46 protein-coding genes (2 of these 46 only partly in view) are annotated in these 57,671 nt (G+C 44.4%); 16 read left to right on the forward strand and 30 right to left on the reverse strand.

The features are described from left to right. Positions 1-116, reverse strand: partial view of a Gfo/Idh/MocA family protein gene (locus tag CLV31_RS05430; RefSeq protein ID WP_111391872.1) — the 5' end (the start) only. Its footprint begins 1,351 nt before the window's first position; the window shows 116 of its 1,467 coding nt (coding positions 1-116); the start codon lies at positions 114-116; its stop codon lies beyond the left edge, outside the window. Between the two features lie 487 nt (positions 117-603). On the opposite strand from CLV31_RS05430, the gene CLV31_RS05435 reads away from it, so the two are divergent. From CLV31_RS05435 to CLV31_RS05450, 4 genes are all read left to right on the forward strand, one after another. Continuing rightward, positions 604-1,728 (forward strand): Re/Si-specific NAD(P)(+) transhydrogenase subunit alpha, encoded by a 1,125-nt coding sequence (locus CLV31_RS05435; protein ID WP_111391873.1) that lies wholly within the window; start codon positions 604-606, stop codon positions 1,726-1,728. A gap of 14 nt (positions 1,729-1,742) precedes the next feature. After that, positions 1,743-2,030 carry an NAD(P) transhydrogenase subunit alpha gene (locus CLV31_RS05440; RefSeq protein ID WP_111391874.1) on the forward strand — a complete coding sequence of 96 codons (288 nt, stop codon included), beginning with the start codon at positions 1,743-1,745 and terminating at the stop codon, positions 2,028-2,030. Further along, a complete protein-coding gene (locus CLV31_RS05445; protein WP_111391875.1) occupies positions 2,027-3,412 on the forward strand; it encodes an NAD(P)(+) transhydrogenase (Re/Si-specific) subunit beta in 1,386 nt (461 codons plus the stop codon). The genes CLV31_RS05440 and CLV31_RS05445 overlap by 4 nt, the downstream gene beginning before the upstream one ends. A gap of 208 nt (positions 3,413-3,620) precedes the next feature. Continuing rightward, positions 3,621-4,058 carry a hypothetical protein gene (locus tag CLV31_RS05450; protein WP_111391876.1) on the forward strand — a complete coding sequence of 146 codons (438 nt, stop codon included), beginning with the start codon at positions 3,621-3,623 and terminating at the stop codon, positions 4,056-4,058. Positions 4,059-4,115: 57 nt separating this feature from the next. On the opposite strand, the gene CLV31_RS05455 is transcribed toward CLV31_RS05450, so the two are convergent. Together CLV31_RS05455 and CLV31_RS05460 are read right to left on the reverse strand one after the other, a co-directional pair. Further along, a complete protein-coding gene (locus tag CLV31_RS05455) occupies positions 4,116-4,718 on the reverse strand; it encodes a ribonuclease HII (protein WP_111391877.1) in 603 nt (200 codons plus the stop codon). Further along, complete coding sequence (locus tag CLV31_RS05460) at positions 4,690-7,362, reverse strand: MGH1-like glycoside hydrolase domain-containing protein (protein ID WP_111391878.1); 2,673 nt, start codon at positions 7,360-7,362, stop codon at positions 4,690-4,692. The genes CLV31_RS05455 and CLV31_RS05460 overlap by 29 nt, the downstream gene beginning before the upstream one ends. 321 nt (positions 7,363-7,683) lie before the next feature. On the opposite strand from CLV31_RS05460, the gene CLV31_RS05465 reads away from it, so the two are divergent. Together CLV31_RS05465 and CLV31_RS05470 are read left to right on the forward strand one after the other, a co-directional pair. Beyond that, a complete protein-coding gene (locus CLV31_RS05465; RefSeq protein ID WP_111391879.1) occupies positions 7,684-8,049 on the forward strand; it encodes a BlaI/MecI/CopY family transcriptional regulator in 366 nt (121 codons plus the stop codon). Next, on the forward strand, positions 8,049-10,190 hold the full coding sequence (locus CLV31_RS05470) for a M56 family metallopeptidase (protein WP_111391880.1): 2,142 nt from the start codon (positions 8,049-8,051) through the stop codon (positions 10,188-10,190). The genes CLV31_RS05465 and CLV31_RS05470 overlap by 1 nt, the downstream gene beginning before the upstream one ends. A 3-nt stretch (positions 10,191-10,193) precedes the next feature. Here the strand turns inward: CLV31_RS05470 and CLV31_RS05475 are convergent, their stop codons facing one another. From CLV31_RS05475 to CLV31_RS05490, 4 genes are all read right to left on the reverse strand, one after another. Beyond that, complete coding sequence (locus tag CLV31_RS05475; RefSeq protein WP_111391881.1) at positions 10,194-11,318, reverse strand: glycosyltransferase family protein; 1,125 nt, start codon at positions 11,316-11,318, stop codon at positions 10,194-10,196. A gap of 1 nt (position 11,319) precedes the next feature. Further along, positions 11,320-12,189: a UDP-2,3-diacylglucosamine diphosphatase gene (locus CLV31_RS05480; protein ID WP_111391882.1), complete on the reverse strand. Its 870-nt coding sequence runs from the start codon at positions 12,187-12,189 to the stop codon at positions 11,320-11,322. Between the two features lie 398 nt (positions 12,190-12,587). Then, on the reverse strand, positions 12,588-12,905 hold the full coding sequence (locus CLV31_RS05485; protein WP_111391883.1) for a putative toxin-antitoxin system toxin component, PIN family: 318 nt from the start codon (positions 12,903-12,905) through the stop codon (positions 12,588-12,590). Beyond that, positions 12,889-13,113, reverse strand: coding sequence for a hypothetical protein (locus CLV31_RS05490; RefSeq protein ID WP_111391884.1), 225 nt, complete (start codon positions 13,111-13,113; stop codon positions 12,889-12,891). Before CLV31_RS05490 ends, CLV31_RS05485 begins: the two co-directional genes overlap by 17 nt. Positions 13,114-13,278: 165 nt before the next feature. Here CLV31_RS05490 and CLV31_RS05495 point away from each other — a divergent pair, with 165 nt between their 5' ends. Continuing rightward, entirely contained in the window at positions 13,279-15,753 is a 2,475-nt protein-coding gene (locus CLV31_RS05495) for a S9 family peptidase (RefSeq protein WP_111392031.1), read from the forward strand. A gap of 380 nt (positions 15,754-16,133) precedes the next feature. Here the strand turns inward: CLV31_RS05495 and CLV31_RS05505 are convergent, their stop codons facing one another. The 14 genes from CLV31_RS05505 to CLV31_RS05575 all read right to left on the reverse strand — a co-directional run bounded on the left by CLV31_RS05505 (position 16,134) and on the right by CLV31_RS05575 (position 39,849). Then, positions 16,134-17,819, reverse strand: coding sequence for an adenylate/guanylate cyclase domain-containing protein (locus tag CLV31_RS05505; RefSeq protein ID WP_111391886.1), 1,686 nt, complete (start codon positions 17,817-17,819; stop codon positions 16,134-16,136). Positions 17,820-17,858: 39 nt separating this feature from the next. Beyond that, positions 17,859-18,239 (reverse strand): response regulator transcription factor, encoded by a 381-nt coding sequence (locus CLV31_RS05510; RefSeq protein ID WP_111391887.1) that lies wholly within the window; start codon positions 18,237-18,239, stop codon positions 17,859-17,861. A 38-nt stretch (positions 18,240-18,277) separates the two neighbouring features. Further along, positions 18,278-21,658: a response regulator gene (locus CLV31_RS05515; RefSeq protein ID WP_111391888.1), complete on the reverse strand. Its 3,381-nt coding sequence runs from the start codon at positions 21,656-21,658 to the stop codon at positions 18,278-18,280. Positions 21,659-21,782: 124 nt separating this feature from the next. Beyond that, positions 21,783-25,964: an ATP-binding protein gene (locus CLV31_RS05520; protein WP_111391889.1), complete on the reverse strand. Its 4,182-nt coding sequence runs from the start codon at positions 25,962-25,964 to the stop codon at positions 21,783-21,785. A gap of 322 nt (positions 25,965-26,286) precedes the next feature. Further along, positions 26,287-26,643, reverse strand: a complete 357-nt coding sequence (locus CLV31_RS05525) for a hypothetical protein (protein ID WP_111391890.1) — start codon at positions 26,641-26,643, stop codon at positions 26,287-26,289. A gap of 64 nt (positions 26,644-26,707) precedes the next feature. Further along, on the reverse strand, positions 26,708-27,124 hold the full coding sequence (locus tag CLV31_RS05530) for a hypothetical protein (RefSeq protein ID WP_220084320.1): 417 nt from the start codon (positions 27,122-27,124) through the stop codon (positions 26,708-26,710). A gap of 148 nt (positions 27,125-27,272) precedes the next feature. Beyond that, entirely contained in the window at positions 27,273-27,947 is a 675-nt protein-coding gene (locus CLV31_RS05535) for a TlpA family protein disulfide reductase (protein ID WP_111391891.1), read from the reverse strand. A 133-nt stretch (positions 27,948-28,080) separates the two neighbouring features. Next, positions 28,081-31,179 (reverse strand): cytochrome c biogenesis protein CcsA, encoded by a 3,099-nt coding sequence (gene ccsA / locus CLV31_RS05540; protein WP_111391892.1) that lies wholly within the window; start codon positions 31,177-31,179, stop codon positions 28,081-28,083. 30 nt (positions 31,180-31,209) lie between these two features. Then, complete coding sequence (locus CLV31_RS05545; protein ID WP_317048774.1) at positions 31,210-32,532, reverse strand: alginate export family protein; 1,323 nt, start codon at positions 32,530-32,532, stop codon at positions 31,210-31,212. Positions 32,533-32,543: 11 nt separating this feature from the next. Continuing rightward, positions 32,544-34,037, reverse strand: coding sequence for an ammonia-forming cytochrome c nitrite reductase (gene nrfA, locus CLV31_RS05550; RefSeq protein ID WP_111391893.1), 1,494 nt, complete (start codon positions 34,035-34,037; stop codon positions 32,544-32,546). A 111-nt stretch (positions 34,038-34,148) separates the two neighbouring features. Next, positions 34,149-34,790, reverse strand: coding sequence for a cytochrome c nitrite reductase small subunit (nrfH, locus tag CLV31_RS05555; protein WP_111391894.1), 642 nt, complete (start codon positions 34,788-34,790; stop codon positions 34,149-34,151). A gap of 647 nt (positions 34,791-35,437) precedes the next feature. After that, entirely contained in the window at positions 35,438-36,964 is a 1,527-nt protein-coding gene (locus tag CLV31_RS05565) for a glycosyltransferase family 39 protein (RefSeq protein ID WP_111391896.1), read from the reverse strand. A gap of 169 nt (positions 36,965-37,133) precedes the next feature. Continuing rightward, positions 37,134-38,477 carry a sensor histidine kinase gene (locus CLV31_RS05570; RefSeq protein WP_111391897.1) on the reverse strand — a complete coding sequence of 448 codons (1,344 nt, stop codon included), beginning with the start codon at positions 38,475-38,477 and terminating at the stop codon, positions 37,134-37,136. Next, positions 38,467-39,849 carry a sigma-54-dependent transcriptional regulator gene (locus tag CLV31_RS05575; RefSeq protein WP_111391898.1) on the reverse strand — a complete coding sequence of 461 codons (1,383 nt, stop codon included), beginning with the start codon at positions 39,847-39,849 and terminating at the stop codon, positions 38,467-38,469. Before CLV31_RS05575 ends, CLV31_RS05570 begins: the two co-directional genes overlap by 11 nt. Before the next feature lie 182 nt (positions 39,850-40,031). On the opposite strand from CLV31_RS05575, the gene CLV31_RS05580 reads away from it, so the two are divergent. Further along, positions 40,032-40,457: an FKBP-type peptidyl-prolyl cis-trans isomerase gene (locus CLV31_RS05580; RefSeq protein WP_111391899.1), complete on the forward strand. Its 426-nt coding sequence runs from the start codon at positions 40,032-40,034 to the stop codon at positions 40,455-40,457. Positions 40,458-40,630: 173 nt separating this feature from the next. Here the strand turns inward: CLV31_RS05580 and CLV31_RS05585 are convergent, their stop codons facing one another. The 4 genes from CLV31_RS05585 to rsfS form a co-directional block, all read right to left on the reverse strand. Next, on the reverse strand, positions 40,631-41,428 hold the full coding sequence (locus CLV31_RS05585) for a hypothetical protein (protein ID WP_146250868.1): 798 nt from the start codon (positions 41,426-41,428) through the stop codon (positions 40,631-40,633). 29 nt (positions 41,429-41,457) lie between these two features. Then, complete coding sequence (locus CLV31_RS05590) at positions 41,458-42,234, reverse strand: UDP-2,3-diacylglucosamine diphosphatase (RefSeq protein ID WP_111391901.1); 777 nt, start codon at positions 42,232-42,234, stop codon at positions 41,458-41,460. 62 nt (positions 42,235-42,296) lie between these two features. Beyond that, positions 42,297-44,363, reverse strand: a complete 2,067-nt coding sequence (gene ftsH, locus CLV31_RS05595; RefSeq protein WP_111391902.1) for an ATP-dependent zinc metalloprotease FtsH — start codon at positions 44,361-44,363, stop codon at positions 42,297-42,299. Positions 44,364-44,430: 67 nt separating this feature from the next. Further along, positions 44,431-44,778 carry a ribosome silencing factor gene (gene rsfS / locus CLV31_RS05600; protein WP_111391903.1) on the reverse strand — a complete coding sequence of 116 codons (348 nt, stop codon included), beginning with the start codon at positions 44,776-44,778 and terminating at the stop codon, positions 44,431-44,433. A gap of 60 nt (positions 44,779-44,838) precedes the next feature. Between rsfS and CLV31_RS05605 the strand changes: the two genes are divergently transcribed. After that, positions 44,839-45,603, forward strand: coding sequence for a biotin--[acetyl-CoA-carboxylase] ligase (locus CLV31_RS05605; RefSeq protein WP_111391904.1), 765 nt, complete (start codon positions 44,839-44,841; stop codon positions 45,601-45,603). Positions 45,604-45,679: 76 nt separating this feature from the next. Further along, positions 45,680-46,999, forward strand: a complete 1,320-nt coding sequence (ahcY, locus tag CLV31_RS05610; protein WP_111391905.1) for an adenosylhomocysteinase — start codon at positions 45,680-45,682, stop codon at positions 46,997-46,999. Positions 47,000-47,075: 76 nt separating this feature from the next. Here the strand turns inward: ahcY and CLV31_RS05615 are convergent, their stop codons facing one another. After that, positions 47,076-47,876: a hypothetical protein gene (locus CLV31_RS05615; protein ID WP_146250869.1), complete on the reverse strand. Its 801-nt coding sequence runs from the start codon at positions 47,874-47,876 to the stop codon at positions 47,076-47,078. 78 nt (positions 47,877-47,954) lie between these two features. On the opposite strand from CLV31_RS05615, the gene CLV31_RS05620 reads away from it, so the two are divergent. Further along, positions 47,955-48,827 carry an SDR family oxidoreductase gene (locus CLV31_RS05620; protein ID WP_111392034.1) on the forward strand — a complete coding sequence of 291 codons (873 nt, stop codon included), beginning with the start codon at positions 47,955-47,957 and terminating at the stop codon, positions 48,825-48,827. A 50-nt stretch (positions 48,828-48,877) separates the two neighbouring features. Here the strand turns inward: CLV31_RS05620 and CLV31_RS05625 are convergent, their stop codons facing one another. Beyond that, complete coding sequence (locus tag CLV31_RS05625; RefSeq protein WP_111391907.1) at positions 48,878-49,930, reverse strand: PAS domain-containing protein; 1,053 nt, start codon at positions 49,928-49,930, stop codon at positions 48,878-48,880. 80 nt (positions 49,931-50,010) lie between these two features. Between CLV31_RS05625 and CLV31_RS05630 the strand changes: the two genes are divergently transcribed. Beyond that, on the forward strand, positions 50,011-50,622 hold the full coding sequence (locus CLV31_RS05630) for an HD domain-containing protein (protein ID WP_111391908.1): 612 nt from the start codon (positions 50,011-50,013) through the stop codon (positions 50,620-50,622). 38 nt (positions 50,623-50,660) lie between these two features. Here the strand turns inward: CLV31_RS05630 and CLV31_RS05635 are convergent, their stop codons facing one another. After that, positions 50,661-51,149 (reverse strand): DUF4494 domain-containing protein, encoded by a 489-nt coding sequence (locus CLV31_RS05635; RefSeq protein ID WP_111391909.1) that lies wholly within the window; start codon positions 51,147-51,149, stop codon positions 50,661-50,663. A gap of 274 nt (positions 51,150-51,423) precedes the next feature. Between CLV31_RS05635 and CLV31_RS05640 the strand changes: the two genes are divergently transcribed. Then, the gene (locus CLV31_RS05640) at positions 51,424-53,613 is read left to right on the forward strand and encodes a patatin-like phospholipase family protein (RefSeq protein ID WP_317048775.1); all 2,190 of its coding nucleotides are present in this window, start codon (positions 51,424-51,426) and stop codon (positions 53,611-53,613) included. Between the two features lie 24 nt (positions 53,614-53,637). Here the strand turns inward: CLV31_RS05640 and CLV31_RS05645 are convergent, their stop codons facing one another. Next, a complete protein-coding gene (locus tag CLV31_RS05645; RefSeq protein ID WP_111391911.1) occupies positions 53,638-54,117 on the reverse strand; it encodes an Mpo1 family 2-hydroxy fatty acid dioxygenase in 480 nt (159 codons plus the stop codon). 72 nt (positions 54,118-54,189) lie between these two features. On the opposite strand from CLV31_RS05645, the gene CLV31_RS05650 reads away from it, so the two are divergent. The 3 genes from CLV31_RS05650 to CLV31_RS05660 are packed head-to-tail and all read left to right on the forward strand — an operon-like array spanning position 54,190 to position 57,430. After that, the gene (locus tag CLV31_RS05650) at positions 54,190-55,320 is read left to right on the forward strand and encodes an NAD(P)/FAD-dependent oxidoreductase (protein ID WP_245943328.1); all 1,131 of its coding nucleotides are present in this window, start codon (positions 54,190-54,192) and stop codon (positions 55,318-55,320) included. 50 nt (positions 55,321-55,370) lie between these two features. After that, positions 55,371-56,828 (forward strand): Na+/H+ antiporter NhaC, encoded by a 1,458-nt coding sequence (gene nhaC / locus CLV31_RS05655; protein WP_111391913.1) that lies wholly within the window; start codon positions 55,371-55,373, stop codon positions 56,826-56,828. Beyond that, complete coding sequence (locus CLV31_RS05660; RefSeq protein ID WP_111391914.1) at positions 56,825-57,430, forward strand: 3'-5' exonuclease; 606 nt, start codon at positions 56,825-56,827, stop codon at positions 57,428-57,430. The genes nhaC and CLV31_RS05660 overlap by 4 nt, the downstream gene beginning before the upstream one ends. Here the strand turns inward: CLV31_RS05660 and CLV31_RS05665 are convergent. Beyond that, positions 57,417-57,671, reverse strand: the 3' end of a protein-coding gene (locus tag CLV31_RS05665; protein WP_111391915.1) for an IMPACT family protein. Its footprint extends 360 nt past the window's final position; only the last 255 of its 615 coding nucleotides appear in the window; its start codon lies off the right edge, out of view; it ends in the stop codon at positions 57,417-57,419. The genes CLV31_RS05660 and CLV31_RS05665 overlap by 14 nt on opposite strands.

A 57,671-nucleotide genomic window follows, 5' to 3' on the forward strand; every position in this document is an offset into this window, starting at 1 on the left:
AAGCCCACTCCTCCGAGTACATGTCTCGGAACGATAAAAAACGACGAAGCAATTGCCGCATTTTTGATAAAATCCCTACGGGTTTGCCCCGCAGCGTTGGAATCCTGTTTCTTCATGGGGTTATTGTCAATGAGGTTTAATGTGATTTTGGAATTAGGTAGAATCAGTTGAGTTTTTTGATAAGAAAATCCTTTGGGTCTTGCTACAGATAGAATAGGTTTTTTGGATCAAAACGGACTACTGAGATAAGACTTTTTGAAAATAGTGATTTCTGTCTCCTTCTGTAAGGTAAAAATGAAGTTTCTCGAAATTTTTGGATAAGTGGTAGAAGCGTTAAAAAACTTTTTTCAACAAAACCTGATAGGTACGGATAGATCGGTAAGGATTCCGTAATTTTTTTGAAAAAAAATTAATGAAAGGGGAGTGTTGTTAGAAATCGATTACGAATAGTCCAGAGAAGGAAATTCATGGTCTTTTTACTAAAAAATAAGCGAAAACTTCGCCTGTGGAGGTTTTGATGTTTTTCTCTTTTGCCATGCTTTCTTTAGCTTTAGGTGATTTACCCTTAGTAAATTTTGCTTTAGCCCAGAACAACCCCATAAAATGCAAATCGGAGTTCTCAAAGAAACCAAAGAAAATGAGCGGCGAGTGGCCCTTAGTCCTGATGTGGTCAAATTGCTCAGGAAAAAAGAATTTGAAGTCATCATCGAGTCAGGAGCGGGAGAGGGATCTTATTTTTCGGATGAAGATTTCAAAGCTGCAGGGGCGGAAGTAGGCCCTGCTTCAGCAGTATATCAAGCTGATGTTCTTCTCAAAGTCAATTTATTTTCACTGGATGAAATCGCGAGGATGAAGGAAAAATCGGCCTGCATTTCCTACATGTATGCCTATCAATTTCCCCAAATCATCGAGGCGCTCAACGCCAAATCCATTACTTCCTTTTCCATGGATGCGGTGCCGAGGATTTCCCGGGCACAAAAAATGGATGCGCTTTCCTCTCAGGCCAATTTGGCCGGATACAAAGCCGTACTGTTGGGAGCCAACCATTTGGGAAAAATCTTTCCCCTCATGATGACCGCTTCAGGGACGATCACTCCGGCCAAAGTCTTGATTTTTGGTGCGGGAGTAGCCGGCTTGCAGGCCATCGCTACCGCCAAAAGACTCGGAGCCATCGTGGAATGTACCGATGTACGGCCTGAGACCAAGGAACAAGTAGAGTCACTTGGAGGCCGTTTCCTGACCGTAGAAGGTGCCGAAGGGGTAAAAGTCGAAGGCGGATACGCCAAAGAAGTCTCTGCCGAATACCTCGAAAAGCAGCAGCAACTCATCCGTGACAAAATCAAAGATGCCGACCTGGTGATTACTACCGCCTTGGTTATGGGTAAAAAATCGCCCATTCTGGTCACTGAAGACATGGTGAAAAGCATGAAGACAGGATCGGTCATTGTGGATATGGCGGTCGAATCCGGTGGTAATTGTGCACTATCCGAAAAAAATGCCACAGTCGTAAAACATGGCGTGACGATCATTGGCGAGGCCAATTTGCCTTCACTGCTTCCAGTCAATGCAAGTAATCTTTATGCCGTGAATATTTCCACTTTGTTGCTGCACCTAGCTTCTAAGAATGGGTTAAATCTCGACTTGGAAGAAGAAATTACCAAAGGTGTCCTGATTACCCATCAAGGTGAACTGGTACATTCCTTTACCAAAAGTATTTTGAATCAATAGACCCTCACAGACTTATGGATGCCTCTGCACTCATTATTTTGATTTATGTGTTGGTGTTGGCTAGCTACTTGGGATTTGAACTGATCACCAAAGTGCCGCCGACGCTTCATACACCTTTGATGTCAGGTTCCAATGCCATCAGTGGAATCACCATCGTAGGCGCACTCATCGCCACCAATGAACTGGGTTACTCCACCCTTAGTAAGTGGCTGGGTATGCTAGCTCTTGTTCTTGCTACCATCAATGTGGTCGGAGGATATGCTGTCACAGACCGGATGCTTAAAATGTTTAAGAAAAAATGAGCAATCTCGTCCAAATCGCCTATCTGATCTCTTCGATCCTGTTTATTCTTGGGATCAAGTTTCTTGGAAAAACCAAAGATGCCCGTAAGGGAAATGTGCTCTCTGCAGTGGGAATGTTGTTGGCCATTGTGGCTACTTTGGTCAATCTGAATTTGGCTACTTTTCCTGAAATGCTCGCCTGTGTTCTGCTTGGCGGTGTCATAGGTCTTTATTATGCCCGAAAAGTGGAAATGACCAAAATCCCCGAAATGGTTGCTTTATTCAACGGCTTCGGAGGATTGGCTTCCTTTGCAGTGGCTCTCTCAGACTTTTTCCTAAAAAGCCAACTAATTGAAGGCTTGGATACGGTCAATTTGATCAGCATAATTCTATCGATTCTGATAGGAGGAGTGACTTTTACCGGCTCGATGGTTGCTTTTTTGAAGTTGGACGGCAAGGTTTCCGGTCAACCCATTACCTTCAAAGGGCAGCACCTCATCAATTTGATGTTGCTGATCGTATTTGTGGTGGCGGCAGTTTTGGTGTTTTTGAATCCCGGAAATCCTCTTTTCATCGCTGTCCTGGTGGTGATTGCCTTAGTTCTGGGTATTTTGACTGTGATTCCTATCGGGGGCGCAGATATGCCGGTGGTGATTTCCCTGCTCAATTCGTACTCCGGGATGGCTGCTTGTGCGACCGGGTTCATTCTGAATAATAATGTGTTGATCGTGGCAGGTTCACTTGTAGGCGCATCGGGAATTATCCTGACTCAGATCATGTGCAAAGCAATGAACCGCTCATTGGTCAATGTGCTTTTAGGAGGATTTGGTCAGACAGTTTCTGGGCCTGCGGCTGATGGACCTCAGATTGTGATCAAAGAAGTAGGCGTAGAGGAAGCAGCCTTGTTGTTTGATTCGGCTTCTTCAGTAATCGTGGTGCCGGGATATGGTATGGCGGTAGCGCAAGCACAACACGTGATCCGGGAATTGATGGAGCAGTGTGAAAAGCGAAATATCGATTTTCGATTTGCCATTCACCCGGTGGCGGGCCGGATGCCGGGTCATATGAATGTGCTTTTGGCAGAAGCCAATATCAGCTATGACAAGCTGATCGAAATGGAAGCGATCAACGATGATTTTTCCAATACCGATCTCGTTTTTGTCGTAGGGGCAAATGACGTAGTCAATCCGGCTGCACGAACCAATCCAGCCAGCCCGATCTTTGGAATGCCAATTCTGAATGCCGACAAAGCCCGGACTGTCATCGTCTCCAAGCGAAGCATGGGCAAAGGCTATGCGGGCATCGAAAACGAGCTCTTTGGCTATCCCAACTGTCTGATGCTCTTCGGAGATGCCAAGCAGACGATTACTAAGGTGGTGGGAGAGATGAAGGAGATGAGCTAATCAGTGTGCTGATTTACATTTCCGCGCAGTACACTTGACAAAAGGAGATGGAAGGAGGGTAAGGATTTAATAATCTTACCCTCTTTGTTTTTTGGCAAAATAATTGCCGATTCCATATCATGAAATGCCCATGAGTAAATGCTTCTCACACAGGGGAATGATTATCCGGGGCATTCCATCTGGCCATTAAAAATCAAATTATAAACAGATGAAATTGACACTTGTACTTGCTGCTTTTTTTCTTGCCCTTCGAGTTTGGTTTCAGGTTGAATACAAAGACCTGATTGGATCCTGGCAGTTGACCTATTTTGAAGGAATGCAAAAAATCGTTTATTCCCAGCAATACCAAAATGCCAATCCCAATCAGCGGGCAAGCATGGATGCCCGGATCAAGGCCCGACTTGAAAATACGGTCTACGAATTCATGGAGGGCAATAAGTTGAAATACATTGATTTTGAAGATCAGACTATCGTCCGCAAAGAAGCAGAAGTAGAGTTAAGTGACGGAGACATGCTGCTGATTCACGATGAAAAAGGAGATCGATTGGCCAAAATTGTGGAGTTTTCTCAGGATAAGTTGGTCCTCCAGCCCATCAGCAAGAATGCGACTACCGGCAAAATGGTATTTGAACGAATCAAGAAATAATTCGCCCTTAAAATAAACCGAAAGCCTCTTGGGAATCCCGAGAGGCTTTTTTGTAGGTTAAAAATCAAGGTCCAACTGAATTGGCAGCAGCTGAAAGCTTTTTCGATGCCAAATGGTACTGCCGAATTTCTCAATCCCTTCCCGATGGGCTTTCGTCGGATAGCCGGCATTCCTTTCCCAGGCAAAGTGAGGGAATTCTAGTGCGAGTTTTTCCATCAGATCATCCCGATAGACTTTGGCCAAAATGGAAGCAGCCGCTATCGATGCAAATTTCCCGTCTCCTTTGATCACACAGGTGAAGGGTAGATTCAGGTCTGATTTCCAACGGTTACCATCGATCAATAAATGATCCGGCTGCGGGTCCAACTGTAGAACCGCTCTTTTCATGGCCAGAAAAGAAGCATTCAAAATATTGATCTGATCAATCTCTCCCACACTCGCCTCTGCGATGGCCCAGGCAAGAGACTTGTCCTTGATTTCGGCAATCAGCTCTTCCCGATTGTTTTTGCTCAGTTTTTTGGAATCGTTGATCCAGGGATTATGATAGTCCGAAGGCAATATCACCGAGGCAGCCACAACCGGACCAGCCAGGCACCCTCTGCCTACTTCATCGCATCCGGCTTCGATTCGGTCAGCTTCTAAAAAGGGGAGAAGCGGCATCGGATTCTATGGGGGAAGGTTTGAAATATTTGTGGATCATCTCAGCTACCAATGCGGTCCAGCCCGTCTGATGGGAAGCACCCAATCCCTTACCGGAGTCCCCATGGAAATATTCGTAGAAGAGAATGTAATCCTTGAAATGTGGGTCTTCCTGGAATTTTTTATTGGCTCCAAATACCGGACGATGGCCATTTTTGTCCTTGGTGAAGATCCGCATACAGCGAAGCGAAAGCTCCTTGGCAATCATGTCCATGGTCATAAAATTACCCGAACCGGTAGGGTATTCGATCGAGAAATCCCCCCCGTAGTAGTAGTCAAACTTCTTCAGGGATTCGATGATCAGGTGATTGATCGGAAACCAGATCGGCCCTCGCCAATTGGAATTGCCGCCAAACATACGCGTGTCCGATTCCCCGGGGGTGTATTTGATCGAAAGCGTGTCCCCGTTGATCTTCATCGCATAAGGATGCTTTTCATGGTATTTGGAAAGAGATCGGATTCCAAAGTCACTCAGAAACTCATCCGAATTGAGCATGCGATGCAAAACGCTTTTCATGCGGTGACCCCTCAACAGGGAGAAAAGCCTTCTTTTGTCATAGCCCGGCTGAATCCAGCTCGAGACCAGGGCCGCCAATTTTGGTTTTTCTTTCAGGAAAAAATCCAATCGCTTCTTGAATTCCGGAAGGTTGTCAAACAGATCTTCGCGGATGGGTTCAACCGCAAAAAGCGGGATAAGTCCTACGATGGACCTCACTTTAAGTTTTTTGGGTTCTTTTCCCTGATAATGGAAAATGTCATAGAAGAAATTGTCCTCGTCATCCCAAAGTGAAATGTGTTCGGAGGAAATGTTGTTCATCGCTCCGGCGATGTACAGGAAGTGCTCGAGGAATTTGGTGGCGCTAAACTGGTAGACGGTATTGAATTCACAGAGATCCAGTGCAATACGAAGCATGTTGAGGGAAAACATCGCCATCCAGGATGTACCGTCGGCTTGCTCCAGCTTCCCTTGGTAATATTGAGCATGATTGCGGTCGAATAGCGAGATATTATCCAATCCGAGAAATCCACCCTCAAAGATGTTGTTTCCTTCACTGTCCTTTCTGTTGACCCACCAAGTGAAATTCAACATCAATTTGTGCATGGCACGCTCGAGGAATTCCCGATCGCCTACACCTCCGTTCATTTTTTTGTCAATCTGGTATACCCGTTGTACAGCATAAGCATGCACAGGTGGATTTACATCAGAGAAATTCCACTCGTAAGCGGGAATCTGCCCGTTGGGATGCATGTACCATTCATTGAGCAGCAGTAAAAGCTGATGCTTGGCAAATTCCGGGTCAATCCTTGCAATCGGGATGCAGTGGAAAGCCAGATCCCATGCCGCATACCATGGATACTCCCACTTGTCCGGCATGGAAATGATGTCATAGTTCTGGAGATGAGTCCACTGATGATTTCTGCCTTTTTTCCGCTCTTTCGGAGGCTGATACCGTCCGGGATCTCCTTCCAACCAGCGATTGACATCGTAGTAATAAAATTGCTTGGACCACATCAGCCCCGCAAAGGCCTGACGCTGAATGGATTTTAAATCATCGTCAGTGACTCGGCTTTGAATGGTGTCGTAAAATTCATCCGCCTCCTTTTTCCGGGTTTCCAAAATGCCGTCACAGGCCTCCAGCGGGGCTTCTTCTTGCTGATGCTGCATTCGGAATTTCACTTCTGCGCATTTTCCGGCTTCAATTTCTATCTCATAGACGGCCGCAGCTTTGGTGCCTGCATGGGCAGGATTGATTCGGTTGTCATTTCCGTGGATAATCCAATCATTGATGGCGTCCTTGGTGAATTTTCGCTCATTTGGGATGCCGTATAGTCGCTCCCTATTGGTTTCATTGTCGCAAAACTTCAGATCAGGTGTCCCATCAAATGAGATCAGGAAGTTTCCTGATTTAGGGCTAAACGCTTTGATGGTTTGCTCGTTGAGTTTGCTGAGCTTTGGCATAAACGGCTCATGTCCGGTAAACCAGGTCTTACGAAACCAGACAGTAGGCATGATCCAGATTTTGGCTTTCTCCGGTCCTCTATTATGGATAGTGGCCTTGGCTACCAGGTCTTCAATGTCATTTTTAGCATATTCGATAAAAATGTCAAAGTATCTATCGTCATCAAAAATTCCGGTATCGATCAATTCATACTCGGTTTTCAGTTTACCGGCTTTTTGATTTTCCTCCTGTAATTTTTGGTAGGGAAATTCCTCCTGAGGATACTTATACAGCATCTTCATGTAGCTGTGGGTGGGGGTGGAGTCGAGGTAATAATAAATTTCCTTCACGTCCTCCCCGTGATTCCCCTGATTGCCGGTAAGTCCAAACAGCCTTTCCTTGATGAAGGGGTCTTTACCATTCCAAAAAGCCCAAGCCAGACAGAGTTTTTGCTTATGGTCCGAGATTCCGGCTATTCCTTCCTCTCCCCATCGATAAGCCTTGCTTCGGGCATCGTCATGGGTCACATTTTCCCAAGCAGCACCGTCCGGGCTGTAATCTTCGCGTACAGTTCCCCATTGGCGTTCTGTGAGGTATGGTCCCCATTTCTTCCAATGTTTCTTACGCTCCTTATCCTCCTGTAATCGTATATATTCAGCAGACATTTACTTTTTTCTCCTTTGAGCAGGGGTCGAAATTATCATTTTCAATCAATTAAAAAGCAAAAAAGGCCGAAGTGTTCATGGAAAATGTGTCCCTGATTTTTTATGTAAATGAAAAGAAATCCTTAATTGACTAATTGGTCTAAGGTGTTGAAACTCAGGAAACCGATTGATTTGAAGCAGAATCCATTATTTTTCAACAGGGGATAGGGTCTGGAGGTCTTTCCGGATCGCTGCTTTTTTTTAAGAACATAGAAAAAATATGTTCTACACTTGTAGAATATTAATTTTATTCTACATTTGTAGAAGAAAATACCTGAGACCATGTTGCCAAAAGCCGAAGAAGAACTGATGAATTATTTATGGGAGTTAGAAAAAGCCTACCTCAAGGACTTGATCGATTCCTATCCGGATCCCAAACCTGCCGCCACTACGGTATCCACACTACTCAAGCGAATGCAGGAAAAGAAGTTTGTGGGCTATGAGTCCACCGGTAAATCCCGAGCCTATTTTCCCTTGGTTTCCAAAGAGACCTATTTCGGAAAGCATATTCAGGGCTTGATCAAGAATTTTTTCAATGACTCCCCGGCTCAGTTTGCTTCCTTTTTTGCGCAGCAGACTTCGCTTACAGAAGCTCAGCTCGAAGAGCTCAAATCCATGATCGACGACCAACTCAACCGGAAAAAATAATGGAATACTTGCTCAAATCCGTACTTTGTTTGCTTTTGCTGCTGCTGTTTCATCGGCTCGTTCTGCAGCAGGAATTGTTGTATCGGTTCAATCGGTTTTTTCTTCTCGCGGCAATACTTGGGTCCTTTTTGATTCCTTTGGTTACGCTGGAGGTTGAGGAGAAAGTCAGTCCTGAATTTATGAGATCGGAGATTTTTCCTCCTGAGTATTCTTTTTCAGAAACACTACCTTCCGAAGATGCTGATTTTGATTCTTTCAATCGGATAGAGGCTTCTCCAGAACCTGCCAGAATCCCTTGGCAAAAAATAGCTTGGTCGATTTATCTTCTTGGCTTCGTGGTGTGTTTGATTCGGTTTATTCGAAATATCCGGCTGATACATGACCAAGTCAGGAGAAATTTTCGGGTGATGTATCGGGGCGAAACGGTGGTCTTGCTTTCGGAATCCACGGCTCCTTTTTCGTTTTTGAGTTACATTTTTTACCACAAGGAAGGTTTTGAGAAAGATGGGATTCCTGAGGCGATTTTTCTCCACGAGCAATGCCATGTCCATGAAAAACATTCTTGGGATATTCTCCTAGTCGAAGTTTTGTTGGTGGTACTTTGGTTTCATCCCGGCTTGTATCTCGCCCGACAAGCCATTCGGCTCAACCATGAATTTATAGCCGACCAACAAGTGATTAAGCAGTTTCCTGTCAGAGATTACCAATTCCTGTTGATTTCCATTCTTTCCGGTCAGCATGGATATGCGCTGGGGAGCCGATTGAATTTTCCCTTAACCAAAAAACGATTTTCCATGATGAAAAAGACCTCAAAACCCGGAATTCAAGTCCTGAAATTGGCCAGTTTGGTTGGTTTCTTGGGCATTGTTGTAGCACTTTTCGCCGAGAAAGTAGCCGTGAGTGCACCAGCCGAGCAGTCGGCAGAAGTGCAATTTTCGGATGAATCCAAATCCATCTCAATTCACATAACTGCCGATGGGGAGCTTTTATTGAATGGGAATCCGATAAATCGAGAACAGCTGGTCCGTGAACTTTCCAATGTAAATGGTGAAAAAACCATCGTCCATCTGACCGCCGATCCCAAGTTGAAAATGGGAGAACTGGCTGATATTCAAGAATTGCTCAGAGAAAATGAAGTTCGTCGGGTTAAATACGAACAGACAGAAGGTCAAAAAGAAACTTCCTCTTCCGAATCTGCAAGAGAAAGGCACTTTAGAGATGCGATTATTCTGATCGAGAGTGTGGACATGGAATACACCCAAAAGCGATACACTGAGCTTTCGGAAAAAGAGAAGACGGGCTTACTTTTCACTGATAAACCGGTAGAAAAGAAAAGTCCTGATGCAGCGACTTATGAGGCCTGGAAAAATAAAGATGAATTTGCGCTTTGGATCGATGGGAAGTCTGTGAATAATACAGTTTTGGCTAAGTACCAACCTGGGGATTTTGATTGGTATTTTCAATCCGGAGTGAAAGCCAATGCGCGTTCCGCTCGATTCCCACAGCCATTTCAGGTTAACTTATATTCTCCCAAGCACTATGAGGAAAGCTTTGGGCCTAATTCCGAAATGTTTCGACCCCGAACCAACCGGGATACCATTACGCTCACTCAGCGAAATGTTACTTGGATGAAAGATATTTCACGCTTTCCTGATCCTATTACGGCATTTCTTCAAAAAAATGCCCGCTACGAAAAGCTCAAGGCTTCTCCCGATGCTAACAAGCCTGAAGTGAAGGAGGAAATTCAGCGGCTTTTCGAAGAACTCGAAGATGCCTATGCAAAAACCCCGGACAACCGAAAGAAAATGCTCAAAAAGCCAATTGCGCCAAGTAAAGGCAGTACCGGGAAAACTGTGGCAGCATTGCCTCAGAATAAATCCGCTTACTGGAATCTTTATTCTAAATACGAAACCAGAGTCAATAGGAACAGACTTTTTGAAAAATTCAGCCAAGAAGAAATGAGTCAGCTGGAAAAGGAGTATAGACTGTTGGATAAAACTTTTGCGAGTCTTTCTTTAGAAGATAAAATGCAGGTCAAAAAGCCCTCGTTTCCTTTTGCCAGATTGACCAAAGAGGGAAAAGTCATTTACAAGAAAATGGAGGATTTGACCGAGGAGGAAAAGAAAAGCATGGCCTGCTAGCTATTACTGAAATGCAGGAATTTGGGTTGGTGAGGTTTCCGAAGCCATTTGCTCTTTGACTTCGGTGATTTCAGAAAGGATTTTCGGCCAGGAAGCTGTCCATTCTTTGAATATCAAGGATCCTTCGGGGTCCTTTTTTTGTACCTGTTCAAATTTCCCAAAGTCAAAATCTGCTGATGCAATGCCCACACCGGAAGCTTCTGCATCGAGCGCGTTGCAAGCTTGCTCATATTGCCCGGCTACCGGGATCATCATCACGGGCTTCCCTAGGTACATCGCCTCACATACCGACTCAAATCCCGCAGTACAAACCAGCCCTTTGCAGGCTGCCATGTCTTCCAGAAAAGTGAGATCATTGACCCGATGAAAGCTAAGATTCGGCAATGGATTTTCTACCTCGGCTGCATCCTTTTTATCCCAATAGGCTTTGATTTGAAGATGGGGATACTTTTTTGCGTATCGGATTACTTCCTCACCATATCCTGGATTGACCATATAAGCCAGGAAAAAATCTCTTTGGATGGGATTCAGAGTTATGACCTCCTTCCTGAGCAGGGGAGGAACAACTCTGAGGTTGGATCCTGATTTTTTCTGTGGTAAAAAAGAGAGTGCCAAAATTTCATCCGCGCCCAAAGCCGTCATCTGGGTGTTGAGCTGAAATAGAAATTTCTCAAGGCGCCGGTTGGGCACAAAATGAAAATCCGGATGCCAGATGAAGTATTGATGCCCGATCACCCAAAACCGGGCTTTTGGCTGAAAAAACAGGTTATAAAAACCTCCCAGCAGGTCATAAAAATTCAAGATCACGTCCGGTTGGGCTGTTTTTACTGCTTGATCAATGGCTTGCAGACTTTTCCAGAAAACAGGAAATCTCAGTATGTTTTTCCAAATGGTTTTGCCCAATTGGATTTTTCGCTGTTGGGCATCGCACTCAAAGTTGGGGCTGTCTACCGACAGAATAGGAGAAGAGATTTCTTTTCTGAAAAAATCCGGAAGTTCTCTTCGTTTGCTTTTGCCTACGACCACGGACACCAGTTCATGTCCTTGGGATCGGATCAGCTGGGCAAAGGAGATCGCCTGAGTCAGATGACCTCGTCCTTCGCCTTGGATGATAAATAAAAAGCGCATGTCAGAAGCGGATGGATGGTGGATTGAGTTCGTCTGGATTTTGCTCAAAGGAGACTTTTCGCAAGGGGATCAGATTTTCCTTGGGCCAAGCTTCATCCTCAGTTGTTTGGGCGGGTAGGTAAAGGCTTTTGAAATTGATTTCCCGATAATAGATCAGCTGCCAATTGCCTTGGTGATCTTCGGCAAGGGCACTCATGGTCTCTACCCAATCTCCCGAATTGAGGTAGTGAATGCCTTCGATCATGCGATTTTCAGCTTTGTGGATATGCCCGCAGATGATCCCGTCGCAGCCCTTGGCTTTGGCCATTTTGGCAAGTTCGGATTCGTAATCATCGATGTAGCTGACGGCTTTTTTGACCTTGCCTTTGATGTATTGGGAAAGTGAAAAATAGGGCAATCCAGCCTTGAACCGGTAGTAATTGACCACCCGATTGAGCCAAAGCAGAAAGGTGTATCCCACATCGCCGAGGTAGGCAATCCATCTCAAATTGGTCGTGATGCTGTCAAAAACATCCCCATGGGTAATGAAATATTTCTTCCCTTGGGATTCATAAATCATGTCCGTTTGGATATGAAGTTTGCCGATTTGAAGCGGGAGAATTTGATCCAAAAAATCATCGTGGTTGCCGCGAAGGTAGAAGACATTCGTCTGATGATTTTCGATCATCTTCAGGACGCGGTTGAAAAAACGGGTATGTTTTCGTTTCCAGCTTCCGGATTTTTTGAGTTGCCAACCGTCGATGATGTCTCCGTTTAGGATGAGGTTTTCGCAGCGGTATTGCTTGAGAAAGCGTGCGATTTCTTTGGCTTTGGCCCCTTTGGTTCCCAGATGAACATCAGAGATGACAATGGTTTTGAAGGATGTATTCACTCGATCAGATTTGAGGGAAAATTAGATCGCTAGTGTAAATCCATGATGTTTAGGTTGTTATCAATTTGTGTTGAAATCGGAATTTTCTTTGGGAGAAATGAAGGAATAGTTAAGGGAAAGTGAAAAAGGGGGATGAGAGTTATAGGATTGAGATGAGAGACCTTAGACATTAGATACTAGAAACAAGAGCTCAGAACCCATGCTATAGGAGGCACAAATCACATCTTGAAAGTTAGATCATAGAATCTTCCTGCATAGGGTGAGGATAGCTTAGGCTGGATTTATGTATTTCAAATTTGTTTTTGGCTCAAAAAGTCTGATGGACTAATGATTTTTGTTTGATAAAACTTGTTCAAAATCAGTAGATCCTGATCGCCTGTGATTAAATAGTGTGCTTCCTAAATAAAGGCCAACTCCAGGAATTTATTGTCATTTGGGTCTCTGCCAAGTTCAAATTTACGTTCTGGGTAAAAGATCCGTGTTGCTTTTTTTAAATTTTCAAAAAATTCTAATCGTTGGTTTGGGGATAAATACTTGTCAAATTTCTTTCGTTCCAGAACTTCTTTTAACTCCAATAAAGTATCCTTTGAAAAGCAAAGGTCTCCTGATTCTATGGCTACAATCAAAGCTAGAGCGGGAGAGGAGTTTTGAATTAAAGCGCCACTGATCAATGTATTGGTGTCAAAAATAAAAAGCTGATTAGTTGAGGAGGTCATCCAAAATTTCTTGGGTTAAGCCTTTATTCTTCATGTCTTCCTGAAGGGATTGAAAGTATTTCAAAACTTGTTTTCGTTCCTCGCTACTGGAAAGTAATTGCGTGATTTGTACCTCTAGCAATTGGGCTATTTCATTTTTAAGTTCGTCGGAGGCGTTTTCCCAAGCTTTGGCCAGTTGAGTTTTTACAGGGATACTTATCTGTTCCATTTCTGTGTTGGTTTTTTATAAAGTTACTATTAATAAGACTTTATGATTAGGAAGCAGTTGGTTTTTCTGAATCTCGAGGTAGTTTAACTTTCAACTTTTACTCGAGCGGTCTGGAGGCTTGGATTTCATGATATAGTTTCGTACCAAAGAAAAATTGGTATGATGATGAGGAAAACCTTACTCGTATTGGGCTTTGCGATCGCTTCATTGGCGGCTTTTGCCCAAGAACCTGCTTACAAAGGAAATTATGAGCTGGCGGCTCGATTTTCTCCGGAAAAACTTAGAAAAATGATTTTCTCGACCAGTGTGGATCCACATTGGATGAAAAAATCGGATCGTTTTTGGTATGAATATGAAACCAGCGAAGGTAAAAACTGGTATGTAGTCGACCCGGTTCGCCGCACCAAAAGTCCTATGTTTGATCGGGACAAACTCGCTGCTGAGATCACCAAGGCGGTGAAAGATCCATTTGACGGGCAGCATCTAAAGTTGGATGACCTCAAGCTGTTGGAGGATGAAAACACGATTCAATTTAAAGTAAAGAGTACGGCTGATGTGGTAAAAAAGGATTGGGCGGAGATCAAAGCAAAGAATAAAAATGCCAAGGATTCCCTCGAAAAGAAGGTTCATACCTTCCGATACAATCTGAATACGCAACAGCTCAATGAGATCGAGACCGAAAAAGACCCAAAGCGATTGGCATGGGCCAATATCGCTCCGGATTCCTCCAAAGTGGTTTATACCAAAAACTTCAACCTTTATTGGATAGATAAAGCCAATTTCCTCAAGGCGGTAAAGGATGAAAAAGACTCTACCATCGTGGAAAACCAGCTCACCACCGACGGAGAAAAGGATTACGAGTATGGTTGGGGTGATCGGGGTGACGACAATGAAGAAGTAGAAAAGAAGAAAAATGACCGTAAGCGTGTTGGGGTACTTTGGAGCACAGACAGCAAGCAGTTTATCCTCACCCGAAACGATCAGCGCAAGGTCAAAGACCTTTGGGTGATTCACAATACCCGAGATCCACGCCCTACTTTGGAGACGTACAAGTATGCCATGCCAGGGGAAAAAGAGCAGCCTCAAACCGAACTGTTGCACTATTCTTTTGACTCCAAAGAGTTGAAAAAGCTTCCTATTTCGACCTTTAAGGATCAGACTGTTTCGCTTTGGTCCACCACGCCTCCGAGCAACACACGAGATGATGACTTCAGACCGGCGACATGGTTGGGTGATTTGAAGGAGTTCTATTTTGCGATCACTTCCCGAGATTTGAAGCGAGTCGATGTGGTACGATGGAATTTGGCTACAGGCCAAAAAGAAGTGGTGATCGAGGAAAGAAGCAATACCTATATCGATTTTGAAAAATTGGAGATTGTCGGAAACGAGCTGATCTGGTGGTCAGAGCGTGATGGTTGGGGGCATTTTTACCTGTACGGAAAAGACGGTTCGCTCAAGCGTCAGTTGACTTCGGGACCTTTCCATACTGCTGGAGCGGCTCGGGTGGATGCCAAAACCCGAAGACTGTTTTTTACCGCCAATGGCCGTGAAAAAGGAGAAGATCCCTACTATGAACACTTGTATAGTGTCAGTTTGGATGGCGGAGCGGTTACCTTGCTCAATAAGGGTGACTTCAACCATGAGATCAACATCAACGACAACGCTTCGTTCTTTGTCAACAATTTCTCCCGAGTCAATACGGTGCCTGCTTCGGTGCTTTATGACCGAAACGGTGCGAAGGTAATGGACTTGGAAACCGCAGATTTGAGCCAGCTTTTTGCGGCGGGCTACAAGTTTCCGGAGCCATTCAAGTTTAAAGCTGATGATGGTATTACCGATCTTTTTGGCGTGATGTATAAGCCTTTCGATTTTGATTCTACCCGGAAATATCCATTGATCCAGTATGTGTATCCTGGCCCACAGACCGAGGCGGTCAACAAGTCTTTTGGTCGTGGAATGGATCGTACGGACCGATTGGCTCAGTTTGGATTCGTAGTAGTGACTTTGGGAAATAGAGGAGGACATCCTGCCCGATCCAAGTGGTATCACAATTATGGCTATGGAGATCTGAGAGACTACGGTTTGGCGGATAAAAAAGCAGCTGTGGATCAGTTGGCCGATCGTCATGCGTTCATTGACCGAAACAAAGTCGGGATTCACGGGCACTCCGGCGGAGGATTTATGTCCACGGCTGCGCTGCTGGTCTATCCAGAAGTGTTCAAAGTGGCCGTATCCTCAGCCGGAAATCACGAAAACAACATCTACAACCGTTGGTGGTCCGAAAAGCACCATGGCGTGCAGGAGCGAGTTTCACCTACTGGGGACACCACTTTTGTCTATCAGATTGAGAAAAACCCGGACCTAGCCAAAAACCTCAAAGGTCACCTAATGCTCAGCACCGGCGATGTGGATAACAACGTGCATCCTGCCGGAACCATCCGCATGGCCAATGCACTGATCAAAGCCGGTAAGCGTTTTGAGTTTGTAATCCTGCCCGGCCAACGACATGGCTATGGAGATATGACCGAGTATTTCTTTTGGAAAATGGGGGATTACTTTGTGGCTCATTTGCTTGGAGATACGGCTCCACCTCCGGTGGATATGGTGGAGATGCAGCGGGACAAGCCGAAGGATAAGTAATTAAGTCAGGTAAAGCGAAGTCGAAGCCTTTTTTGGGAACCTTTGAGGTTTTAATGAACCTCGAAGGTTTTCTTTTTTACAGCAAAGGACACCAAGGATCACAAAGAGATTTTTGCCACCGAGGGCCACATAGAGCTTGATTTTGTGGCCCCAGGAGCGGATAGTTACTTCAATCTTTTCGGATAAAATCGGCCTTTTAGAGAACACGGAGGAAAAGCTTCGCTTTTTGGAGAACCTTTGAGGTTTTAATGAACCTTGAAGGCTTTCTTTCTTTACCACAGAAATCGCAAAGGATAGTTAAAGTGTTCCTATAGAAAAAAAGGGGGGGTAAAGAGTGGAATTGCCCAAGAATGCCCGAGAGTTCCACAGCTAATTGAAGGCTATTTTGACAGCATTTCCTCAGCTCCGTTCCAATTTTTGGGAGCACCTTCTGACAAGAATTTTTTTGCCTTTTCAAAAAATACTTTTACTGTATGATCTTCTTCGTCTGAGTCCACCACTTTACTGAAAAGCTGAACGGCATGCTCAAATTGACCTAGCTGATACAGTTCCATTCCCATATCAAAGTCACTCATGTTTTTTTTTCTTTTTGAGGCTAAACCCTCTTCCATCCCATTCATACATTCCACCACACTGAGCAGATTATTTTTCCCCTTTAGGAGAACCTTTCCCAATCGTCTAAAATCAAATCTGGAGGGATTTGGGATTCTCTTGAATGTTTCATCACTCAGTAACAAAGGCGATTTGTAATATTTGGTCAGACTTTCAATTCGGGAAGCTGTATTGACAGTATCACTGATGGTAGCTGCATCCAAGCGGTGCTCATCGCCGGTAATTCCCATAATCAGTGAACCTGTGTGCATTCCTATGCCTGCCTGTATGGGAGGCTCACCATTTTGAGTTCGTTTTTGGTTTAATTTTCGGACAGCCCGCTGCATTTCAATGGCAGCGAGGAGGGCATCCTCTGGTTGAATTGGAAAAATTGCCATGATGGAATCACCGAGATATTGATTAATAAAGCCTCTGTGGCTTCTGATAATCGGTCCTAAAACTTCATTGAAAGAGGAAACAAACCGGAAGTTTTCTTCGGGACTCATCCGTTCTGAAAGGGTCGTGAAATCACGGATATCTGTAAACAAAACAGTTACTATTTTTTCAACTTGATCGCCCAGTTTGACATCCGTTATATTTTCTTTGCCCAGGGAAGAAATAAACTCATTAGGGACAAATTTTTTAATGACTTCATTGATACGGAGTATTGCTTCCTCCCGCATTTTTATCTCCCGAATATTTTTTTCAAAAAGTAGTGCGGACTCCATGGCTGAAGAAGATTGCAAAGCCAAAGTCACTAAAAGTTTTAAGTGTGCTGCGGTAAATTGATCCGTTTGAGTTCCAGCCAAAATGATCGCGCCAAGGACGCGATCTTTGCCTTTCAGGGTGGCATAAATAATACTCATTACATTTTGGGCTATTAGCCCACGGTCCTTTAGTTCTTTGATATCGGTAATGATCGAAGATTGCCCATTGAGTCCGACTCGCATCAGAAGCGAATAATTTTTCTCCAATTGGTGGGGATCAATCAGTTTTTCCCCTGAAACCGCAGGGATTGTCAAGGCTCGTTGATATTCATCCAACAAAACAATAGCACCAGCATTCGTTGGAATGGAATTAGTAGAATGGTTGAGGGTAATTGTGGCAATAGCATCTAAGGAGATGGCCTCTCCAAGATTTTCTGCGAAACTGTATATAATATTAAGTTCTTGATAGAGGTGAAGTACTTCCGAACCTAATTTTCTTTTCTCTCCTTCTTTGGTCAATAACATTTTCACCACCTCAACCACTTGATGGATTAGTTCAGTATCGCTGTACAGTGTCGCGATGATGGAGTTTTCAAAGTCAATGGGAATAGCATATTTAAAATCCGAATATTCTTCCCTGCCATATATATGCTTGCCTGAAGGATCAATAATGGAAAAACTTGCACGGTGGTGAGCAGACCAATCATCCAACCAAGGTTTTAAGGGTTCATTTCGCCCAAACAATGCTTTAATCGCCAGTTTTGCCATTTAGAGATTTTTGAATTTAGGTTGTATTAAGCCAAAAGCTTAGGGTAACTCCAGCACTTCCCGTGCTTTTTCTAAGAGCAATTCGGGATCAAAAGGTTTGGTCATATACACATCAGCCCCGACGTCCAATCCCTTTTGGCGATCTGATTCCTGTCCTTTTGCCGTCAGTAATACGATATAAATATTCGTTAAGCCCATTTCTTGTTTGACTCTTCGGCACACTTCCATTCCATTCATTTTGGGCATCATCACATCCAAAAATATGAGGTCAGGTTTTTCTTCGGTGATCACTTCCAAGGCCATTTCGCCATTTTCGGCAGTAAAAAACGCTACCCCTTCATCCTCTAATTCTTCAAGCGTTTGCTCGATGAGCATCCGGATATGGGCCTCATCATCTACAATTAAAATTTTCTGTGACATTCTTCAGATGTTTAATATTTAGCGGTTAAAAGATTTTTTTATTGATAAATGAAAAACAACACATTTTCCAATCCCTTTTCAAAGCGAAGGGTTTTGATTTCTTCGTCAGCAGAAAGCAGGGAGTTTAGGATAATAATGTCCGGTTGAGCTGCTTTGGCCTTTTCGACCAGTTCCTTTCCATCCGATTCGACGACTTGGTAGCCCTTGGTCTGAAGGACATCCGTCAGCGTTCGAATGGCTGCACTATCCTCATCCACCACCATTACTTTTCTTTTGGATTTACCCTGCTCCAAGAGCGCACTGATATCTTCGAATAACTGTGAGGTGTCTATTGGCTTTGTCAAATACCGATCTACACCAATTCGGAATCCCCGGGCTTTGTCCTGCACGATGGACAAAATAATGATAGGAATGTCCATCGTTTGAGGATCATTTTTCAAAATAGCGGCCACATCAAAGCCGTTGATTTCGGGCATCATAATGTCCAGTATAATTAGGTCCGGCCGATGCTCCCGGATCGATTCGATCGCTTCTTTTCCATTGCTGGCTTCAGAGGTTAAATATCCCGCTTCTGTGAGTTCCTGACGTAACAGAGATCGGATAGACTCCTCGTCATCCACAATCAAAATATGCGCATGGGTGCCATCAGTTTTTAGCTTGGAAAATGCCATCTGCTCCTTTAATTGCTTCACCAGCTCGTTGAGGTGGATAGGACCGGTTGACGTTGAGCTGTTTTCTTTTTTAACCAATGGAAGTGCAAAGGAAAAAGTGGTTCCTTTAGCAATTTCACTTTCCAGCCAGATTCTTCCTCCATGATGCTCGACTATTTCCTTACAAATTGGAAGCCCCAATCCTGTGCCTTTGGGTTTATCGGTTAGGGTATCCCCCCCGATTTGCTTAAACTGTTCGAATACTGCCCCAAAGTCCTCTTTGGCGATTCCCATTCCGGTATCTTGAATGCTGGTAATGATTTCATTTCCCACTTTTTTAACTCTACAGGTAACAGACCCCGTATCGGTAAATTTGACTGCATTGGAAATCAAATTGATCACTACTTGGATGAGCTTGTTGGTGTCTCCTGTAACCAGCGGAATAGTTGGATCTATATCCCGGATTAGTTTTAGGTTTTTATGTTCAAATAGGGAAGTGGTTGCCGCAATCGCCCGCTCTACCACTTCAGGCAAAGCAACCTCTTCCTGGCTCCATTCCATTTTTCCAGCCTCGATTTTGGCTAAATCCAGCACATCATTGATCAGGGTGGTAAGTCGCTCACCTTCAGAAATGACTACATTCAGGTTTTCAGAAACCTGATGGATGGTTTTTTCTGTTTTGGGGTCTTTTCGATCTACCAAGGGGAATATCTTTTCCTCCAGTCTTTTCTGAATGATTTTGGCAAAGCCCAATACAGAAGTCAAAGGCGTCCTCAATTCATGGCTGACAGTGGATAGGAATGCACTCTTGGCCTCATTTGCCTGTTCTGCCGCTTTTTTGGAAGCCACCACTTCCTCAAAAAGTTGAGCCTTGTTGATGGCGACCCCTACGGAAGAGGCAATGGTAGAAAGCAAATTGGAATCACTTTCATTAAAGCGGTTTTCCGATTCAGTACTTTGAACACTTAATACACCAATGGCTTCCTTTCCCCGGAAAATTGGCACTCCCAAATAGGATGCTGAGGGTAACCCCAATCGGGAGGCTCCTAATTTTTGGGTCATTTCCTCTACATTTTGATTGATCAACAGCGGTTTTCCGGAGCTCAGGATTTTGGAAGTTAGCCCTTCTCCGAATTTTTGACCGGGCATCACATCCCCGTATTGGTAGGGGAAATTGATCATGTTTGTCTTTTTATCCAAAAATGCCAGATAAACGATGTTTGCCTTGAACAATTCTTTCATTTGGTCTCCTACCAGGTGAATGATTTCATCCAAAGAGGTATAGGAAGCGAGTGCATTTGATACCCGGTTGACTGCCGAGAGTTCTTCAGCTTTTAAAGCAAGCTGATTTGCCTTTTCGTCGATTTCCTGTTTTTGCTGTTGGAGCAGAAGGTTTGCTTTTTGTTTAATCCGGTTATTTCGGAGCAATAAGAAAACGGTAATCAGGATCAGTCCCAACACAATCAAGGCACTGATCAGAAAGTTTTGTTGTGATTTTTTCTGTTCGTTTAGCAGGACAATCTCATCTTCCTTTTTCTCCATTTCAAAGTTGTACTCCAACATTGCGGCTTTGTTTTTTACTTCTGCCGAGGTCATACTATCCCGATAGCTGATATAAGTTTTATGATAATCGTAGGCATTTTTATAATCTTTTTTCAGCGCATACGCATCAGCCAATACCCTTGCATTGTCTCGCATATCCTCCATGTATCCAGTTTGGAGGCCAAGATTATATCCTTTATCAGCGTAGTAGAGTGCACTATCGGGTCTGTTTTGTTTCACATGGGCACGTGCCAGAATCCCGAATATCCAGGCATCCACTGAATTATCTCCTGATTTCTTGGCCTTTTCAAGGGATTGATATCCATATTGAAATGCCAGGGACAAACTGTCCATACTGACATACACGTCAGCCAGATTACTTAGCGGTACCAAACTGTCAGTTACGGTAGATGCATAACTTAATGCCCGGTTATATTCCGTAATCGCCTCAGGATATTTTCTATCCAACCGGTAATTTTCACCGACTCCATTATAAAGATTTGCTAACTGTGTATTTCCATAATTAAGCTCTTTGTGAAGACTGATCGACTTTTGCAGATAGTCATTTGCTTTTTCATATTCGCCTATTAGGCTATATGTTTGTGCCAGAGCATTCCAAGAGTTGTATAAGCGTATTTGATTATTCAGTTTTTCAGCATTCCTAAGAGATTTAATGCCGTAATCCAAGGACTTGGCGTAATCTCCCAAAACCCTGTAACTATTGGCAATTTGACGTTGGGTTGTCTCTATCAATTCGATGTTTTCCAATTGCAGAGCTAATTCCTCTGCTTGGAGGGCATAAGAAAGTGCCTTCCTGTAATCATTAATGCTGTTATAGTATGAAAGGAAATTTAAATATACTCTGACCTGTAACACTGAATTATTAGTCTTTTTGGTTATAGAGTCTGCCTTTATCAACTGTGTAAATGCAGTTTCCATGTTTCTTTTTAACATGTTCAACCTTGATTCCAAGGCCAAAGCAAAACCCTCCCCTTCGGCATACTGTAACTTTCTAGAAAGTGAAAGTGCTTCAGCGGCATATTTTTCTGCTTCCTCTGTAGAGATAGAAGGGCTACTATAACAGATTTTAATCAGGAGATTTACCCGGGCAGTATCCTGTTGGGTATGGTTTTGAATTTGTTTCCTTAATTGTTCTATTTCAGGGGACTGGGCATGGCAATAAAAGGTAAGGGCAAATAAAGCCAATACTAAAAAGACTTTTCTCATGAATATATCCAGCTAATAGTGAGGTGAATAAACTTTACCATAATATAATTAGCGGATAGTTAGGAGACAAATTCTAATATTTCAGCTTTTACCAAAAAAGCACTATTTACCGGGGAAGTATGTGTTAGACAATGGGCAACTGGATAATAAACTCAGTTCCTTCTCCTTCTTTGGTTTTTACTTTCAACTCTCCGCCATGTGCTTTTACAATATCATGCGCAATGCTCAACCCGAGTCCTGTTCCTTCTGTACCCTTTTTGGTAGTGAAGAATGGTTGGAGGATTTTTTCCTTGATTTCTTCAGGGATTCCGGGACCGTTGTCTTCGACTGAGATAAGCATGTGGTCATTCTCGGATTTGGTGCGGACGGTAAGCTTGGGTTGGTAAGGTTCTAACCCTCCAAGGGTTTCAAACCCTTGGAGGGTTTTACTCCTCATCGCATCAAAAGCATTATTGCAGAGGTTGATGATTACTCTGGAAAAATCCTCTTTGATCAATGGTGTTTCATGGATTTTTGGATCCAAATCCAGGTTGATCTCCACATTGATCGGATTCTTACCAGCCCGCATCCCGTGATAACTTAGGTTGACTGATTCTTTGATGAAGACATTTAGGTCAGTGGGTTCTTTTTTGCCTGAGCTACCTCTAGAATGTTGGAGCATGGAGGTCACTATTGTATTGGCTCGGGCTCCATGCTCCCTGATTTTTCTCAGGTTAGACTGAAGGTCTTCCAAATTGTCCCGAATAAGGGTGTGGTCTCTCTTTTCTCCCTTTTCCATTTCTTCCAAGGTCTCTCCGATCAAGTCCACCGAAACCTCAGAGAAATTATTTACAAAATTCAGGGGGTTCTTGATTTCATGAGCGATGCCAGCGGTAAGCTGACCGAGGGAGGCAAGTTTTTCCTGTTGGATGAGTTGTGCTTGGGTGGATTTGAGTTCGCTCATGGCGGATTCTACTTCAGATTTAGCTTGCTCCAGCTTGACAAAATCCTCGTATCGGGCATACGCAATGGAAAAGGCCTTGGCCAGCGCCTGTACCAATTCCAATTCCTTTTCATCCAAGATACTGACTGCACCCACGTAAAGCATCCCTTGGGTGAATGGCACAAAGTGCAAATCAAGCGATTCCGGAGGAGCGGCAGCCCCCTGATAGGTGCTGCCGTCCTGAATCTGATCCTGCTCCATCAATTGCCTGATCCAATGGACAAAATCTTCCCGGCTCCAATGTTGTCTGTGAATTACCCCCTTTCGCCAAGCTTCGACTGTTTGATAAGTGAGTTCGCTCGCATCAAAAGGAAGCCTCAAAACCCCGAGTGAGGTGCCTTCTGGGGAAGAGAGATAAGCTTCTACCAGTTCTTGTTTTTCATTGATAATAAAAACCCCACAGCGGATAAAAGGAACTCCCAGTACGGTCAGTTCTCTAAAAATTAACGGTGTAATCAATTCCAAATCAGTAGCCGACCGCATACTGGCAATTACACCCCGCACCCGATCCAAAGAGGCCTGCTTGGTCGCCTCCAGGGCTTGGGCTTCTGCCTTTTGCAGGTCTAGGAAACGGGTGTAGGTTTGTTCGAAGACTTTGGCAAAACGTTTCAAAATATCTATTTCCTCATCCGACAATGATTTTCCTTCAAAATCATTTAGGGTAATCATGGTGTTTTTTGTGGTCACCACGGAAATAGAGTAAGAAGGGCTTTGAAAAATAAATTGCTTTATGTCCTCCGTCAATTCATTTTTCAACTCCGTATGATTAATTACATATTCATAGAAACTGTCTTTTTCCTGCTTTGAATAATTCCCAACAAAAAAATCAAGCTGCTTTTCCCTGGCCTCAAAAAAATCATTGGCAATTCTGTGATCAAAGTAGGGTAGACGGTACTTGTTGATGGCTATACCGCTTTCAACCAGTCCGCATGTATAATTATCCAGCTCTTTTGAGCCTTCTATGCTTATGCTGATACCCACAGCGGTCACCGGAATCTGAAGGTCATTTAGTCTTTCGAATAATACCAAGACCACTTCATTCAGCTCATCACTTCCGTGCATGGCTAGGGATCGGGAACGTACCCTTTCCAAGGCAGCCTCAATCTTGGCTTCTCTTGCTTGTGCTTCTGCTTTTTTCAAGTCGGCAAATCTTCGGTAAGCGAGTCCAAATACCTGGGAAAATCGCTTCAATAGAATCCGGGACTGATTGTCAGGCTCGGAAAAGGTTATCATCACCAATGTGCCACCCGGAAAGAAAGCGCATGAAAACCAAGCGGTATGTTGACCGGTAGAAGTAAAATCTACGGCTTCATCCACAAGAGAAAATAAATCCGGCTTCACCCGCTTCAACACGTTAAGCCATTGTACCATATCAGTCCCCTCCAGGCGTAAGAGATATTCCTCCATGTTGGACTTATATGCCTGGAGGATTTTTTCGATCAGCTTTATACCCACTTTAGGTACGTAGAAATTATAGTCTACAATTTCGTTTTTGCTATCAGGCAGGCGTGTCGCACCCCATGCCAGGACGCTCTCCTCTGATTCATCGTATAGATTTATCGCACAGGTTTCCAATTGTTCATTCGTACCCAATAATCCTATTTGAGTTCTCAATTCATGCGCTACCTGTTCTAATTCCTGGGATACATGCATCGCCATTGCCCTTGCCCTCACACGCTCTAATGCCGCTTCAATCTGCGCTTCTTTAGCCTGTGCCTCTGCTCTTACCAGATCCAAATACCGTCGGTAAGTTTGTTCAAAAAGTGAACTGAACCGCTTAATTACTTGAATCAATTCGGATTGGAATTCATGGGGGCTAAAAGCATAAAAGAATCCATGCTCGAAAATGAAACAGTGTTGGATTTCTTTTTGGGGTAATTGTTCTAGGGGAATCTGGATTGTGTAACCAGGCGCGGTATTGAGCATCCGATAATAGTTCAGCAAATCTTCTCCTTCCAACACATACTTGTGAAAGGGAACCTGCTCCTTCCAGGCCTTACGGGCACTTTTCAGCAAAGGGTGTGCGGACATATCGATGTTGCCGATATGCATATTGACTTCGTTACCATCTTTTCGTGCGGTCCAGAGCTGATTGTTTTCGTTGTCATGATTTAAGATTCCAATCCCAAATCGGGTCCCTTCATCCACCCCAAGGGCGGTAAGTTCACTGAACATTTTGACCACACATTTTCCCACGTCCTCGCTGCTGTGCATGGCCATGGTTTGAGCCCTGACTCGTTCCAATGCTGCTTCAATCTGTGCTTCCCTCGCTTGCGCTTCCGCTTTTGCCACATCCATATATCTTCGGTAGGCAAACACAAAAACATTTCTGAAGCGCTTGAGCAAGTCAAGGTTCACATTCGTAAGAGGGTTGAAAGTAGAAATTCCAATAGCCCCTACCCCGATAGAATAGAAATAATAATAAAGTTCAGAAAGGTCATTCAGGCGTGGGTCTTCGTATTCCCCACTGTCTCTTCGGCGCTGTTTCCAGCTTTCCAAATACTTCTTTTTAACCACCAGTTTGGCAAATGAGTCTTTGGATTTCCTGATTCTCTTTTGGAATTGTTCAAAAATAGGATGGCTGCTGTATGCAATTTTTGCGCTGTTGGCACCTGCAAAATCCGAATAATCATAATCAATCAACGAATTGCTTGAATCATCCCAGAAATTAATTATCGTATTTCTCAAATCTGTAAAGCCAAGTGATTTCAACTCTTTAAACATGACTTTACAGATATCAAGGATATCGGCCGGATTTTGCATACCCAAGGCGACCGCCCTAACCCGCTCCAATGAAGCTTCAATCTCCAGTTCACGGCTCTTATTTTCCAGCTCGATCGTTCTTCGTTTGATCGCATCCCGGAGCTCGAGGTTTTCCTTCGTTATTTTTTCGATAGCCAGGGTTTCACCTTCTCCTACCCTCATGTCAGGTAAAGAGCCATGCTGCTGCACCACCTTCCAACCGTCCCTTGTTTCCCTCAGAAGTGTTGACAATCGGAGTTTGGAATAAAAATTCCATCCTGCATCCGTTTGGACATAGATATCACAGATTTCATTGATCAGCACCAGGGGATTGAGCCAGATAGGGACAATTTGGCGGTTTCTCATTTCCACTTTGCCTACCACCTCATGCATTTGGGAGGTGTAAAAAGCAATCCCATCAGCCTTGGAATGGCAAACTTCCGTTTCAGAAGTTCCGATCATTTCAAAATGATCATCCAGTGTGGAGGCAAATGTCTCTAATTCTCCTTTGGTATAGCTATCCCAATATCGGTGATAGACCTTGAGGGCTTCAGCATCAGAGTCTGCCTTTTGCTTCTTCATATAGGCTTTTGGGTGGTTCTATTAAGGAATATAAAACTTTTATTCCATAGAATATTGATTGCCCTGATAGGGTTGAACCCATAAGAAAAAGTATTGCAAATTGCTGAAAATAGAAAAGTGAAGTTGAGCCATCGCTCGGGACAGAATTATTTTTCGAGATTGGGATTTAAGGGCCTTGTTCTCATTTTCAATCCCTTACCTCCTGAAGACCAAGCGGACATTTTGTATAAGGCCCAGAATTATTCTCAGAAACCTCAACCCATGTTAAAGTCAGTTGATTTGAAGATTACTGAATGAAAAAAAACATCAATTCTCGATTGGATTACTTATACGCTTTGATCAAGATTTTGTAATGATATTTTTCGGGAAAGGCCACAATAGGCATTCTGCTTTGTGGGTCTGGTAATTCGTAAATTCCTTTTAAATAAACAGGATCTTGAGAAGGAGGGAAGATGATGACGTCCTTGTCATTAAATGGGTTTTCTAGAGTAAAAATGATCGGTGGTTCAAGTCTTATCGTATCTCCAAAATCAAGATCGAGGAGCTCAAGTGATTTTGGAAGTCTAATTTTTACATCTTTTATCTGCACAAGGCTTCGTTTGGAAGATTCCGTTTCTTGGGCCAAAGTGATGGAAGCAAACCCAAGGATGAATAGAAGTAGTGTGGAGATCTTTTTCATGTTGGTCTGTGTTTGATTACTTCACTTTTACGAAGGAAGTTCTTTTTGGTGCTATTCCTTCAAATCATGGATTGGGTACTTTAGGAACCTGAATCCCCCTGGTAGATTCCAAAATCGGCAGATTGGCTTCTGTCGGTATATATATGACTGTTTTGTCTCCGAGATTTTTCTGCTGTCTCACCCATAGGTATTGGATGTACTTTTCGGAGATTGCTCCATTTTCGATGGCAATCGCTTCGGCGGCACCTTTGGCACGTTCCACTTCGGCTTGGGCATTGAGTTTTTCAGCTTCAAGATTGGCCGCGGCTTCTTCGATCAGGATGCGTCTGTTTTGCTCGGCTTTTGCAAATTCTGCTCGACCGGACATCTCCTGCTGCCAGACATTGTATGTTGGGCAACCCCAAAGGCCGAAACCGATCAGACCAAAGAGGAACCAAGAAACGAGGGTTCCGAGCATGACTCCTTTGTAGCTTCCATTCATAGGTGATATAGTTTATGAGGCGTGATTTATTTTAGGATTAAGATAGTGCCTTTGAGTCTTGAAAGTCTTCAAACAGGGAAAGAAATACTGAACCTATTTGCTAAGAAAATCTCCATTTCAACGTCTCAAATTCGGTTCGATTTTTCACTTAATTCTCAAGAAACGATTGAAAATCAATCGGTTTGGTTCCTTCAAACTTGGCTGCGATTTGTCCTTCGGGATTGATCAAAAAGACGGTAGGCATGGAAGTCAGATGAAAACGTTGGAAAAATCCATTTCCGTTTTTGACACCATCGATCGGATGATTTTCGAGGAGGGGTTCGATGGGCTCATCGTAGGCAAAAATCGCAATCGCTTGAATTTTCACCTCCGTTGAGGCTTCATTTAAGTCTGCAAGCAACTGATCGAATTGGGCCTGATGAAGGGTAGAAATAGAGTTTTTAAAGAAGAGCAGACTCCAATTGCCACGCATGGAAGCTGTGGTGACCTCTTTGCCTTTCACAGTCTGAAATACAAATTCAGGAAATTCTTCACCCACTTTGGGTTGAAGCGCTGGATTTCTGAGGATGACCTTACGAGGGTCTTCAGGATCGAAAAGGTATTTTTCCACCTTGCCGGCTATGTCATAGACGGGTTCGTATTGGAATTTGGGGATCTCAGATTTTAGCTTTTGGATCTCTTCATCGGACAGGAATTCTCCGGTTTGGGTGTTGAAGAGCTTGCCGCTGAGTTCGGGACTCGGGGTTGAATAAGCTCGGAGTTCTTTAGTTTGGGAAAAAGACGGCTGGGCCACGAGGAAAAAACAGAGAAAAAGGAAACGCATTTGAATTAAGAATTAGAGTAAAGTATTATTTGGATTTAATATAGGGATTTTAGTTAGAGAAGACAAGGGAGTTTCCCAAGACTTTATTTATGATTGTCTTTCATGAAGTTTAGACTTCAATTTCGAGAAAATATCAAACCCTCAGGTTCTCCTTTTCCTCCAGGTTCAATTTCCTGAACTGCCTCACTGCCAAAACGGATACCACCAACAATACCGCTACTGCCCAATACACCCAACTGGGAACAGGGACTGGATCTCCTTTGGCATAAGAATGCAGGCCACTGAGGTAATAATTGACTCCAAATGAAGTCATCACGATCGAAGAAAATCCCCACAAACTCGCCAAATGATATATAATCGCTGATCGGGTAGCAGGCACCAATCTCAGGTGCAATATGACCGCGTAAACCAAAACCGAAATCAATGCCCAGGTTTCTTTGGGGTCCCAAGCCCAATACCTACCCCAGCTTTCATTGGCCCAAACTCCCCCAAGGAAGGTCCCGACCGTCAACAAAAACAACCCAATGGTGATCGACAGCTCATTGACAGCGATCAGCTCTTTTTGGGCTCGCCACCAGGTGACTTGGGGAGTTTTTGGTTTGAAGATCAAAAAGAGCAAACTCATCAATCCGATAATTGCCGAAAGAGCCAAAGGAGCATAGCCGCTCACAATCACGGCCACGTGGATTTTGAGCCAATAGGAGTTGAGGACCGGCATGAGATTGGTGATTTCGGGATTGAGCCAGTCTAAAAAGCTGACAAAGAGTAAGGTTCCTGAGAAAAGCAGTGCCAGAGGAATGGTAAATTTCGACTTTCCTGAAAATACCAATCCGAAAAATAAGACCCCCCAGGCAACAAATACCAGCATTTCGAATCCGTCGCTCCAAGGTGGATGCTTGGCGATATACCATCGTAAGGCCAGGTGGGTGGTAAAGGCGATCCACCCGATCCAAGCCAGCCAAGAACCGATTTTCCAAGCGAGAAAAAGTCCGCCGTTTTGCTTGAAAAGCAGGGTGATTCCCAAAGCCAACATGATCACTCCCAAAAGCCAGAAAATCCCAAAAAGGCGGTTTCCAAGATTGATTCGGGTATAGAGTAACTCGGCTTCGATTTCGAAATCATTGGGATACACCTCCGAACCGGCCTTTCGCTGGAAAAGATCGATGTATTCCAGCGTTTCATCCGCCTCGCTCCATTCGCCCGATTCGATTCCTTTTTGCAAAGCTCTCAGGTAAATCCCGGAGATGTTTTGGACAAAAATCCCATCCTCTTCCGTAAACCCTGCTGCGGCTTGTTTGCTTGTGAACCACGTGTTGTTGGCATCCTGCTGATTTGGAAAAAGCTTCAGGAAATCTCCGATCAGCAGGCCGTAGAAGATATTGAAGCGCTCGTCTACTTTCAACAGCTCGTTGTGTCCCTCGGTTCGCTGGGAAGGCTTGAGTTGATTGGCTTCCTCGACCTGAGCGATCAGCTTGTATTGCCCCTCCTTACTGATCAGCTCCAAAAAGGAAAGATGATCGGTGGGTTCCCTATCCAGCGCTTCAAAGATTTCAAAGGCTTTTTTTCCTTCCACTTTGATCAGTGGAAGTTTGCTCCAAGTTTCCGGATCAAGCTGTGCCGCAAGGATAAACTGCTCGGGATTAAGCGTGATTTCTCCTTCTGGAAGTGAAAGCTTGACCCTGCTTTTTCCGTAGATTTTTCGCACGATTTCATGGGCAAGGGTATTCAGCGGCTTCATGCGACCGTCTAAATCCTGCACGATCAAGCGACCGTAGGCGGCAGCTTTTTCCTCCGGCACCAGCCAGCGACTTGTGCTGTCCTGAGCTTTGATCTCTCCGGAAAAGGAAAGCAGCAAAAGCAAAACAGCCGCATGGCCCAGTTTCCCAAGCTTTTTCAAGATCAATTGGAAGCGACTACCCGGAGCAAAAAGCGTCCAAATCATTCCCAAGGTCAAGAGGGTATACCCAAGATAGGTAAGGTAAGTTCCCGGTCTATCCCGGTTGATGGATAGGACCGTGCCTTGTTCGTCGGAATCATAAGAGCTTTGGTAGAATCGGAATCCTTTGTGATCGAGTACGTTATTCATGAAAATCCGATAAGGCCAAGATTCTCCCTCATCCTGCACCATGACCTCACTGGCATAGCTCGAAGGACTGCTCGATCCCGGATATCGCTCCAATTGGAAGTCATTCAAATAAAGTGCGAAAGGTAAATTTTGGGCCTTTGGTCCGTAAGTGAATCGGTAGTTTTTTCCTTCGAAAGCGAATTCTACCCATTCTGGGTTTCGGTTGACTTTGAGGAAATAGCCTGTTTGAAGGAGATTTTGCGAAGCATCCAAAACCGAAATTTTGACTCCGTCCAGGTAGTCTTTGGCAATTTTTTCATCAGGCTCGGGAGCAAGTATTTGCTTCACATTTTCTTGGATGGCCCGAATCACGAGGGCTCCGTTTTCCCATTGATAGAGCGTCCTGATTTTGAGGGGAGCAGTCACCATGGAATCCTGATTCCCCATCTGCTGGGTAGCCATGTCCATCAATTGCAAGGGAAAGCCGGAGGTCAAAGTCCATATGCTATCGTTTTTGGCTAGCTGAATTTGTGCAGCCGTATTTTCTTCCGTGGAGATCAGAAGCTCCCCCGCGGTCAAATTTTGCCCTTTTTTGAGGACAAAATCCTGCCTTACTCCTTCATTCAAAACCGAAAGTTCAATCAATGTTTCCTCACCGGGTACAAACTCCTGTCTGGCACCGCTGATATACTCCTCGACATGGAAGATAAATTCCTGGCCATTCAAGCTCAAGGAGTGCTTTTCGGGCCGAAAGACTTTGGGGATATATTCTCGGGAAAGCGTGCTGAGGTTACCTTCTTCATTGCTGACTTGCAGATAATTTTCTGCCGTGTAAAAGATGTTTTGGGATTGTCCTTCCCGAATGTGGATGATGCCTTCCTTGCTGAAGTATCGGGTGATCCCTGCCCCCATCACAATGATCACAAAAGCGATGTGAAACAGTCCGATGGCGAGTTTTTCTCTGGAAAAAAGTCGGTATTGCCGGATGTGAAACAGAAAATTCACCGCCAACCAAGCCATGATCAATTCAAACCACTTGGCTTCATAAATCCAATTTCGAGCCACCAAGGTGCCATAGTCATTCTCTACGAAAGTGGCCACACCCATGGAGATGGCCATCAAAATCAATAAAATCAGACTGACTTTGGTCGAAAAAAGAAATTTCATTTGCGGTGTATTCTCCTGTGAACTTAAAATTTACTGCAAAACTCCGATAAACTTGGCCTTGGATGTTGGACGGAAGACAAACATCAAGTATGCCCAATTTTGCTGGTTTTGGATAAGGGAAGGCTGGAGGGATTCCAATGTTTCTGTAAAGAAAAACTGATGAAAGCCTCCCTGAAGTGAGACTGATTCATTCAGAATCCAGCCAAAAGTAAAGTCGAGTTCGGAGCCTAAATTTTTTCCCGGGACCAAATTGCTACTGTTGAAGGGTTGGTGATTGGCATAAGCGGAAAATTGATGAAAATCCGTCTGAACCCAGAATTTAGGATTGAATTCATACCTGCTTCGAAGGTAAAAATCCTTCAAGCCGACTGAATTTTCCCAGGCATTTGCAACATAAAACCAGTCCATATAGCCATTGAACAGGTGATTGGTGCCGTATTGGAGGGAATAGGCGCGATTGGTAGCAGATCCATTCACATCATTTCCACTGATCAACTCAAAGCCGGCCGTGGCTCTCCATTTTCTTCCTTCTTCTGAGTTGAATAGGAGCTGACTGATCTGCGCGCTGGTATTGAAAGCCGAAACCGATCTGCCGACAGGGTCCTCTCCGAACTGGTAATAAAAGTAAGCGCTCAGGGTGGTGTTTTTGAGGGTAGATCTCAACGTAGGAATTCCCAATGTTTGCCGATATCGGATGCCATCAGCCAGGATATTTCCATTGGCATCCCGCTGAATCCATTGCCTTCCTTCGTTCCAAAAAAGCAGGGAATAATCCACTTTCCCCAGCACATTTTCAAATCGAACGAGTTGTGCATTGCGATACTGATTGGGAAGAGTATATAGATTTCCGCTGAGTCGTTGATTTTCCTGGTTAAATCCTCCTCCGAAGTGTAGTTTGGCTTTTTCTTTTTCATACCTCATCAGCGCAAAGTCGTGTGATCGGGCTTGAAGCGCCCAGTCCAGATTTCCCAAAAATCGGGCATTATCATAGTTCAACTCTTGGCGGCCGAGTTTCATTTTCCAATGTTCGCCCAATGCCACTTCTCCGTAGGCCTCATGAACGGAAAGAAAATCATCCGAAAGATTGGCTTGGGAGCTGCTTCCCCAAGTACGGATGTCCTGAATGCTCATGAAAAAGGTAAATTGATCCTTGGTGTATCCCGCCTGAAGTCTAGCCCGATGGGCAATAAATCCGGCAGGATCCTGATTTTCGGCAAGAGGACGATTGTAGCCATTTCGAAATTCGCTTCGGATCAGCATTTGCCCATCAATATTGAATTGGGCAAAAACAAGGTTGGGGAACAGCAACAGCATGGCTGCCGATCCGCATAATGCTACAAGCCACTTCATCATGCTGGGGTCAATTAGTTGCTGCTGATGGTCTGAATAGGCTTTTGTTTTTCTCTTTCCTTGCCTTCTTTCAGCCATTTGGGGACGATTTCTTGTAGGTAGTTGGCTTTGGCCGTTTTTTCCGCAGGAATATCCAGCCCGATGTATGCTTGTAAGGCGGACTTGCTGGTCAGGTCTGGCATGGGCACGGGTTGATTGTAGCCCAGGCTGGCCAGCAATCTCGCCAGATCCAATCTTGCATTTTGGATCAGTTCGGTGGCGGAGGTCACGATTCGGCTGGTCTCCAAAGGAGCGTGAAATGCTGCGCCATGGGAAGCTACGGAATAATCCCATCTCCACTGCGCATGCCGGATCCCTTTTTGGATTCCTGCCATTTGGGCTTCAGTGGCTCCAAGTTCCCAAGCTTTGGCAGCTTCGATATGCGCCATGGCGATGAGTTTTTGAAGGCTTTGGGTTCCTGCTTTGATTTTTCGTTGTCGTTCGTAGACATCGGTGACCAGATCATCTACTTTTTCCCGGTGACAGACAAAGCAGGAGTTTTCCACATTGGCAAGCGGTGAGCCGATATGGTGGTTGGTGAATTTTTGGCCGCCCTCGGTCTGATACGGCATGTGGCAATCGGCACAACTTACGCCACGCTTGGCATGGACACCCATTTGGTAGATTTCATAGTCAGGATGCTGAGCTTTGAGCATGGGTGTTTTGCTTAGCGGATGCGTCCAGTCCGAAAAATCCGCCTTGTCGTAGTAGCTTTCCACATGGTCCACGTCCATGCCGTCTTTCCATGGGAAGGTCAGGTAGGAAGCATTTTCCAAGCCCGGCTTTTTCTTGTCAAAATAGTATTCCACATGGCATTGCGCACAGACAAGTGATCGCATTTCCTGGTGCGAAGCTTTATTGATGTCTTTCCCCATCGCTTCAAAGGCCTCGATCAATGCAGGTCGGGTAATGGTCAGCTTCATAGTTTCCGGATTGTGGCAGTCCGCACAGCCGATTGGGTTGATGACCTGGGTGCCCAAGTCTGAAAATTTCTGGCTATAGTATTCCGCCACACCCATTTCACTCATCAGTCGGGGTACGTCTGTACTCTTACATGTCCAACAGGTAGAGGGTTGTGGTCCTTCACCTGCTTTGGTGGGGGAACCTACCCGGAGTGTCTTATGGATGTCTTCCACCGCATAGGCATGACCCCGAGGGGCATTGTAATCTTTGCTGAATCCATATCCCGCCCAAAGAATCACCAATTCCGGATCTGACTCCAGCATATCATGGTGTCCTGAGGTTCCATACATACTTCGGAAAGTCGTGTCTTGGGTTTTTAAATAGGACTGGTATTGCCGGGGATAATTCAGCCCCCAAACTGAATCTCTTGGCTCGATGCCTTCCAGCGCGACTTTGGGTTGGTAGGCGAATTTCGCTTCTGATTTTCGCTCAAAGATGGTCACTGCCAAAAGGGCCAAAAGAAAAGCCGCGACAGCGGTGCCGATAAAAAGGATCCAGTTTTTCATGAGTCATGGGTTTTTATGAATAGCCACGCCTGACTTCTGTCAGGCAGGTGTAATCGCGGGCCTAGGAAAGCCATCACTCCAAGTGAGATTTTTGTGAGGGTTGATGTCATATCACTTGGGGTTGGTTTTTTGAGATTGCATTGACTCCTGGAGCCACTTGGGAATGACAGAAAGATCCTCAGCACTGTATTCCCGGATCGGTTCGATCTGTGCGCCAACCGAGGATAAGCTCCTCACCCTTCCATGCGGGACATCCCGATGGCACTCCCAGCAAGTTCGGTCGGTGCGATTGGCCGTGTGATCAGCAACGAATGCTTCCATTTTGGCATCCGTGACTTGATCTTGATGACAGCGGATGCAGTTGTTTTGGATGACCTCAATGGATGGAGGACGGGACTGGATGACTTCCGGCTCCCCTCGCATGGTAAATACCGAGGCATGGTAAAGTCCGTCTTTGGCTTTGAAGAAATATTTGTTTGCCACATTGTTATGGGGCACATGGCAGTCGTTGCAATGGGCAACTTCCCGATGGGAGCTATGCGTCCAGGTGATGTATTGAGGTTGCATGATGTGGCAGTTGACACAAGCCTGAGGATCATCACTGAGGTAGGAGGAGGCATTGGAAAAGTCAAGCAGGAAAAATCCCAATCCGGCGATCACAGCCACCAAAAAGGTGGCCGCAGGCCTCCATTTGCGGGGAGGAACCAGGCTTTTCTCAAAAAGGAACCGCTTAAAATTTGCAGGTAATGCCATGCTCAGTCGGTTAATGAATATCTAAAACTAACCCTTCAGCTTTAGGTAATTTATGATTAAAATCAGTCAGTCAGAAAAAAAGAGATGTTTTTTTTGATTGTCCGCAATTGTACCACCAGCCAAATTCTCTTTGTTTAATGGGTCGGAAGACCGATACTTCGACAAGCTCAGTACAAGTGGCCGAAGGATTCTTGATTTCTGCCTTTTTGAGAAATTTCTTAGGGTTTTGGTAACCCTTTAGGGATTGAACTTATGGGTGATATTCAAATTGAAAAAGTTCGGCCCTTTTCGGGTCGGGGAAAATATGGATTGTGGATCGTTTTATCCACGGGTTCGGGTTCGACTTCGCTCACCCACCAACCCTTGGCTATTCAAAAGTTTGACCCCTTATCAGGGGTCTTAAATCAGAAACACTGTTACATCCAATATCTGATCCTGAAACACCAGTCCCGATGAGCATAGCGATTTCGGGAGGTTGAACTATTGGCACAAGGAAATTGCAGATTCCGGAAAAATAGAAAAGCAGGACAAGGAGTTAAAAAATGACCTTGAACAAGTCATTTTAGCTTTGGGCCGGATTGTAGGGTGGGCAATCTAGGCTTAGGCCATTGCCAACATTCTACTCCTAGCCGGGGTGGAAAAATCCATCAGTTCCCTCTCCAAACCTTTTTTTCCTCGGACACTTCTTCCTTCAAAATATCATTGATATCAACTTTTGCCCCGCGAAGAAAATGTACCGTAGTCCCTTTTTCGCGGGCAAGGGGATGGGTGATTTTTCCGATTTCTCGGTATTCTTCAAAAAAGCCTGTTTCCCGATCTGTGATCACCTCATCTTTTTCCCACACCAAAATGAGATGCTCTACTTTTTCTTCCAAGTCAAACCAAAACAGGTAATCCGCATTCATCGTCAAGGCTTGCAATCCCGGAGTTTTGGAGTAAAAATTGATCGCACCGGCTTGACCGTAATTATCACAAATGATGAGTATTCGTCCTTCCTTGGGCATTTGTTGATAAGCTGAGTCTACCAAACTGGCCAATTCTTTCCAACCCAGCATATCCGCAAAATCCTGAGGAATCGGATATTCCTTTCCGTCCTCCCAACGGTTGAGGCCAAGTTTGGAATAGGCAGGCGGGTCGGTAAGTAGCTTTTCAGGGGCATGGAAGGGATGAATAAGTCCAAAAGCAGGGAAAAATAAAACCGGCGGCAAGACCAATAGCGCGGGACGAAACTGCTTTTTCCATCCTGATTTCATCCATGATTCCCACTGAATGGCTCCAATTCCAATTAATACGGGATAGAGGCCTATGGCATAATAGCCTTTGGCTTGGAAGAAAGTAAATAGTGCCAGCGTAAAGATTACTGTCCAGGCAATCCAGCGGTACATGCGATTTTTCGAAGAAAATAACAGGCTAAGGAGTCCCAACACCCATACCCACAGCGAAGGATAGAAAAAGAGGGCCTGCTCACTGAGAAACCCGGCCCGGCTGTTATTCACCAGTTGGTATTTGCTGAGCAACCTCATGTGCGTAAGAAAGGGGATATCATTTTGGGTTTGCCAAATCAGATTGGGAAGAATGAGGATAAAGGCCAATGCCGCGGCACCATAGAGGTGTTTTTCTCTGAGCAATTCTCTTTTGCTGATCAAAAGGGCGGGCAAAAGCCCCAGAGCCAAAAATCCGATGCTGTACTTATTTAAAATACCCAAGGCAAAACTGAGCGCTAAGAAATACAACCATTTCTTTTCCTGACTTTGGACGAAACGAATCAGCGTATAAAACACCAAGGTCCAGGCTAAAATATCAAATGAATTGGGCTGATAAAGGATGTTTAACCGGATCAAAGCGGAACAAAGCAGGCAAATCGTAGCCAAACTCCGGGCAAATAAGCCTCCGCCCAATCGCTTGACTAAATCCCAAACTACAATTAGGGTTAGGACTCCAAAAAACGCTGGGAAAAACCGAACCCAAAACTCAGAATTGCCCAAGGCACGAATAATCACCGAAACCCAGGAGGTAAAAGGCGGAACAGACAAATATCCCCAAGCCAAATGATCGGCTTGGTCGAGGTGTAAAAACTCGTCCCGATGCAGCTCGAATCCCGGATGCACAGCCCAAAATTGAAGAAGACATTTGGCTAGGATAAAAAGGGAAAGTAGGAGCAGGGATTTGTTCATGAGGATAGGATTGGCTAGCAGCTAGACCATGGAAACAAGAACTCAAATAAAAGACCCTTTGACAACCCGTACCTCAGGATTGGATGCTGGCTGGGCATACTTGAATATGCAAATTTTTAAGTCAATGCTTCCAGCCTTCTGTCTCTTCGGGAAATCCCGTCCGATCAGATTAGCCATTGAAAATCAGCTTAAACGTGGTTCCTTCACCAAGCGTGGACCGGACTTGGATATTTCCTTTATGTCGCCGCATGATTTGCTTGGAAAGTGATAGCCCGATGCCGGAGCCTTTCTTTTTGGTGGTGAAAAAAGGAATGAAAATTTTGCTCAAGGCTTCTTCCTCTATCCCTTTTCCGGTGTCACTTACTTCGATGATGATTTTGCCCGCCTCATCGATAAAGGCTCGGAGCGTAATTTTCTTTTCCTCAGCATCGTCCAAGGCCTGAATCGCATTTTGCAGCAGATTGATCAGGACCTGCTCGATCTGAGTTTGGTCACCGAATAGAATCAGCTCATTGGGATTGAGTTCCTTTTCCAAGGTGATTCCCTGGTTTTCCAATTGGTTTTGAAGCAAAATTTCCAACTGATCAAACAGCCTAGCAATACCGATACTTCCAAATTTAGGAGTGGGGATATGGGCCAAACTTCTGAAATCCGACACAAAGCTGATCAGGCCTTCACTTCGCTTCTCAATGGTACTGATACCCATCATACAGTCTTCCATATCCGATGGATTGAGCGGTTCATTGTGCTCGATTTTGTGTTCAAGTTCACCTTTGAGCGTGCCTGCAAGGGAGGAGATCGGTGCAATGGAGTTCATGATCTCATGCGTCAGGATCTTCACCAAATTTTGCCAGGCTTCCATTTCTTTTTCTTCCAGTTCGGATTGGATATTCTGAAGCGAGACCAGCTTGAACCGCTCCCCTCGCATGAGCAATTCGATCACATAGACCGACAGCTGCATGATCCCGTCGGGATGGGCGATTTTGATCAGTTCGCTGCCGCCGGTGCGGAGATTTTGAATGGCCAGGTGTAGTTCTTTGTTGATCTGCTCGATCTCTGCGATGTTTTTGAGCTCGTCCACATTGAGGATGCGTTTGGCTGCCACGTTGAGGATTTGGATTTCTCCGTTTTCTCCAAAGGTGATCAGCCCGATACTCAAATGCTTAAATACCGAGCGGAAGTATTGGTAATTGGCTTCTTTTTCGGCTTGGTCTTCTTTTAGTTTTGCCAAGATGGCGTTGAACTCGATATGCAGGTCATCTGTCTCCGTGCCGTCAAACTTCACCGGATAGAGCTGAGAATATTTATCCTGCTTGATGTTGTCCAGAAAAAGGCGGACTTTTTTGAAGGAACTTTCCGAATACCGGATCAGAAAAATGATCTGGAACACCACCAAAATCAAGAAAAGGGAGATCATAAAGACTCCCCAATCATCGATGATGCCGTAAGCCAGTAGAAACAGCGAAGCTGCTACCAGGGCGATTCTGCCCAGCAATCCAACTCTATAATCCATATTTTTCGAGTCTTCTGTAAAGCGAAGCACGAGTCAACCCGAGTTCTTTGGCCGCTTTGGAAATATTTCCGCCATTTTTGTCAATCGCCCGCTGAATGGTGCTTCGTTCCATGTCGTCGAGGTTGAGTGTGACTGAGGTTTGGACTTTTTCAGAGGCAGGTTTGGCCGAAAGAAAGAAGAAATCCCGGCTGTCCAACTGATCCCCTTCTGCCATGATGATCGCCCGTTCGATGGCATGCTGGAGTTCCCGGATATTTCCCGGCCAAGGATATCGCTGAAGCAGTTCCATGGCAGAAGGGGTGAAACCGGTAAAGTTCTTACGGTATTTCTGAGAATACTGCTTGAGAAAATGATTGGCCAACGTCGGGATGTCGTCGTGTCGCTCACGTAGTGGAGGCAAGAAAATCTCAACCGTATTGATTCGATAAAGCAAATCTTGGCGGAAGGTATTTTCCATCACCATCTCGTGTACATGCATATTGGTGGCACAGATGAGTCGGATATCGACCGGAATAGCTTTGTTGGTGCCGATCCGGGTTACTTCACGCTTTTGCAATACGGTCAGTAATTTGGATTGAAGCGGCATGGATAAGTTTCCGATTTCGTCCAGGAACAGGGTGCCCTTGTCGGCGACTTCAAATCGTCCTGCACGATCGTCTTTGGCATCAGTAAAGGCACCTTTTTTATGCCCAAAAAGCTCTGATTCAAACAAAGTCTCTGTGATTGCACCCATATCTACGCCAACAAAGGTTTCGTTTTTCCGGTGAGAGCGGTCATGGATGGCCCGAGCAATGAGTTCTTTTCCCGTCCCGTTTTCTCCCAAGATCAACACGTTAGCATCGGTTTGTGCGACTTTGTCAATGATGGAAAAGATATTTTTCATCGAAGCCGAACTCCCAATGATATCAGTGTAGGGCTTTTTGAGGTCTGTTTCTAGTGCTTTCTGCTTTCTCTGAAGTTTGTCCACTTCATTATAGCTTTCCTTCAACTTGATGGCGGCAGAAAGGGTGGCAATCAGTTTTTCGTTTTGCCAAGGTTTAAGGATAAAGTCAGTCGCTCCTTCTTTTAGGGCCTGCACGGCCATTTCCACATCTCCAAATGCCGTGATGAGGATGACGACTGCTTTGGGATCGATTTCCTTGATTTGGCTCAGCCAGTAGAATCCTTCTTTTCCGGAGGTCGTGTCTTCCCGGAAATTCATGTCCAGCAAGATCACATCAAAGCTGTTGTTATTGATCAAAAAGGGAATCCGCCGGGGATCTTTTTCAATGACTACTTCCTTGGCATGCTTTTTCAAAAGCATTTTTGCAGCGAAGAGCAAGTCTTCGTTGTCGTCGATGATCAGGATTTTTCCGAGGTTTTGCGCTTCCATGGTGGATTGTTTACCGGTACTAAGGGGAAAATAGTGCCAAGTGTATTTAAAGGCAATTTGGGTATATTTTTCGGAAATTGTGTCCGATTATGTACGTTTTTATCCTGTTTTCGAACACTTTTGTCCGGTTGGGTGTCCGCTGATAAATCAGTACCTTTGTCACTCACTAATTTTCATACTTCATGCAAGCTAAAAAAGGAGATGCCGTATCCGTGCACTACACCGGTAGATTGGAAGACGGTAGCGTGTTTGATTCTTCAGTTTCGAGATCCCCGCTGAGTTTTACACTTGGCGATGGCAATATGATCAAAGGTTTTGATGCGGCCGTTTATGGCATGGTCATCGGCGACAAAAAGACGGTTACGATTCCGGCAGTAGAAGCTTATGGAGAGCGTCGTCAGGATATGATGATTGATGTGCCTTTGACTCAGGTTCCGCCTGACATTACTCCCGAGATCGGCTTGCAGTTGGTGCTTCAGGGAGGGGGTGGTCAGCCGATGCCTGTGACGGTGGTATTTATGGATGAAGAAAAAATCACTTTGGATGCCAATCATGAACTGGCCGGCAAAGACCTGATCTTTGATATTGAGCTGGTTGGAATTAATTGATGAATACTTGATCTAGAGCGAACCGATTGGGGCATCCTGGTCGGTTTTTTTGTTTTTTGTACTGAGGTAATTATAGACTTTTTGCTTTGATGGTGCTGGTAAGCAATGGTTTAGTCTCAGGGTTAAGAAGATGGAAACCAAGCTTTCTTTGAGTCCATGGTGTTTTTGACTTTTTACCTCAAGTTTTTCAACTCCAGCGGCAATGCAAAAACCTGAAGCCCTGCAGGGGATTGAAGAACCAGAATTTCCTGACCGATTTGGATGGAATTAGCCTGGTCATGAGGCACTTTTCCATGATCTGTTTGGTCAAGGGTACGCAGCGAGATGCTTTTCAGAATCCCTTTTTGAATCCAAAAAAGTCTTTCTTTGAAAAAGGTGAGTCGTTGATCGATATGGACGTCCAGTTTTTGGATCATATTTCCCTGATTGTCAAATATGAAAATCCCTGAGCTGGGAATGTTCATATAAAGTCGGTTTTTGAATTCCCGGATTTCATTGACATCCAGGTTTTGGGAATCCAAAATCAAATTGAGGGGCTGGGATTGCAGGATTTGTTTTTGAAGGTAATTAAGACTTTTCAGGGTAAGGTCTGATTCGTCCCAAATCCAAATGATATTGTTGTTTCCTAAAGTTGCTGCTTTAGGAAGTGTGATTTCACCGGCTGTCAGATTGTTCTCTGCCAAAGGGTTGAGGAATCGGTCCAGGATTCGATACTCCTGCAGGTCTGATGAAAAACTGAAGATATTCACTGTCCAAGCAGCTTCCAGTTGTTGAAGACGGCCTTGTCGTGGAGGAGAAAAAAGGTTAAGCTGCCTTCCTTCCCGGTCAAAGAGATAGATGTCCCCGTTAATTGTACTTACAAAAATCTGATCTCGAGTGTCCAGAGATATCAGGTCGGATTGCTTGATGGAAATAGCAGCTAGGGGATCCCCCCAATTCAAAGCCTCCTGGGCCTTGGTCCACAGGGGCATTAAAAAAAAGATAATCCATCCGAGTATTTTCATTTTCCGAAAGTCAACAAACGGGCCTGCTTCCCATCAAATTCCAGATAGGTGTTTTGACTTACCCATTCCCCTAAGTTAAAGTATGTCGAATTCGACCCCACCTCAAGTTGCAAAGGCAAATGCCGATGTCCGAAAATGTAAAGATCGTAATGGACGCTCTTTTCGATTTCTTTACAGTATTGCCAAAGCCATTCGTCGTCTCCAAGAAAATGATTTTCATTTTTGGACACATTGGTAATCCGGCTGTGTCCTGACCAAGCTTTGGCCAGTCGAATCCCCAAATCCGGGTGCAACCATCGAAAAAGCCATTGGGCAAAGGGATTGGAGAACACCCGTTTCAGGAGCTTGTAGGTTTGATCTCCCGGTCCGAGCCCATCTCCATGTCCGACTAATAGTTTTTTACCATTTACCGAGAGTTCGATCGGGTGGGAATAAACAGGGATGCTCAATTCCTGTGTGAAGTAATCCTTCATCCACAAGTCGTGATTGCCAGTGAAAAAGAGGATGGGGATACCCCGATCTCGAAGTTGTGAAATTTTGGAAACGAAAGGAATGAACCCTTTGGGAATGACTTCTCCATACTCAAACCAAAAGTCAAAAATATCACCCACCAAAAATATCGCTGCGGCCTCCTCTGCTATCTCCTCCAGCCAGCTGATGATCCGTTTTTCTCTCAGTTTGCTCTCTTGATGGTTTGGCGCCCCCAAGTGAAAGTCGGAAGCGAAAAAAAGTTTTTTGCCGTGAAGAGGGAAGTCCAAAATCGGAGATTGCATGGATTAAATATAGCGTGGGCCTGCAAAAATAAAAAAGCCCCAGTGGTTTGGGGCTCTTTCGTTTATTTTTCTGTTTTTTCTTCTGGTACAGGAGGTGCTTTCAAAGCGGAGGCTTCATTTTCCTCTGGGTTTTCAGCATTCTCCGATTTCGTCATTTCCGCAGGAGCAGGTTTGTCTTTTTTGTTGGTGAAAGCCTGATAGGTCGTTTCTTTTTCGAAAGGACGCTTTCCGATCAGTTTTTCCAAATCAGATTGGAACAAAATTTCTTTTTCCAATAGCTCCTGAGCCAAGATTTCCAATTCATTCTGATGCTTTCTCAATAATTCGAGCGTCCGGTTATATGCAAACTGAATCAATTTGCTCACTTCCTGATCGATCATCTCGGCAGTGGCTTCCGAGTAAGGCTTGGTCATTTTGTAGCCGTCACTTTTGCTGTCATAGAAGGAGATGTTTCCCAACTTCTCATTCATCCCATACACGGATACGATGGAATAAGCCATTTTTGTGATTCGCTCCAAGTCGCTCAAGGCGCCCGTGGAGATTTTGCCGAAGATGATTTCTTCTGCAGCACGTCCGCCCAGGGTCATGCACATCTCATCGATGAGTTGCTCCGTCTGGTAAAGGAATTGCTCTTTGGGCAGGTATTGGGCGTAACCCAATGCTGCTACTCCACGAGGTACGATCGAAACTTTGACCAAGGGGTCAGCATGCTCCAAAAACCAACCGGCTACGGCATGGCCCGCTTCGTGGTAAGCCACGATTTTCTTTTCCTCAGGAGAAATGATTTTCGTCTTTTTCTCCAAGCCCCCGATCACTCGGTCTACCGCATCCTGGAAGTCCTGCATGTCCACTGCGGCTTTATTCTTTCGGGCAGCGATCAGCGCAGCTTCGTTACATACGTTGGCAATCTCTGCCCCTGCAAAGCCCGGAGTCTGTGCAGCCAGTTTTTTAGGGTCTACATCTTCGCCGGTTTTGATCGGCTTGAGGTGTACTTTGAAGATGGCCTCTCTGCCGGAGATATCCGGTTTGTCGATGGAAATCTGACGGTCAAATCGACCTGCTCTCAATAGCGCGCTGTCCAGTACATCCGGACGGTTGGTTGCGGCGAGCACGATCACCCCTGAATCCGTACCAAAGCCATCCATTTCTACCAACAGCGAGTTGAGGGTATTTTCCCGCTCGTCATTTGATCCTGGCATTTGGCCTTTTCCTCGGGATCTACCGATGGCGTCAATCTCGTCAATGAAAATGATACAAGGCGCTTTTTCTTTGGCTTGCTTGAATAAGTCACGTACTCTGGCGGCACCCACTCCGACAAACATCTCGACAAAGTCAGAGCCTGAAAGTGTGAAGAATGGGACTCCTGCTTCACCGGCCACAGCTTTGGCAAGCAAGGTTTTACCGGTTCCCGGAGGGCCTACCAAGAGGGCACCTTTCGGGATTTTACCCCCAAGCTTGGTGAATTTGGATGGGTTCTTCAAGAATTCTACAATTTCCTGAATTTCCACTTTCGCCTCATCCAAACCTGCTACATTGTCAAAGGTGATTTTGACCTTGTTTTCTGCATCGAAAAGTTGCGCTTTGGATTTGCCCACATTGAAGATCTGACCTCCAGGTCCTGACGGACCGGCCATTCTTCGCATCATAAACCAGAAGAAGACGAACAGCAGAATCAAGAAGCCAAAGCTTCCAAAGTAACTGCTCCAGTTTTCCTCATTGGTGACTGAAAATCCTATCCGTTGGTCTTCGGGGTTTCGCTCTTCCAAAGCTTGGAAATCAGCCTGAAACTTGTCAGAGGTGGTCACCTGAAGTGAATAGTGAGGACCAGCGGGGTTGAAAAAACTGGAGTTTGCTTCCAGTTCAGTTTTGTACTTGCTGTTTTGAAGGGCGGCTGGCTTGAGGGTCACATCCACTCGATTCATATTTCGGACGATGACAACCTTAGCCACATCTCCTGCCACATACATGTCTTCGAAGCGCTTTTGGGTAATATCGATCACTACACCCCGTTGCTGAATCCATGTCAAGCCCAACAGCACCATCACGGCAGCAATGATCAGCCAAAGCTGAAAACCGGGTTTTTGTGGTGCTTTAGGGGTGAAACTTTTATTTTTATTTTTTTCGCTCATCGCTTTTTCGGTAATTCTTTGAATTTATGCTAAAACGGATTAACCCTTTGAAAGTTTATCCGAAAGATCAGTGGATTCGGGTGGTTTTGGCATCCCCCCAAAGCTCCTCCAGACCGTAGAATTCTCTTTTTTCTTTCAAAAAAATATGAGCCACCACATTGACATAATCCATGAGAATCCATTGTCCGTTTGCCTTTCCTTCAACTCGCCAGGCGGGAGATTCACCGGACTTGTGTACTTCTTCTTCGATTGATTTAGAAATGGAGTCTAATTGGGTGTCAGAGTTTCCGGAGCAAATCACGAAAAAATCAGTCACTGTATTTTTTATATTTCTAAGGTCCATCACCAGAATGTCGGATGCTTTTTTTTCTTCCATCCCTTTGACGATTACCTTGCTCAGCGCTTCTGCTGTCATAGTATTCATTTAATTTTGCGCGTCGGCTATTATTACCTTCACTAGCCGAACCGAAAATTAATGTATAAAATTCTTGCCAACACGATTTTTTTGGGGAAAGATGTTCTTTTCCTGCCAGAGTGTCATTCTACTAATGACATGGCTTTGCAAATGATCCGGGAGGGAAGGGCGAAGGAAGGCAGCATTGTCATCTGTGCCCATCAATCCCGTGGGAAAGGCCAAAGAGGTAATTCCTGGGAAGTTCAGGGAGGTCAAAACCTGACTTTTTCCTTAGTCCTTTGTCCGGATTTTCTGGATTTGAGCGAACAGTTTTACTTAAACATGATGGTTTCTAACGCCATACGAAAACTTCTGCAGGATTACTTGCCTGATTTGAAGGTGAAATGGCCCAATGACTTGATTGTGCCTTTGCAGGGGAAAATCGGGGGGATTTTGATTGAAAATATCGTAGGCTCCGAGGGTTGGGAGTTTGCAGTAGTCGGTATTGGACTTAATATCAACCAAAAGGAGTTTCGCGTGCCGACTGCAACCTCCTTAGCCTTGCTCACCGGAAGTGAATTTGAATTGGAGGAAATTTTCAAAATGTTGGTCACCCATTTAGAGCAGGGATACATTCAGCTAAAAAAAGGGAAGAATTCCCTGATTAAATCCGACTATCTCCATCATCTCTATCTTTTGGAGGAATTCACGACATTTTATACCGAGCATGGATCCGTGAGCGGAAAAATCATTGGAGTAAGTGAGTCCGGAAACCTTCTTTTGGAAACAACCGAAGGTGACTTGAAAACCTTTGGCCTGAAGGAAATCCAATTCCCTAAATTCTGAGTGGATTTTCCATTCCGGATTTTATCCAATAACTTTGTGTCCTATTCAAGATTTTAATTCTTTAACTATCAATAACATGTCAGAAATCAAATCTGAAAAATTTATCCAGTATAAAGTAAAAGACATCTCTCTAGCCGAGTGGGGAAGAAAAGAGATCAGATTGGCTGAGGCCGAAATGCCAGGTTTGATGGCTTTGAGAGCAGAGTTTGGTCCTTCTCAGCCATTGAAGGGTGCCCGAATCGCGGGATGTCTCCACATGACTATTCAGACGGCTGTTTTGATCGAGACTTTAGCGGCCCTAGGCGCTGAGGTGACTTGGTCTTCTTGTAATATTTTCTCGACCCAGGATCATGCCGCTGCCGCCATCGCTGCTGCCGGTATTCAAGTGTATGCTTGGAAAGGACAGACTGCTGAGGAGTTTGATTGGTGTATTGAGCAGACCTTGTTCTTCGGGGAAGAACGAAAGCCTCTCAATATGATTTTGGATGACGGAGGAGATTTGACCAATATGGTTTTGGATCAATATCCGGAATTGGTAGCCGGAATCAGAGGATTGTCTGAAGAGACTACTACTGGCGTACATAGGCTTTATGAGCGAATGAAAAATGGCACGCTTCCAATGCCTGCGATCAATGTGAACGATTCGGTAACAAAGTCAAAATTTGACAACAAATACGGTTGTAAAGAGTCTTTGGTGGATGCGATCCGTCGTGCCACTGATGTGATGATGGCCGGAAAAGTAGCTGTAGTGGCTGGCTACGGTGATGTAGGAAAAGGTTCTGCTGCCTCGTTGAGAGGAGCTGGTGCAAGAGTAATCGTGACAGAGATCGATCCGATCTGCGCGCTACAGGCTGCCATGGATGGATTTGCGGTGAAGAAAATGGCTGATGCTGTGAAAGAAGCCGATATCGTAGTCACAGCTACTGGTAATAAAGACATCATTACCGCAGCGCATTTCAAGTCGATGAAGGATAAAGCCATCGTGTGTAACATCGGCCACTTTGACAATGAAATCGATATGGCTTGGTTAAACAAGAATTATGGCCATACCAAAAACGTGATCAAACCTCAGGTGGACCTTTACGAAATTGACGGGAAAGAAATCATCGTGCTGGCTGAAGGTCGTTTGGTTAACCTGGGATGCGCCACAGGTCACCCATCATTCGTGATGTCCAACTCCTTTACCAATCAGACCTTGGCTCAATTGGAGCTTTGGGCAAATTACCAAAGCTATCAGCCTGGTGTCTATGTGTTGCCTAAGCATCTGGATGAGAAGGTGGCAGCCCTTCACTTATCCAAACTGGGGGTAGAACTGGATACGCTTTCTCCAGACCAAGCCCAATACATTGGTGTAGAAGTACAAGGCCCATTCAAGCCAGAGTATTACAGATATTAATCCACGAATAGTTATCAAAACCCGGACAAACAATCCGGGTTTTTTTATTCGTGTTCTGATTTGTATCGGAAGATTTTTATGGATTTAGCTGGTAGTTTCTCCCATCCGGAAGCGTGGCGATTACGAGTGGATTGCATCCGGTGCTGGTTTGAAAACTGGTCGTGTAAGTGACATTGGTGTTGAGGCCACGAGATACTCTCCAAGATTCTTTTCCTGTTTGGGTCTGATGCCAACCTTCCCGATAGCAAGCAAAAAGCTGTTCTTTTGGTTCTGTGATCATTAGGGAAAAATTCCTGCCGGCAGGATCCCTGCCTTCCAGCATTCCTCGCGTACTCAAAGCAAAGGGACGAAAATTCGACCGTGAGACAGAATGATTGAATTTTCCAGTCACCTGGAAGGAGAGATTTTTGGGCAACTCGATCCGAAGATTTTCAAAGGAAGCTTCAGTTTCATTGGATGTCAATGCCTTGAATTGGCGCATGCCGGATAATTTGGATCCATCAAATTCATAATCTTTAAACTCCAGTATCCAGGAGGGATTAATGGTATTGGATAAGGTGAAGTCCAGAATGATTTTTCCGGTTCGCGTTTTTTTGTTTTCCTGAGTGCATTCTACACTTGAAGTATAGTCTAGGACGATGATTCTGGAATCCAAGCTTCGTTCGATTGTTGGACAGCCCGGAATTTCGGAAGAATTGATTCTGAAATAATCTTGGTACGAAATGTTGCCCAAATAATTACTTTCCGAAAGGACCCTTGAAAACTGGAAAAGGAGGGAGGCTTCAACCGTATAATCTGTGGAGATCTCTCTGCTCACATCTTCCGAGCAGGAAAATAAACCCAAGAGGACAAGAATGATAATGCTACAACTTCTCATGATACTGGCTATTGCGTTTTTCCCTTTCAATTACCGCGCCTGATTCTTAACTTGGAAAAAACGAAATTATTCAAAGACATGAATTTTAAGGAAGGAATGCTGAGAGAAGGCTCACTAAAGGGCAAAAATATCTTGATCACGGGAGGAGGAACCGGTTTGGGAAAAGCAATGGGAGAGTATTTTTTAGAATTGGGGGCAAATCTGGTAATCACTTCCAGAAAGCTGGATGTCTTACAAGAAACTGCAAATGAAATGATGAGTCAGAAAGGAGGAAAAGTTCTTCCTTTGGCGTGTGATGTAAGGGAAATTTCCCAAGTGGAAGCCATGTGGTCCGCAGCGATTGCAGAATTTGGGCAGATTCATGTAGTGCTAAACAATGCAGCCGGGAATTTTATAAGTCCAACAGAGCGCCTGTCTGTCAATGCCTTCAATACAGTTTTGGATATTGTACTCAAAGGAACCTCTCAGGTAACGCTAACCGCCGGCAAATTTTGGATTGCTCAAAAACAACCCGGAGTGTTTCTCAATATTGTCACGACCTATGCCTGGACAGGATCCGGATATGTGGTTCCTTCTGCCGCTGCCAAAGCAGGTGTCTTGGCTTTGACCCGATCTTTGGCGGTGGAATGGGCAAAATATGGGATCCGATCCAATGCAATTGCTCCCGGACCATTTCCTACAGAGGGAGCTTGGAGTAGATTATTGCCAGGGGATTTGGTGAAAAAATTTGATCCTGCCAAAAAAGTGCCCGTGGGTAGAGTAGGTGAGCACCAAGAACTGGCCAATCTGGCTGCGTATATGGTTTCGGACTTTTCGGCCTATGTCAATGGGGAGGTGATTACCATCGATGGGGGGGAATGGCTAAAAGGAGCGGGTGAATTTAACAACCTAGAATTGATTCCTCAGGAGATGTGGGATATGATGGAGGCATCCCGGGGAAAAAAGCCATGAGCCCCAAAGTGATTTGGGGCTACCTAAAGGCAAAATGGAAAATCAGGGATTTATGAAATTTGGGTTTTGATCCCTTTTTCCCAGGTTTCATTTTGCTGGACGGATTCTTTGATGCTTTTTTTCAAAGAGCTGTCCAACATTTGGGTTTCTTTTTTGATAATCCCCAACAATTTTCTGGATTCTGAAGAATGATCTTCCAACTCGAGTATTTCAAGGATTCCTAAAATATTGGCCACTCTTGCCCGAAGGGAATGGGATTGTTGGAATGCGAGGTCTTTCAGGAAATAATGGTGCTCACGAAGCCAAATTTCCTGCTTTTTCTTTTCGGTGACATCGATCAGTAATCCTTGCATTTTGGTTGGATATCCTTCGCTATTCCATTGGGTAGTCTTTCCAAAGCTTACTACCCAAAGGATTTGGTTTCTTTTGGTGACTAACCTAAACTCACGCTTAAAAGACTGATCTCCTGTAAAACTCAACTGTTTGGACAATCCTTTCATCACTTCGGGATAATCATCCGGATGAATATGGTTTTGCCAGGAAATCTTATCCATTTTTTCAATTTCCTTAGTTGAGTAGCCCAAGACTTGAGCCAATCCATTGCTGATGTATTCTTCCCGGTTTTTTGGATCATAATCCCAAAAACCCAAAAGCTTACTTTCCAAGAGGCTGTCCACAATCTCATTGGACTGGGTAGTTCCTTCGATAAATTCCCCTATTCCTAGTTGATAGGGTCGAAGCGGCTCTACAGGATGCCCGATCCCCAAGCAGGTCGAAGAGTCAGGTGAAAGGAAAAAAAACTCCCACTTGGTCAAAATGGTGCTCTCCTCGGGATGATTGATTTTTTGAAGGTCAACGGTAAAAGAATGATGGTTATTTTTCCAAGCTTTATGCCTTTGAGCTTCGTATTTCGTCCAATCCGAAGAAAGGAAACAATCTCCAAACAAGATTTCCTTTTCTTTAAGATCAAATAGGGAAGGAATAGGTCCCAATCCGGGGTGTGCCTGAATTACTTTTCCCTTTTTATCTAAGAGGATTTGCAGGAAATACTCCGAGGATAGGGTTAAGTTTCCCAAAGCTTGTATGGAGGTAGATTCCTGCATTTTGAGGGATTAGAGGGTGTTGGGCTTATATTATTGAAAAACATTAATAGTAATACAAAATACATAAAAACATATTTAAAATGCAACAATCGTCTTTATTTTTAAATCGAAATGAATTTGGGGATGCTACTAATGTGGGAAATTTACTCTCCCCAGCAGAAGCTAAGGCCATTTTGGATGAATGGGTGAAGAATGACCGGCTAAAAATTCATATGAAGCAGGTGGCTCATTTGATGAAAAACTATGCTTTAGACCAAGGTTTGAATGATCTGGAAGTTCAAAAGTGGTACTTGGCAGGACTCCTTCACGATGCGGATTGGGATCAATGGCCCGAGCAGCATTGTAGAAAAATCATCGAAGAGTTGGAAAACAGGGCGATAGATCCTGAGGTGATTCGGGCAATCGCTTCTCATGGTCCGAGGTATTTCGGTGTGGAACCCGTTTCTCTTATGGATAAAATGTTGTATGCATTTGACGAATTGAGCGGGTTTGTGCATGCCTATTCCTTGATGAGACCCGAAGGCTATTCGGGTATGGAGGTGAAAGGAGTGAAAAAACGACTAAAGGATAAAACCTTTGCTGCACAAGTGAGTCGGGAGGATATTCAGGATGCTTCGGAGCGGGCGGGCATCCCGGTAGATGAGCTGATATTCTTTGTGATTACCCATCAGGCAGGAGCAGATTTGAGTTAAAAAAAAGACCGCAATTTTTCGTTGCGGTCTTTTTTTGTTTATTCCTCTTCCTGAATTACTGGCCTAAAGTTGCCCGGAGGCAATTGGTCTTTTACTTCATCCCGCTCAAAGGGAAATACTTCCACAATGGAGCTCTCAGTAATATCGGGTACCCTGAAACTGACCAGCATATTGTTGAGGCTTTCCTGGATACGCTCGTAGGCTTGCTTGACATCTTCTGCTGTCACGATCATGTATTGGGTCACCTTCTTTTCTTTTCCGCTGTCCCCATCTGCCAATAGGTAAGTGATTTTACATTTGTGCCAGATGTCGGCGTCTTCGTAATAAAACACATCCACAATATTGCTTTTACTGATGCCCGTGACCTGGAAATCTCCTCGGATCTGTGAACCCAGTCGATCATAAAGGATAGCCTCAGCCTCGGTGAACGAAACTGCGTCTACTAAATACTGCTCCGAAATGCTTTTTAGAAGACCCTCTTCGGTCTCCTTTGCATACTTTACTTTACACAAAAACCAAATTCTCATTTCTGCTTATTTTGAAGCCCGAATCTACCTGATCTAAAGTAAAGCCTCTAGGAAAAAAGGATTAAATTTTTTGAATAAAACAGGTTGCTCATCGAGGCTGCTGAATGTCAATAGTTTACCTTAAATCCCCGTATTCTTTGGGTTAGGGGGGCATGGGTTGAATCGGAAATAATGTATCTTCATCTGAGTTAGAAATTTCATGAAAGAAACATTCCTTCATAGTTTTCCGATCCAGCTTTTTTTACTCCATCTGAGGAAAAATCTGGCTCTTTTAATGATTTGGGTATTGCTCTTGGGTATAATTCTGGAGCAGTTTGGGGTAGTGCTGGGGATCCCATTTCTTTTCCTGGATCCGGAATACCTTCATGAGGTTTCCTGGTTGAGTTTTTTTCTGATGGGCGTAGGCTTGGCCATCCTGACCATGGCATTCCACATGACCACTTACATCATGGATGGACGCCAATTCAAATTTTTAGCGGTAGTCAAAAAACCCTTTATCCACTATTGTATCAACAACTCCATTGTTCCACTCCTATTTTACCTGGTTTATACCTTTAGATTCATAGACTTTCAACTGGACAATGACTTAGCTTCTGATTGGGAGGTGCTTCGCTTATATCTTGGTTTTGCTTTAGGAAGTATTCTTGCCTATTCCCTTATTTTTGGCTATTTCGGTATTACCAACAAGGATTTTTTTGTTCTTTTTTCAGGGACCCTGGACAAAAGACTTCGGAAAGTTCGGTTGGGAAGCAAACCCCAAATCAATCCTATTCGATCTACCAAAAACGATACCCATGAGGTACGGGTGTTCCTCAATTTGCGGTTGCGGCTGGAGGAGGTTCGCCCGGATATTTCAAGATTTCAAGCAGTCCATCTGTTGCGGGTTTTTAACCAAAATCACCTTAATCTGTTTTTGATTCAGGTTTTTCTCATTCTCTTTGTTCTCTTTTTGGGAGTGTTCAAGGAGCAGGAAATCCTTCAGTTCCCGGCAGCGATGAGTGCCACTCTTCTTTTGGCAATATTGATCATGGTGGTAGGGGCTTTGAGTTTTTGGTTAAGGCAATGGGCCACTTTTTTTGTTTTTACCCTAATCCTCCTGATCAATTATTTTTCCAATTTCCCATTTCTCAACCGACCCCATGAGGCTTTTGGATTGGATTATTCTCAGGTTCCGGCTTCTTATACCTTAGCCAGATTGGATTCGCTGACTCATCCGGATACCCTGAAAAAAGACAGGGAAAATATTAACCGCATTTTGGACCGTTGGAAAGCGAAATTCCCGGCAGATTCTTTACCCAAGCTAGTGATTGTCGCAGCCAGTGGAGGAGGTCAGCGAGCGGCTTTGTGGACGTTTCGGGTGCTTCAGGCCTTGCATGAAGTCTCTGATGGAAGGATTACTTCCAAGACCGCTCTCTATACCGGCGCATCGGGAGGAGTGTTGGGGGAGGCATTTTTCAGAGAGATTTACCTTCGGTCCCAATCGGATGCTGCATTCGATCCCTTGGATACCAAGTACTTGGATCAACTTTCCTCAGACAATCTTAACCCGATAATTTTCACACTCCTGGTCAACGACTTGCTTATACGCAACCAAAAATTCAAGTATGGAGGTAGAAGCTACCTGAAGGATAGAGGATTTGCATTTGAAGACCAGTTGAATAAAAATACCCAAGGTATCATGGATCGTCGATTGGAGGAATATTATGAGCCAGAAAGCCAGGCGCTTATTCCCCTATTACCAGTCACTTCTCTGGTCACCAATGATGGACGCAAACTGGTCATTTCACCTCATTCGATGTCTTTTTTGGGAAGTTCTGTTGAGGGAATATCCGGACAGTCTGAAAAAAAACAATCCATAGATTTTAAGCGATTCTTTGTGAACCACGATCCGGACAATCTGAGATTTCTCACCGCTTTGCGCATGAGTGCTACTTTCCCTTTCATTACGCCAAATGTAGAGCTGCCTTCGGAACCCAGAATGAAAACCATGGATACCGGTCTTTCAGATAATTTCGGCATTCAGGATGCTCTTCGATTTACTTATGTTTTTCAGGATTGGATCAGGAAAAATACCGGAGGGGTAGTTTTGATCACGATCCGGGATTCGGAAAAATCCACAGAAATCCCGGTTACCGATCCTCCCCGCCTGTTTGAGCGAATCTTTAATCCTTTAAAAAATATCTATGTCAATTGGGATAATGTCCAGACCATTCAGAATGAAGTGTTATTTAATTATTTGTCTGAGTCCATGCCTTTTAATGTAGATAGGATTGAATTTGAATATGCTCCCGGTCAAGTTCAAATACAAGAATTGACAGAAACGCAAGAAAATATGCAAAGGGCATCACTGAATTGGAGATTGACGGCAAGAGAGAAAAGATCGATTCTTTCCAGTCTGTATTCTGTAAAAAATCAAAATGCCCTTAAAAAGGCGGAGGCGCTTTTGGGTAAATCACAAAAGTAAAGGCCGGAATTCCCGGCCCAAATGTCAATAAGCAATTCCGATTCGCTTGTAGATAAAGTGCAAAAGCCAGGCAGGTCCGATCAACAGAAACTGCAAATCCTTCAAGAATGATGGTTTTTTACCTTCGATCTTATGTCCATAAAATTGTAATATCCAGGCAATGACAAACACACCAATGCTGATGAGTCCCAATTTTCCCGGAAATAGGATTTGGAGAAAATTTGCCAAGGCCAGACAAAAAGAAGCATAAAGCAGCATGCCCAGTGTCAATGGGACCGATAAAGACAAGTAATAGATTAAGACAAAAAGCAAGGCAAAGGTTGCCCAATTGGCAAAGTTTCCGATGAAAGGAAGCAATTCCATCAAAAACGCCGAGGGAATACTGAAAATCAGTCCCACTACACTGAAAAAAATCGCAGGTACACAGACCCAGTGGATCAACTTGTTTGTTTCATTTCGATGACTTTCACCGTATTCTTCGAGTAGAAGATCAATTTTTCTCATGGTTTTTTGGGTTTAATTGCGGTAGTTTTGACACAAATTAACCAACACGAATCAAAAATTAAATTCTCTCGGATGATGTTAAGCTATTGGGAGCAAAAAAACTTTTTGGATTACGATTTAATTGTGGTGGGGGCAGGGTTTACCGGACTCTCAACGGCCATTCACTTTAAGAAAAATCAACCCAAGTCCAAGGTTTTGGTGTTGGAAAGGGGCGTGTTTCCGACCGGTGCCAGCACCAAGAATGCCGGTTTTGCATGTTTTGGAAGTCTGACTGAGATTTTAGATGATTTTTGGGTGATGAGTCCCGATGAAGTGGTTCAGCTAGTGGAGAGAAGGTATGAGGGATTGAGGCAAATCAGAAAACATTTTGGAGACAAAGTCCTGCGCTACCAGCATCGCAGCGGATATGAAATTTTGGATGAAAGCAACCTGAGTGCATTGGACCGACTTCCTGACACCAACAGACTTTTAAAGAAGGTTTTTAAAGATGAGGTGTTTTCCATAGTCAAAAAACCGGGGAAATTCGGTTTTTCTGAAAAGGTGAAAGCAGTGGTCAAAAACAAATTTGAGGGAGAATTAGACCCGGGAGCTTATTTGGGAGCCCTTTGGCATAAGGCCTCTAAATTGGGGATAACCATCCTGACCGGCCTCACGGTAGTGGAAGTAGACCCAGAGCAAGGAAGAGTGGTTGCTGAAAATAAAGAGAAAAGTTCCGGATTTGAGTTTTCTGCCGGAAAGGTCGCTGTTTGTACCAATGCCTTTACCAAAAAACTTTGGACAGAATCTCCGTTGGAACCGGGAAGAGGACTCATATTGCTCAGCAAGCCGCTTCATTTTGATTTGCCGTGGAAAGGGGCATTTCATATGGACAAAGGCTATGTCTATTTCCGTGAGGTAGATGGACGATTATTGTTGGGTGGTGCGAGAAACAAAGATTTTGAAAATGAAAAATCAACAGAGTTTTCTGTCAATCCCTCGATAAAAGCCCATTTGGATCAATTGGCCAAGGAGGTCATTTTTCCATATCGGGAGTTTGAATGGGAGATGGAGTGGACAGGGATCATGGCGTTTGGTCCCAAAAAGACTCCTGTGATCCAGCAGATTGGAAATAAAACAGCTGTGGCTGTCAGATTGGGTGGAATGGGTGTTGCCATAGGCTGGCAGGTGGGTAAGGAACTTGCCGCACTTCTTTCAGAAATGTAATTGGTTTTTTTTATTTAGATTCAAGGCGATTAAACTTCTTATGTGACTGAATGAAAGGAATGCCGAAAGCTCCGAAAGTGCATGATGCACTGATCCCCTTAGTTTTTTTGATTGTCCTTCTGATTATAAATATTCGGGTTTTTGGAACTGACGGACTTTCCGGATCCAATCAAATTGTACTGGTATTATCAGCGACCGTAGCAGGCTGTGTGGCAGTATTCAAACTTGGGTTTTCTTGGGAAACCTTGCAAGAGGGGGTAGTCAGGAGCATAAGTTCTGCGATGAGTAGTATTCTGATCCTTTTCTTGATTGGTGCCCTGGCAGGGACTTGGTTGCTCAGTGGGATTGTACCGGCAATGATTTATTATGGATTGATGGTGTTGAGCCCGGTAATCTTTTTGTTTGCGGCATGTTTTATCAGTGCGATTGTATCTGTATCGACCGGTAGTAGTTGGACCACAGTGGCCACGGTGGGTGTGGCTCTTTTGGGAATTGGAAAAGCGCTGGGTTTTGAGGAAGGAATTATTGCAGGGGCCATTATTTCGGGCGCATATTTTGGAGACAAGATGTCTCCGCTGTCCGACACGACCAACCTTGCTCCGGCCATGGCGGGGACTGATTTGTTCACCCATATCAGGCATATGGCTAAAACCACCGTTCCAACGATCCTAATTACGCTTATTCTATTCATTGTGATTGGTCTCAACTATGAGACTTCGGGAAGTGTGGAGGATGTCAAGACCATCTCCAGTGTGATTTCCCAAAAATTCAATATTACCCCGTGGCTTTTTGTGGTACCTGCAGTTGTTTTGGTGATGATTGTCAAGCGGGTTCCGGCTTTACCGGCACTATTGACAGGAGCCTTACTCGGAGGGGTATTTGCCTTGATTTTTCAGCCGGGGATAATTGCAGAAATAGCAGCCGAAGAAGGCCCTTATTATTACTTGGGTTTCAAATCTGTGATGATGGCGCTCTTTGGTGAGATAGGAGTGGTGACAGACAATGATATTGTCAATGAACTGCTCGTAACCCGAGGCATGGGAGGTATGCTCAATACAATATGGCTAATCATCTGTGCCATGATCTTTGGGGGAATTATGGAAGAGAGCGGCATGCTCAAGGTCATGGCCGAAGCAGTCATCCGAAAAGTTCATCGAATAGGTTCACTGATTGCTTCTACCGCAGCTACCTGTGTGTTTTTTAATATCACGACTTCCGATCAGTATTTGGCAATTTTGGTCCCCGGTCGTATGTATGCCGATGTATACCGAAAAAGAGGGCTTAAGCCTGAAAACCTCAGTCGTACACTTGAGGACTCAGCCACAGTCACGTCCGTCTTAGTGCCCTGGAATACTTGTGGAGGCACGCAGGCTTCAGTTTTGGGAGTAGCGACTTTGACCTATGCGCCCTATTGCTTTTTCAATATAATAAGTCCATTTATGACCATTTTGTACGGGTATTTGAAAATCGGAATTACCTATTACGAGCCGGAAGAAGAGTTGGTATGATCCCTTTTAGCATTACGAAAGAAGAAATTAACGAATTGCCATTGGGGCAGTTTGAAGGAAAGATCCATTTGATTGACCGTCCTGATTTGGTTGATGAGGCAGTGGATTTTCTGGAAGATCAGCAGCTAATCGGGTTTGATACCGAGACCAAGCCTTCCTTTCGGAAAGGCCAGTTTAATCATGTTTCCCTGCTTCAACTATCCACTCCAGAGCAGGCGTTTCTTTTTAGGCTTCATTTGATTGGGTTTCCTCCTCCCTTAAGAAATCTGATGGAGAAGGAGAATCTGGTGAAAATCGGAGCGGCTGTCCATGACGATTTGAAAGCATTGAGAAAACTCACGGATTCATTCTATCCGCTCTCGTTTTTTGACTTAAATGACGAGTTGAAAAAGGTTGGTTTTCAAAATGTTGGAGTCCGAAACCTGTGTGGGATGGTGCTTAAAATGCGAATCTCAAAATCTGAGCAAGTGTCCAATTGGGAAGCTGAAAAATTGACGGAAAAACAAATGAGGTATGCTGCAACAGATGCATGGGCTTGTTTGGAGATTTTTAGGGTGCTTCGGGAAGAAGGATATTTGGATGAGTTGTTTAATCGTTTTTGACCAAAAGTCCTTCGATTTCACTTAAAGCTGCCGTTACTCCCTCCAGGAGCCCCATTCTCATTTCTAAGGTGAGCACACAATCCAATCCAAGCTCCTGATTGACGATGGTCAACTGCTCTGATTTGATCAATTTCATCACCTCATTCATGGAAGCATAAGGGAATTGGATGGTAATCCTTCCCAAAACCCACTTTTTCACGATTTCACTTTCTTCGATTGCGAGTGAGGCGGAAGTTTTGTA

The sequence above is a fragment of the Algoriphagus aquaeductus genome (genome assembly GCF_003253485.1).
GTDB lineage: Bacteria > Bacteroidota > Bacteroidia > Cytophagales > Cyclobacteriaceae > Algoriphagus > Algoriphagus aquaeductus.

Coding starts and splice junctions, on each gene's coding strand:
- CLV31_RS05435 (WP_111391873.1), top strand. CDS start 604: ATGCAAATCGGAGTTCTCAAAGAAACCAAAGAAAATGAGCGGCGAGTG.
- CLV31_RS05440 (WP_111391874.1), top strand. CDS start 1,743: ATGGATGCCTCTGCACTCATTATTTTGATTTATGTGTTGGTGTTGGCT.
- CLV31_RS05445 (WP_111391875.1), top strand. CDS start 2,027: ATGAGCAATCTCGTCCAAATCGCCTATCTGATCTCTTCGATCCTGTTT.
- CLV31_RS05450 (WP_111391876.1), top strand. CDS start 3,621: ATGAAATTGACACTTGTACTTGCTGCTTTTTTTCTTGCCCTTCGAGTT.
- CLV31_RS05455 (WP_111391877.1), bottom strand. CDS start 4,718: ATGCCGCTTCTCCCCTTTTTAGAAGCTGACCGAATCGAAGCCGGATGC.
- CLV31_RS05460 (WP_111391878.1), bottom strand. CDS start 7,362: ATGTCTGCTGAATATATACGATTACAGGAGGATAAGGAGCGTAAGAAA.
- CLV31_RS05465 (WP_111391879.1), top strand. CDS start 7,684: ATGTTGCCAAAAGCCGAAGAAGAACTGATGAATTATTTATGGGAGTTA.
- CLV31_RS05470 (WP_111391880.1), top strand. CDS start 8,049: ATGGAATACTTGCTCAAATCCGTACTTTGTTTGCTTTTGCTGCTGCTG.
- CLV31_RS05475 (WP_111391881.1), bottom strand. CDS start 11,318: ATGCGCTTTTTATTTATCATCCAAGGCGAAGGACGAGGTCATCTGACT.
- CLV31_RS05485 (WP_111391883.1), bottom strand. CDS start 12,905: ATGACCTCCTCAACTAATCAGCTTTTTATTTTTGACACCAATACATTG.
- CLV31_RS05490 (WP_111391884.1), bottom strand. CDS start 13,113: ATGGAACAGATAAGTATCCCTGTAAAAACTCAACTGGCCAAAGCTTGG.
- CLV31_RS05495 (WP_111392031.1), top strand. CDS start 13,279: ATGAGGAAAACCTTACTCGTATTGGGCTTTGCGATCGCTTCATTGGCG.
- CLV31_RS05505 (WP_111391886.1), bottom strand. CDS start 17,819: ATGGCAAAACTGGCGATTAAAGCATTGTTTGGGCGAAATGAACCCTTA.
- CLV31_RS05510 (WP_111391887.1), bottom strand. CDS start 18,239: ATGTCACAGAAAATTTTAATTGTAGATGATGAGGCCCATATCCGGATG.
- CLV31_RS05515 (WP_111391888.1), bottom strand. CDS start 21,658: ATGAGAAAAGTCTTTTTAGTATTGGCTTTATTTGCCCTTACCTTTTAT.
- CLV31_RS05520 (WP_111391889.1), bottom strand. CDS start 25,964: ATGAAGAAGCAAAAGGCAGACTCTGATGCTGAAGCCCTCAAGGTCTAT.
- CLV31_RS05525 (WP_111391890.1), bottom strand. CDS start 26,643: ATGAAAAAGATCTCCACACTACTTCTATTCATCCTTGGGTTTGCTTCC.
- CLV31_RS05530 (WP_220084320.1), bottom strand. CDS start 27,124: ATGAATGGAAGCTACAAAGGAGTCATGCTCGGAACCCTCGTTTCTTGG.
- CLV31_RS05535 (WP_111391891.1), bottom strand. CDS start 27,947: ATGCGTTTCCTTTTTCTCTGTTTTTTCCTCGTGGCCCAGCCGTCTTTT.
- ccsA (WP_111391892.1), bottom strand. CDS start 31,179: ATGAAATTTCTTTTTTCGACCAAAGTCAGTCTGATTTTATTGATTTTG.
- CLV31_RS05545 (WP_317048774.1), bottom strand. CDS start 32,532: ATGATGAAGTGGCTTGTAGCATTATGCGGATCGGCAGCCATGCTGTTG.
- nrfA (WP_111391893.1), bottom strand. CDS start 34,037: ATGAAAAACTGGATCCTTTTTATCGGCACCGCTGTCGCGGCTTTTCTT.
- nrfH (WP_111391894.1), bottom strand. CDS start 34,790: ATGGCATTACCTGCAAATTTTAAGCGGTTCCTTTTTGAGAAAAGCCTG.
- CLV31_RS05565 (WP_111391896.1), bottom strand. CDS start 36,964: ATGAACAAATCCCTGCTCCTACTTTCCCTTTTTATCCTAGCCAAATGT.
- CLV31_RS05570 (WP_111391897.1), bottom strand. CDS start 38,477: ATGGATTATAGAGTTGGATTGCTGGGCAGAATCGCCCTGGTAGCAGCT.
- CLV31_RS05575 (WP_111391898.1), bottom strand. CDS start 39,849: ATGGAAGCGCAAAACCTCGGAAAAATCCTGATCATCGACGACAACGAA.
- CLV31_RS05580 (WP_111391899.1), top strand. CDS start 40,032: ATGCAAGCTAAAAAAGGAGATGCCGTATCCGTGCACTACACCGGTAGA.
- CLV31_RS05585 (WP_146250868.1), bottom strand. CDS start 41,428: ATGCCCCTGTGGACCAAGGCCCAGGAGGCTTTGAATTGGGGGGATCCC.
- CLV31_RS05590 (WP_111391901.1), bottom strand. CDS start 42,234: ATGCAATCTCCGATTTTGGACTTCCCTCTTCACGGCAAAAAACTTTTT.
- ftsH (WP_111391902.1), bottom strand. CDS start 44,363: ATGAGCGAAAAAAATAAAAATAAAAGTTTCACCCCTAAAGCACCACAA.
- rsfS (WP_111391903.1), bottom strand. CDS start 44,778: ATGACAGCAGAAGCGCTGAGCAAGGTAATCGTCAAAGGGATGGAAGAA.
- CLV31_RS05605 (WP_111391904.1), top strand. CDS start 44,839: ATGTATAAAATTCTTGCCAACACGATTTTTTTGGGGAAAGATGTTCTT.
- ahcY (WP_111391905.1), top strand. CDS start 45,680: ATGTCAGAAATCAAATCTGAAAAATTTATCCAGTATAAAGTAAAAGAC.
- CLV31_RS05615 (WP_146250869.1), bottom strand. CDS start 47,876: ATGAGAAGTTGTAGCATTATCATTCTTGTCCTCTTGGGTTTATTTTCC.
- CLV31_RS05620 (WP_111392034.1), top strand. CDS start 47,955: ATGAATTTTAAGGAAGGAATGCTGAGAGAAGGCTCACTAAAGGGCAAA.
- CLV31_RS05625 (WP_111391907.1), bottom strand. CDS start 49,930: ATGCAGGAATCTACCTCCATACAAGCTTTGGGAAACTTAACCCTATCC.
- CLV31_RS05630 (WP_111391908.1), top strand. CDS start 50,011: ATGCAACAATCGTCTTTATTTTTAAATCGAAATGAATTTGGGGATGCT.
- CLV31_RS05635 (WP_111391909.1), bottom strand. CDS start 51,149: ATGAGAATTTGGTTTTTGTGTAAAGTAAAGTATGCAAAGGAGACCGAA.
- CLV31_RS05640 (WP_317048775.1), top strand. CDS start 51,424: ATGATTTGGGTATTGCTCTTGGGTATAATTCTGGAGCAGTTTGGGGTA.
- CLV31_RS05645 (WP_111391911.1), bottom strand. CDS start 54,117: ATGAGAAAAATTGATCTTCTACTCGAAGAATACGGTGAAAGTCATCGA.
- CLV31_RS05650 (WP_245943328.1), top strand. CDS start 54,190: ATGATGTTAAGCTATTGGGAGCAAAAAAACTTTTTGGATTACGATTTA.
- nhaC (WP_111391913.1), top strand. CDS start 55,371: ATGAAAGGAATGCCGAAAGCTCCGAAAGTGCATGATGCACTGATCCCC.
- CLV31_RS05660 (WP_111391914.1), top strand. CDS start 56,825: ATGATCCCTTTTAGCATTACGAAAGAAGAAATTAACGAATTGCCATTG.